Origin of the sequence: Azospirillum lipoferum (assembly GCF_024170005.1) — a bacterium.
Lineage (GTDB): Bacteria > Pseudomonadota > Alphaproteobacteria > Azospirillales > Azospirillaceae > Azospirillum > Azospirillum lipoferum.
In genome coordinates, this window is sequence record NZ_JALJXJ010000022.1 from 55,882 (window position 1) to 103,281 (window position 47,400).

Genomic DNA, 47,400 nt, shown 5'->3' on the forward strand with positions numbered 1-47,400 from the left:
GCGGCGATGGGTGGCCTTTCTCCCGCGCTGCTGTTCCTGATGCAGGCCCTGCTGTTGATCGCCGGGCCGTTTCTGTTGTGGCGGCTCGGCGGCGGGCGTCACATCGCCCCGATGGTGGTCGTCCAGATCCTGTTCGGCGTGGCGCTGGGGCCGTCGCTGCTCGGCCGGCTGGTGCCGGATCTGTGGGGCGTGCTGTTCGCGCCTGCCGCGCTCGCGCCGCTGTCCGGTCTGGCGTTGATGGCGGTGGTATTCTTCGCCTTCCTCACCGGCCTGCACCTCGACCCCGCCGAGTTCCGCGGGCGGGGCGGGGCCTTCGCCGCCGTGGCGCTGTCCAGCATGCTGGTGCCGACCCTGCTGGGCGGGGCCCTGGGCTGGTGGCTGGCCGGCGCCTTCCCCGGCATGACCGGGAGGCATGCGACCCCCGGATTGTTCGCCGCCGGATTCGGCATCTGCGTCGGCGTCACCGCCCTGCCGGTGCTGGGCGCCATCCTGCGCGAGATGGATCTGCTGGGCGACCGGGTCGGGCGGCTGGCGCTGGGCTATGCCGCGGTGAACGACGCGCTGCTCTGGCTGCTGATCACCGCTGTTTTGGCCTGGTCGACGGCGGACGGCGGGGATCCGTGGGCGGTCGCTCGGGTGGGGTTGCTGGGCTTCGCCTATGTCGGGGCGACGGTCTTGATTGTCCGACCGCTGCTCGACCGGCTGCTGGAACGGGTGGCGCCGGAAGGCCGGATGGGCGACACCGCGGTGGTGGTGACCTGTGCCGCGCTGCTGGCGTCGGCCGCGGTGACCGAACTGATCGGGCTGCATTACATCCTGGGCGCCTTCATCGCCGGCAGCGCGATGCCGCGCCGCTACGCGGCGGCGATCCTCGACCGGCTGGAGCATTTCGCCACGCTGATCCTGCTGCCCTTCTTCTTCACGCTGACCGGGCTGAAGGTGAATCTGACGCTGGACGACCCGGCGCAATGGACCGTCTTCGCCCTCGCCAGCCTCGCCACGCTCACCGGCAAGATGGCGGGCACCGCGCTACCGGCCCGCTGGACCGGCGAAAGCTGGCCGGACGCGCTCCGGCTCGGCACGCTGATGCCGTGCAAGGGGCTGATGGAGGTCATCGTGCTGACCGTCCTGCTGGAGGCTGGGGTGCTGTCCAGCCCATGTTTCTCGGCGATGGTACTGATGGCGGTGGCGGTCACGGCGCTGACTCAACCGATGACGCGGCTGGCCGGATTGTGGCGGCCGGCCGGCGGCACCGCCGCGGCGACCGCGGGTGGCCATCGCGGGGGTGTGTGACCGATAAATTGCCCCCTAGGCAACCGACCGGCCTTTCCGTTAAAGAAACCCGACATTCCACCCCGACAAAGGGCATCCTCCCGTGCAGACTCCCACCCGTGACGAGTGGCTCGCCAAGGCCCGTACCCTGTCCGAAGCGCTGCCCTACATGCGCCGCTATGCCGGGAGCACCTTCGTCATCAAGTACGGCGGCCATGCCATGGGCGATGCCAGCCTGGCGGAGCTGTTCGCGCGCGACATCGTCCTCCTGAAGCAGGTCGGCATCAACCCTGTGGTCGTCCATGGCGGCGGGCCGCAGATCGGCCAGATGCTGGAGCGGCTGAAGATCAAGTCCAGCTTCATCGACGGCCTGCGCGTCACCGACAAGGAGACGGTCGAGGTGGTCGAGATGGTGCTGGCCGGCTCCATCAACAAGCAGATCGTCGCCGCCATCAACAGCGCCGGCGGCCGCGCCGTCGGCCTGTCGGGCAAGGACAGCAACCTGATCACCGCCCGCCGTCTGGAGCGCGTCCAGCGCGATCCCGACAGCAATATCGAGCGGGTGCTGGACCTGGGATTCGTCGGTGAACCGTACAAGGTGAACCCGCAGATCCTGCACGCGCTCGCCCAGTCGGACATCATCCCGGTGATCGCCCCGGTCGGCTTCGACGTCAACGGCGACACCTACAACATCAACGCCGACACGGCGGCCGGCGCGGTCGCGGCGGCGGTGAAGGCAGCCCGCTTCTTCCTGCTGACCGACGTTGCCGGCGTGCTGGACAAGGAGAAGAAGCTGATCGAGAAGATGTCGCTGGAGGATGCCCACAAGGCCATCGCCGACGGCACCGCGTCCGGCGGCATGATCCCGAAGATCGAGACCTGCATCAGTGCGGTGGAGCAGGGCGTCGATGCCGCTGTTATCCTGGATGGCCGTGTGCCGCACGCGCTGCTGCTGGAGATCTTCACCGAAGGCGGCGCCGGCACCCTGATCGGCAAGGCCTGACACTGTCCAAGGGACCCTGATGAGCGATCTGCGCAAGGACCTGCTGCGTCAGATGAAGGCCATCCGCGAGAAGATGGACCCGAAACTGGTGGAGCGCGTCAAATTGGCGGCATTGGGCAAGGTCCCCTATGACAGCGACGCGGCGAAGGAGGCGGTCGGCCACTTCCTCGACGCCAAGCGGGACGGCGGCGCCTTCCGCCGCAAGCTGGAACAGGCGCTGAAGGCCGAGGGTGGGACGCTGGATCTCGACGGGGAGAAGGCGGCGCCCGCCAAACCGGCCGGGAAGCCACGTCGCGGCGGTCGCATCATATAGACTTTTGGTGCTCTGCCTGCTCTCTTAGTCGGCGGTGAGCATTCGCCAGGACCCGGATCTTTGACAGGGCCATTCGGGATCCAATCTGCGTAGAACTGCCTGGGAGGCCGGCATGGCGGCGGACGGAGTCCCCTTGAGCGGTTTGCGGACTGTGCCGGCTGACCGGCTTGCCCGTCTTCTCGGTGGCGAGGCGCCCCAGACCATTGCTGCGGTGCTGTCAGCTCTTCCAACCGAAGTGGCGGCCGAGGCGCTGATGGCGTTGGACGACCACCTTCAGCCTCTTGCCGTGCGCTGCCTGGCGCGCACACGTCGGCCATCGCCCGCCGCGCTCGCGGTTCTCGACCAAGTGCTGACGATGGCCGAGTCTGCGGATTCTGCCGTTGGGGCGGAGGCCCTCGCCCGTATTCTCGACCATGTGGCACCGGAACGGCAGGGCGCGCTTCGCGCTGCCGCCGATGCCGCCCCCACGGATACCGCCGTCATGCCGAGCGCACCCGAGCAGGATACGGAGGTCGGATGGACCCCGCCGGTTCTGCCATCAGGCTTGGCGGCCCTGCTCCAGAACAGGCGGGTTTTGGTAGACCGCCTGCCGATGCTCGAGGTGGTGATCGACCGTTTCGTGCGCATGCTTGCCACCTCCCTGCGCGCCTATAGCGGTGCGTCTGTCGATGTGGCTCTGGTGAGTATGCGGTCGGTGCGCTTTGGCGACTGGGTCAATGACGAGACGGGCGAACGGCCGCTGATCCCGTTTCGCGCGGATCCCTGGAACGATTACGGGCTGCTCGCCATCGACCGGGCCTTTGCCGAGGCGTTGGGCGAAGCCCAGCTCGGGGGTGATCCGGCCGATGTCTGCCTGCGCATTCCGTCGCGGACTCTCAGCAAATTGGACCTTGAGTTGGCGATGGGGGCGGCCCGCCGGCTGCTGGGTGAACTCGGAGCGGCTTTCAAGCCGGTCGCCACGGTGCGTTTCGATGCGGACCGCATCGAAACATGCCCACGTTTTGCGATCATCGCCCGACCGTCTTGCGGCTGCATGTGCGTGCGAGTCGCGGTCGAACTGGATGGGCGGGCCGGTGGCCTGGATCTGCTCCTGCCCTATGGGCTCTTGGAACCGGTGCGCCCACAACTGCAGTCGATGTTTGCTGGAGAACGCTTCGGCAACGATCCGTTGTGGCGCCGCCATCTGCTGCGGGAGACGCTGCACAGCCAGACGACCGTGCAGGTCTTGGTTGGTACGATGCAGCTGCCATTATCCGATCTGTTGGCGGCGGCACCTGGGACGGTCTTCGCCGTCGACGGCGACGCCGATGGGGCCGTCCGCGTCGAGGTGGCGGGCCGCTCGCTGGTGACCGGACGGCTCCGTGCCGGCGAGCGGTGCTGGCGGGTTGTCGTCGCCTCCGAACCGGATGACCTGGAGATCCCCCGTCAACTCCCGCGGATGGCTGCATCGGCGGCGAAAGCCAGAGCGACGCCGGCAAGTTCCGCCCTGCTTGAGGTGGGTGTGAAGCTTTCAGTCATCATTGGCACGGTGGAACGACCCCTGGCCGACATTCTGGCGTTGACCCATGGGGGCGTGTTGGATTTGGACCGCCCGGTTCAGGCACCGGTCGATGTCTGTGTCGAAGGACAGGCAATTGCCCATGGCGAACTGGTTGCCGTAAATGGAGGGTTTGGGGTGCGTCTGCTGGAAATGGCGAGAGCGCGGGGGTGATCCCGTCGATCATGTTGCCGTCCTGCTGCTCCACACGGACGAAGGATGGGCTGAGTTCAAAGCCACGCAAGGAGCGCTAGACTTGCTGCATGTCTTCGTCAATGACGGCGGTCTGCTGCGCTGGGACAAGGGGGCCGCCGACGAGGCGGCGCCGCTGCCCGAGACCGCCGTCTGGCTGGACCTGATCAACCCGACGCCCGGTGAATTGGCGCGGGCGGAGGCATTGATCGGCACCGGCCTGCCCACCCGCGAGCAGATGGCTGAAATCGAGGAGTCGAGCCGTCTGCGCGTTGCCGGCGGTGCGCTGACCATGACCGTCACCGCGCTGGTCTGGGCCGACACCGACGAGCCGCGCATTGCCACCGTCAGCTTCGTGCTGGCCGGGCGGCGGCTGGTGACCATCCACGACATCGACCCGCAGGCCCTGCTCGCCTTCCGCCGCCGTGCCACCCACGGGCAGGTGTCGGCCGCCCGCGGCGAGCTGGTGCTGGCGGCGCTGGTGGATGGGATGATCGACCGCACCTCCGTCGTTCTGCGGCGGACGGGGGTGGAACTGGATGCGCTGAACCGCCGCTATTTCCGCGGGCGCAAGCTGCGTTCCCGCGGCGAGACGCTGGATGACGCGCAGACGCTGAAGCGCATCGGCCATGCTGGCCACCTGATCGGTAAGGCGCGGATCAGTCTGGCCAGCCTCTCCCGCATGACCGACTTCCTGGCGCGCGGCGACGGCTGGAACGCCGGCAAGGCGACGCGGCGCTGGGCCAAGACCACGCTGCAGGACCTGCGCGGACTGGACCAATATGCCCGCTTCCTGTCCGGCAAGGTCGCTCTGGCGCTCGACACCGCGCTGGGCCAGATCAACGTCGAGCAGAACGAGATCGTCAAGATCGTCTCGGTGCTGACGGTGCTGCTCTATCCGCCGATCCTGGTCACCAGCATCGGGGGGATGAACTTTACCGACATGCCGGGACACAGCTCACCCTTCGGCTATCCCAGCGCCTTGGGGCTGATGCTGCTGTCGGCATTGCTGCCGGTGATCTATGTGCGGCTGAAGCGCTGGATGTAACGGGTTTCCACAATGGAGAAGGCGGATCGTCCGCAGCGCTTTCCTTTTGACACGACCGTCCGTCGGCGGCAGGATGGGCCGCATTCCAGGGGGGTCCCGACAGGGGGCTGAGATACCAACGGCCGGACGGCGCACTGCGCAAGCCGGCAGCGTGGTGACCCTTCGAACCTGATCCGGGTCATACCGGCGAAGGGAGGGACCTCGTGACGGGCTGATTCTCGCCCCGTCCGGCCGCATCGGCCCCGCCATACCGGGGAAACCATTCCGAGAACGGCCCGCACGAAGATACCGCACCTCCGTCCGCAGTCCCGGGTTTGTCCGCCCAACTCCGACGGAGAAACCCAATGCCTAAGGACTTCAACGAAGACGCCATCCGCATTTCGACCGGCCCGCTCCCGTCGTCGCGGAAGATCCATGTTCCCGGCACGCGCTTTCCCGATCTGCGTGTCGCCATGCGCGAGATCGCGCTGTCGGGCGGCGAGCCGCCGCTGACCGTCTATGACGCCTCCGGTCCCTACACCGACGAGTCGGTCGCCATCGACGTGCGGGCCGGGCTGGTCAAGCACCGCCGCGACTGGATCCTTGCGCGCGGCGATGTCGAGACCACCGACAGCGGCGTGCTGCGTGCCAAGGGCGGCGGGGCGGTGACCCAGATGGCCTACGCCCGCGCCGGCATCGTCACCGCGGAGATGGAATACATCGCCGTCCGCGAAAACCTGGGTCGTACCGCCGCCTTGGAGGCGGCCCGCGACGGTGAGGATTTCGGGGCAGAGATCCCCGATTTCATCACCCCGGAGTTCGTCCGCGACGAGGTGGCGCGCGGGCGGGCGATCATCCCGTCCAATGTCAACCATCCCGAGTCGGAACCGATGATCATCGGCCGCAACTTCCTGACCAAGATCAACGCCAACATCGGCAACTCCGCCGTGACCTCCTCGATCGAGGAGGAGGTGGAGAAGATGGTCTGGTCAATCCGCTGGGGGGCCGACACCGTGATGGATTTGTCCACCGGCGCCGATATCCACCAGACCCGCGAGTGGATCCTGCGCAACTCCCCGGTGCCCATCGGCACGGTGCCGATCTATCAGGCGCTGGAGAAGGTGAAGGGCAAGGCCGAGGACCTGACCTGGGAGCTGTTCCGCGATACGCTGATCGAGCAGGCGGAGCAGGGCGTCGATTACTTCACCATCCATGCCGGGCTGCGGCTGGCCCATATCCCGCTGACTGCCAAGCGGGTGACCGGCATCGTCTCGCGCGGCGGCTCGATCATCGCCAAATGGTGCCTGGCGCATCACCGCGAGAATTTCCTCTACGACCATTTCGCCGACATCGTCGAGATCTGCCGCACCTATGACGTGGCGCTGTCGATGGGCGACGGGTTGCGGCCCGGCAGTCAGGCCGATGCCAACGACGCCGCCCAGTTCGCCGAGCTGGAAACGCTGGGCGAACTGACCAAGATCGCCTGGGCGCGCGACGTGCAGGTGATGATCGAGGGGCCGGGTCATGTGCCGATGCACAAGATCAAGCACAATGTCGAGAAGCAACTGGCGCTGTGCGGCGAGGCGCCCTTCTACACGCTGGGACCGTTGGTGACCGACATCGCGCCGGGTTACGACCATATCACCAGCGCCATCGGCGCTGCGATGATCGGCTGGTTCGGCACGGCGATGCTCTGCTACGTCACGCCGAAGGAGCATCTGGGCCTGCCCGACCGCGACGACGTGAAGGCCGGCGTCATCGCCTACAAGATCGCCGCCCATGCCGCCGACCTCGCCAAGGGCCACCCGGCGGCGCGGCTGCGCGATGACGCCATGTCGCGTGCCCGCTTCTCCTTCCGCTGGCGCGACCAGTTCGCCCTGTCGCTCGATCCCGACACGGCGATGGCCTACCACGATGAGACCCTGCCGGCGGAAGGCGCCAAGACCGCGCATTTCTGTTCGATGTGCGGGCCGAAGTTCTGTTCGATGAAGATCACGCAGGAAATCCGCGACGCCGCGGAGTCCGGTATGGCCGAGATGTCGCAGAAGTTCCGCGAATCCGGCGGGGAGATTTACCAGCCGGCGGCGGAGTGAATTTGGGAAAGGGGGCGGGTTACCGCCCCCTCCGTCATTCCGCGTATCTGATTTCCAGCACTTCCACCTGTTCCATCCCCGCCGGGGTGCGCACATCCACCAGATCGCCCTCCCGCGCTTTCAGCAGGGCGCGGGCGATCGGGGAGATCCAGCTGACATGGCCGCGGTCGGGGTCGACCTCGTCGGCACCGACGATGGTGATGGTGTTCTCGGAGCCATCCTCGCGGGCGTAGGTGACGGTGGCGCCGAAGAAGATCTGCTCACGGTTCTTCTGGTCCTGCGGATTGACCACCACTGCCGATTCCAGCCGCTTGTTCAGAAAGCGGATGCGGCGGTCGATCTCGCGCAGGCGCTTCTTGCCGTAGAGATAGTCGCCATTTTCCGATCGGTCACCGTTGCCGGCGGCCCAGGACACCACCTCCACCACCTTCGGCCGCTCCACCCGCAGCAGGTGGCGCAAGTCCTCCTGCATGCGCTGGAAGCCGGGCGGGGTCATGTAGTTCTTGAAGCCTTGCGGCAACGGTGCCGGATCGTCGTGATCGTCGTCGTCCTGCGTGTCGTTCTCGCGGGTGAAGGCCTTGCTCATGGTCCGACCTGTCCTGTGGCAGGGATGATAACGTCCGGGAAAAGGAAAAGGCGCCTTGCGGCGCCTTTTCCCGTTCCAGAGGTCCCGGTTGGGCCGTTCGGTTTACCGCTTCCACCAGCCGCGGCGCGGCTTGGCATCGGCGTCGGCCTCATTGCTAGCCGTAGTCGCAGCCGGCTCGGGAGCCGGGGCCGGAGCGGCGTCGGGAGCAACCTCGGCCGGGGCCTCGGCGGCAGCCTTGCGCTTGCGCGACGCCTTCTTGGCGGGCGCCGCTTCGGCAACGGTCTCCGCCGGCGCCTCGACTGCGGCGGCGGCCTTGCGCTTGCGGCCCTTGGCCGGGGCTTCGGCGATGGGCGCCGGAGTCGGCTCGGGGGCAACTTCGACCGGAGCCTCGGCAGCGGCCTTGCGCTTGCGCGACGCCTTCTTGGCGGGTGCCGCTTCGGCAACGGCTTCCACCGGCGCTTCGACCGCGGCGGCGGCCTTGCGCTTGCGTCCCTTGGCCGGGGCTTCAGCGACGACCGCCGGAGCTGCAGCCTCGGCCGGAGCTTCGGCAGCGGCCTTGCGCTTGCGCGACGCCTTCCTGGCGGGCGCCTTGGCGGCTTCGGCCGGAGTGGTCACCGGCGGCTCGGCGGCGATCACCGGAACCAGAGCTTCCTCGACCGCCGGAGCGGCTTCGCCGGCCAGGATCCAGTCGAGATCGCTCGCCTCGGCCGGTGCCGGGATCTGCGCCGGAACGTCCTGAACCGGAGCGGCGGCGGACTCTTGGTCAGCGGTCTCATCACCGCCCTCCAGCCCTTCCGCACCTTCGCGGCGCGACCGGCGACGGCCACCGCGCTTGCCGCGGCGACGCTTCTTGCGACCATCGCCGTTGCGCTCGCCGGCATCGGCGCCGGTTTCGTCCTCGCCGTCATCCTCGTCCCCGTCGTCGCCTTCGGCGCCGGCGGAGTCGCTCTCGGGCTCGGAGATGGCGGCGCTGGGGATGGCTTCGGCGGCAACCGGCAGGGCGCTCTCGTCGCCGTCCTGCACGCCGTCCTGATCCGCCTCGTCGGTCTCGGACTCGCCCTCAGCGCTATCGCCCTCGGTCCGGCCTTCCTCGCGGTCACGGCCACGGCCGCGGCGGCGGCGGCGGCGGCGGCGGCGATCCTCGCCATTGCCGTCGCCGTTGGCTTCGGCGCGCTCGCCGGTCTCCTCGACCTGAACGGCCTCGGTCTCGGCTTCCGGCTCTTCCACCGTCTCGACCGGCTCGGCGGCCAGCGCACGGTCGGTCTCGGCCATCACGCGGTCGGCGCTGACCAGCGGTCCGTCCTCGTCGGGCAGGCGGGCCTTGTTGCGTTCCAGACGGTGATCCGGGGCGATCAGCGTATCGTCGGCCTGGACCATCACGCTGAAGGCGTGACGTTCTTCGATCTTGGCCAGCTCACCGCGCTTCTGGTTGAGGATGTAGAGCGCGATGGAGGTCGGGACGAAGATGGTGATCTCGGCCGAGCGCTTGCGGATGCCCTCTTCCTCGATGGCGCGCAGGACGTGCAGCGAGGCGGATTCGACCGAACGGACGACGCCGGTGCCCGAGCAGTGCGGGCAGCGCTCGAAGTTGGTCTCCAAGAGCGACGGACGCAGACGCTGGCGCGACAGCTCCAGCAGGCCGAAGGCGGAAATGCGGCCGAGCTGGATGCGTGCCCGGTCGTTCTTCATCGCCTCCTTCATGCGGCGCTCGACGGCGGCGTTGTTCCGCGGCTCCTCCATGTCGATGAAGTCGATGACGATCAGGCCGGCCAGATCGCGCAGACGCAGCTGGCGCGCCACCTCGTCGGCGGCCTCCAGGTTGGTCTTGTAGGCGGTTTCCTCGATGTTGCGCTCGCGGGTCGACTTCCCGGAGTTGACGTCGATGGAGACCAGCGCCTCGGTCGGGTTGATGACGATGTAGCCGCCGGAGCGCAGCTGCACCACCGGGCTGTGGATGGCGTCGATCTGTGTTTCCACCTGATAGCGGTGGAACAGCGGGATCTGGGTGTCGCGGTACAGCTGGACACGCTGGGAATGGCCCGGCATCAGCATGTCCATGAACTCGCGCGCCGTGCGGAAGCCGGCCTCGCCCTCGACCCAGATCTCGTCGATGTCGTTGGCGTAGAGATCGCGGATCGACCGCTTGATCAGGTTCGCTTCTTCATAGATGAGGCAGGGCGCCGACGACTTCAGCGTCTGTTCGCGGATGTCGTCCCACAGGCGCAGGAGATATTCCAGGTCGCGCTTGATCTCGGGCTTGGAGCGCTCCAGCCCGGCGGTGCGCAGGATCACCGCCATGCCGTCGGGAATGTCGAGATCCGACAGGATTTCCTTCAGGCGCTTGCGGTCGGCCGGGTTGGTAATTTTGCGGGAAATCCCGCCGCCGCGGCCGGTGTTCGGCATCAGGACGCAGTAGCGGCCGGGCAGCGACAGGTAGGTGGTCAGCGCCGCACCCTTGTTGCCGCGCTCTTCCTTCGTCACCTGCACCAGCATGACCTGCCGGCGCTTCACCACTTCCTGGATCTTGTAAGAGCGCAACGGGCGCGAGCGGCGGCGCTGGGTTTCCGCCTCCTCGTCCTCGTCACCGCCGAGCGTGTCGGGAGCGGCGGCGGACGGGGCGGCCTGCTCTTCACCGGCCTCGGCATCGTCGCCGTTCTCGTCGCCGTCTTCCTCATCCGACGCCTCGGGCGCGATGGGGGAGGGCATCGGCGACCATTCCTCGACCACCTGCTCGGGGCGGATTGGCTCGGCCATCACGGCGCCGTCGGCGGCGGCCTCGGCCCGGGCTTCCGCCTGCTCCTCCAGCCGGCGTTCCTCGGCCAGCAGGGCCTCGCGGTCGGCCATCGGAATGCGGTAATAGTCGGGATGGATTTCGGAGAAGGCGAGGAAGCCGTGGCGGTTCCCGCCATATTCCACGAAGGCCGCCTGGAGTGAAGGCTCGACCCGCGTCACCTTCGCCAGGTAGATGTTGCCCTTCAGCTGCTTGCGGCTGGCGATCTCGAAGTCGAGTTCCTCCAGCCGGTTCCCATTGACCACGGCGACCCGGGTTTCTTCCGGGTGCGTGGCATCCACCAGCATGCGCTTGGCCATATACGTTCCTCAACGGCGCGACCCAGGGAACCCGCGCGACCGGTCGGGCCGCCTGGACGCAGCGTCTGTTGTGGGCGAAGCATACGGCACGACGGACCGGAACCGCCGAACGGCGCTGACGAGAGCAGCCAGGACGGCCCGGTCGACACGCGCCGGGCTGCCGCCTTGCGGCCACAGCCAGCTTCGAGGTTTCGTCCTCTCACCGCCAACCCGAACGCGCCACCCGCGACGTCCCTCCGGCGCAAATGGCCGGACAGGCGGTGTCGAGGGCGACGCCGCAGCCTCTTGGTCGGCCCCGTGACCGGCGATCGGCTGACCTTTGGCTCGATGGGATCGATGTCCGGGGATCAGCGAATCGGCGCTCACCTTGGGAGTCCGACCCTGGTCTGGCGAATTGCGGTCTGTCGCAAAGATACCATAGACAAGCGATCCCTCTTGCACAACGCGGAAATGCGGCGATTCGGTGAACAAGTTGATCGCGGGGAAGCGGGGCTGCGCGCTTCCACCCTGACGGCCTGTCCGGGTGCCGCCGCTGCCATGCCGACGCTTGCAGCCACACTCACTGTTGCAGGAACGGCACCCCCGGCCGGAATTGACTCGCAGCCTGACGATCCGCGTTGAGAGCGTTGAATTGGCTAGGCTATAGCTGGTCATCAGCCGCCTCTTTTCACTGCGCCTCTTCTGCCGCCGAGGAGATTTGATGCCACGGCCGCCCAGCCTGCCGACCACCACCGCACCCGACCACCTGCCGCGTTCCGTCCATTCGCCGCATGGGTGGGTCGTCCGTGTCCTTGGGGTGTTTCTGCTGGCGATGGTGCTGCTGGGCTTCGGCGCGGCCGGGATGATGACCGCAACGGCGATGGCGCAGACCACGGCCGCCCTGCCGTCGGCGCCGCCGCGCACGGCGGTGGTCGACGCCCGGCTGGGCATCCACCCGGACAAGACCCGCTTCGTGCTGGAGTTGAGCGACCCCGTGTCCTTCAGCGTGTCGGTGGCGGCCGATCCCTACCGCGTCATCGTCGATCTGCCCGACCTGATCTGGCCCGGCGGCTCGTTGCCGGTGGAGGGCAAGGGGGTGGTCGCGCGCTATCACCATGCCGGGGGGCCGCGCGGCACGCGGCTGACCTTCGAGACGGTCGGCCCGGCCCGGCTGCGCGAGGGCTATATGATCCCGGCGCGCGACGGCCATCAGCCGCGCCTCGTCCTCGACCTGGAAAAGGCGACGCCGGCGGAGTTCCGGCAGCTCGCCGCCGGCGGGAAGGACACCAAAGAGGTCGGCGGCAAGGGCTCGCTGACGATGTCGTCCATCCTCTCGTCGGCGATGGCGGTTCCGGCGCCGGTCCCGGCCCCGCAGCCTTCGCCGCCGGCGGCCACCGAGTCCACCGTCTCGGCCCCGCCGCCCTTTGTGCCGCTGCCGCCGATCCCGCCGGCCCAGTTGATCCCGGCCGCTCTGCCCGCCGCCCCGCCGCCACCGGAGAACAAGCCGCCGACGGTGGCGGAAAAGCCGCTGATCGTGCTCGACCCTGGCCATGGCGGCCAGGATCCCGGCGCCATCGGCGTCGGCGGCATCTATGAGAAGGACATCACGCTCGCCACCGCCAAGGAGGTGAAGCGCCAGTTGGAGGCGACCGGCCGCTACCGGGTGAAGCTGACCCGCGACAGCGACGTGTTCATCCGCCTGCGCGACCGCGTCGCCATCGGGCGCGAGGCGGGCGCCGACCTGTTCATCTCACTGCATGCCGACAGCATCAGCAGCGGCGACATGCGCGGCCTGTCGATCTACACCCTGTCCGACAAGGCCTCCGACCGCGAGGCGGAAATGCTGGCCGCCAAGGAGAATAGGGCCGACGCGCTGGTCGGGCTCGACCTGTCGGGCGAGAACCAGCTGGTCGCCAACATCCTGATCGATCTGGCCCAGCGCGACACGATGAACCATTCCAAGCGCTTTGCGACGCTGGCCTTGCAGGCGCTGGGGCGCGACGTGCCGCTGATCTCCAACCGGCCACACCGGCAGGCCGGCTTCGCCGTGCTGACCGCCCCCGACGTGCCGTCGGCGTTGATCGAGATGGGATACCTGTCGAACCGGCAGGATGTCGGTCTGCTGACCTCCGGCGCGCACCGCGAACGGCTGGGCAAGGGGCTGGCCCGCACCATCGACAATTATTTCCGCTGGCTGCATGGATCGCAGCGCAGCTGAGGCGTGGCATTGAAAGGGAGGGGGCTTACCCCTTCTGCGTCGGCGATTTCTTGCACGTGCCCTCTGCGCGTCACATTTTCCTGACATGACGGGAACGGGGGCGGCACTTCGCGGCGTGGCGGTGTAGGATGCGCCGCCCTGTCAGGCATGGCTCGCGGTCCGGCCCCGGAAATGGGCGGGCCTCGGCCGTGCCCTTCGTCGTTTCTTGCGGGATTGGTCATGCGCCTTCTTTTGTCCTTGCTGATGGCCTTCGTGATGCTGGTTCTCGCCGGCGCCGGGGGGCTGGTCTTCCTGTTCCAGCATTACGACCACGACCTGCCCGACTACACCAAGCTGGCCAATTACGAGCCGCCGGTGACCACGCGCATCTATGCCGGCGACGGGCGTCTGATGGCGGAATTCGCGTCGGAACGGCGCATCTTCGTCCCGATCGACGCCATGCCGCGCATGGTGATGAATGCCTTCATGGCGGCCGAGGACAAGAATTTCTATGCCCACCAGGGCGTCGACCCGATCGGCATCCTGCGCGCGATCCTGACCAACATCGAGAATTTCGGCCGCGAGCGCCGGCCGGTGGGCGCCAGCACGATCACGCAGCAGGTCGCCAAGAACATGCTGCTGACCAACGAGGTGTCCTTCGCCCGCAAGATCAAGGAAGCGATCCTGGCGGTCCGCATCGAGCAGGCCTTCACCAAGGACCGCATCATCGAGCTGTATCTGAACGAGATCTTCCTGGGCAACCGCTCCTACGGCGTGGCGGCGGCGGCGCTGAACTACTTCAACAAGGCGCTGGACGAGCTGAGCATCGAGGAAGTCGCCTTCCTGGCGGCGCTGCCGAAGGCGCCGTCCAACTACAACCCCGACCGCCAGCATGACGCCGCCGTCGCCCGTCGCAACTGGGTGATCGGCCGCATGGCGGAGGACGGCTACATCACGCCGGAGGAAGCGAAGGCCGCGCAGGGCCGGCCGCTGGTCACCCGCAAGCGCGACGAGCAGGAGGTGGTGACCTCCGAATATTTCTCCGAGGAGATCCGGCGCGAGCTGGTGAAGCTCTATGGCGAGCAGGCGCTGTATGAGGGCGGGCTGTCGGTCCGCGCCTCGATGGACCCGGTGCTGCAGGCGACGGCCACCAAGGCGTTGCGCGACGGGCTGATCGCCTATGACCGCCGCCATGGCTGGCGCGGCCCGGTCGCCAAGATGGAGAATTTCGACAACTGGTCGAAGAAGCTGGCCGCCATGCCGCCGCCCGCCGGGGCGGAGGGCTGGAAGCTGGCGGTGGTGCTGAAGGACGATCAGGCCGACGGGCTCGACATCGGGCTGGCCGACGGCAGCCGTGGCCGCATCCCGCTGTCCGAACTGCGCTGGGCCCGCGCCTCCAAGGACGGTGACGTCGCCGGTCCGGCGATCCGCAAGCCGTCTGACGTCGCCAAGCTGGGCGACATCCTGCTGGTCGAGCCGGTGAGCGGCCCGCCGGCCAAGGACGAAGACGAGAAGCCCGCGAAGAAGAACGACAAGTCGGCCGCCAAGGAGCTGCCGCCGGGCAGCTACGGCCTGCGTCAGATCCCGCAGGTGCAGGGCGGTCTCGTGGCACTCGACCCGCACACCGGCCGCGTGCTGGCGATGGTCGGCGGGTTCTCCCCCGCAATGAGCGTGTTCAACCGCGCCACCCAGGCGCTGCGCCAGCCCGGTTCGTCCTTCAAGCCCTTCGTCTATCTGACGGCGCTGAACCAGGGCTTCACCCCGTCGTCGCTGGTGATGGACGCCCCCTTCTCCTATGATCCGGGCGGCGGGCAGCCGGTCTGGCGGCCGGAGAACTACAGTCACGAGTTCTACGGCCCGACCCCGCTGCGCGTCGGCATCGAGAAGTCGCGCAACGTCATGACCGTCCGCCTCGCCCAGCAGATCGGCATGGACAAGGTCAAGGCGTTGGTCGAGAAGTTCGGCATCGTCGACAACCTCCAGCCCTATCTGCCGATGTCGCTGGGTGCCGGCGAGACGACGGTTCTGCGGCTCGCCACCGCTTATGCCATGCTGGACAATGGCGGCAAGCGGGTGGTGCCGACCTTCATCGACCGGGTGCAGGACCGCAACGGCAAGACCATCTTCCGCCATGACAACCGTTCGTGCGAAGGCTGCACCAACGTCAGCTGGAAGGACGGCATGGCGGTTCCCGCCGTGCCCGACACCCGCGAGCAGGTGAACGATCCGCGCACCACCTACCAGATCGTCTCGATCCTGGAAGGCGTGGTGCAGCGCGGCACCGCGGCTGCGCTGAAGTCGCTGGGCAAACCGCTGGCCGGCAAGACCGGCACCACCAACGACAGCCACGACGCCTGGTTCATGGGCTTCTCGCCCGATCTGGTGGTCGGCACCTACATCGGCTTCGACCAGCCGCGGTCGCTGGGCGGCCATGAGACCGGCGGTTCCGCAGCGGTGCCGGTGTTCAAGGAGGTCATGCAGGTGGCGCTGAAGGACAAGCCGGCGACGCCGTTCCGCGTGCCGCCGGGCCTGCGCCTCGTCCGCGTCAACCCGGCCAACGGCCAGCTGGCTCAGTTCGGCGACAACCGCGCCATCTGGGAAGCCTTCCTGCCGGGGACCGAACCCAACCCCGACCAGCCGCAGGTGGTGCTGGACGGTTCCTCGCAGGCTTCCGGCGCCATGATGGGCGACCCGAACGCCACCGCCGGCTTCGGTACGCCGCAGCCGGGCGTCCCGGCCCCGCCGGCGGCGGCGACGCTGGGAACTGGCGGGCTCTACTGAGCCGCAAGAATATTGAGCTGAATGAAAAAGGGGCGCCCATTGCGGGCGCCCCTTTTTCTGTTCGTCTGAGGGATTGTATTGCGGCGCTCAATGCGTCGTATTCCCCGCCCCGGTCAGCGATGCCAGGGCATCGACCGGGCAGTTGCCGAGCGGGCGCAGGTCGGGCTCCAGCGCCGCGAACATCGCGCGCACGCCATCCTCGTTGACGTGCAGGGCGTCCATGAACAGCTCGTCCTTGTCCACGGCGCGGCGGGCGTCGATCACGGTGACGCCGGCGGGCAGGCGGCCCTTCAGATCGGCGAAGAAGGCGTCGAAATTCTTCAGCTTGCCGGCGTAGGTCGGGAAATAGGGGGTGATGACCACCGCCACCCGGGTACCCTGCGCCTGGGCGCTGCGGATGATGTGGTCCAGCGCCTGCCAGTTGGCGTCGTCGGCGGTCATCATCTCTTCGGGTGCGGCGGCGAGCTGCACCTTCATCGGCTCCGGGATGGCGCCCACCAGAGTGCGGTCGGCGGCCGGCTTCACCAGGCCGGCGATCAGCCGCATGGTCTGGTTGTTGTTGAAGGTCATCAGGTTGAAGGCGTGGTTGGCCATCCACAGCTCCTGGTTTTCCTGACGGACGAAGGCGTCGATGCGCGGCGAGTAGTAGGCCAGCAGCGGCAGGTCGGCCAGATCATGCGGGTTGTCGACAACGCCGGTCGGCTCCAGCACCAGCAGGCGGGGCGCGCCGTGCCGCTCGACATAATCGTCCCACAGCAGGGCCGACAGGACGGTCGGCGCCCCGCCCATCCCGAGATTCAGCGCCCGGCCGCAGGTCATGTCCTGGAGCACGGAAACCGGGAAATGATTGTCCGCCCGTGAGTTGCCGAGCACCAGCACGTCGGCGGGACCACTGGCCGGGCTGCTGACCGGGTTATTGGCCGGGCGGGGCTCCGTCGTCAGGGCGGCCTTCACCATCAGGGTGCTCGACCGCTCCTCCTGCTTGGCCGGCGGCTTGGCTGCCGGCTGGGCCTCCGGCTCGAACGGGCGGTAGACCGTCATGAAGCGATCGCTGGAGCGCAGCAGCAGGTCACCCAGCGCCGAGGCCAGGACCCGGTCCATCGCCGTGACGGTGGCGAGGATCAGCGCGATGCAAGCCAGAAGGCGGTACATGGGGAGGTCTCCGTCCGGTCAGAACTGGAAGTAGATGAAGGCGTGGTTGGCGAAGCTGCCGAACAGCAGCATCACGAGGATCAGGGCCGAGCAGGCCATCGAGCGGGCCACCACATTGGTCCCGGCATAGCGGCGGCCAGCGCCGCGCTCGACCAGCGCATCGACCAGCAGAACGATCAGGCCGGTGACGGCGACGCGGATCAGCGAGCTGGCCTGCTGGTTGCCCTGCTGAAGGCCGAAATCGCCGTGGGCGATGATGCCCAGGATGGTCCAGACCGTTTGCAGGTTGTCGGCACGGAAGGGCAGCCAGGTCAGCGTCACCACGATGAAGACGAGGCCGATCATCACCAGCCGCCCGGCGGCCAGCACCGGGCCGCTGAGCCGCACCGGGCTGAGGGATGCCAGCCGGCGCATGCCGTCCTCCACCAGCATCAGGCCGCCATGCATCGCCCCCCACAGGACGAAGGTCCAGTTGGCGCCGTGCCACAGGCCGGAGACCAGCATGGTGATGACGACGTTGCGGATGCGCAGCCAGCGTGTGCGGCTGCCACCCATCGGCACATAGAGATAGTCCCGAAACCAGGTGGACAGCGAGATGTGCCAGCGCCGCCAGAAATCGCGCATGCCGGTGGCGAAGTAGGGGCGGGCGAAATTCTCGCACATGGTATAGCCGAAGATCTGCGCCAGCCCGATGGCGATCAGCGAATAGCCGGCGAAGTCGCCGTAGATCTGCAGAGAGAAGCAGAACAGCCCGATCACATGCTGGAGCGCGTTGAAGAACTCCGGCTGGTGGAAGCGGGCGTCGACCACCACGGCGGCGTTGTCGGCCAGCCCGATCTTCAGGAAATAGCCCCAGATCACCTTTTCCAGCCCGGCGAAGCGCTCCTGGAAGGGGATATCGCGCGGGCGCTGCTGGATTTGCGGCAGCAGGTCGCGCGCCCGCACGATCGGGCCGGCCACCAGCTGCGGGAAGAAGGCGACGAAGGTGGCATAGCGCATCAGGGAGCGCTCCGGCTCCTTCACCTCGCCGGTGTAGAGGTCGATGCCATAGCTGAGATTCTGGAAGGTGTAGAAGGAGATGCCGACCGGCAGCAGGATGTCGAGCGTCCGCCGTCCGATCTCCACCCCCAGCGAGGCCAGCGCGATCTCGGCGCTGTCGGCGAAGAAGTTGTAGTATTTGAAAAAGAACAGCATGCCCAGGTTGGCGCCCAGGCTGATGAACAGATACATCTTCTTGGTGCTGCGGTCGGGCGAATCGGCGATCTTCAACCCGCAATAGAAGTCGATGAAGGTGCTGAGCGCCAGCAGCCCGCAGAACCGGTAATCCCAATAGCCGTAGAAGATGTAGCTGGCCACCAGCAGGAAGGGCGTGAAGGCGCGCGTGCGGGCCAGCGCCATGAAGCCGGCGCTGAACACGGTGATGAACAGCAGGAAATTCAGGCTGGTGAAGCTCATCGTGCCCCCGGCAGAGGTGATCGCGCGTCGGTCCATTCGCGCAAGAAAGGCGAATTGCGCCGCAGAAGATAAGCTCGATTTCGGGGAATCCCGGCCGCCGCGGTAGGGTTGTGGGCCCGGATATGGGACGTACTCTGAAATGAACCGGTCCTATGATTCCAAACGGCTAGGACCCCCAAGCAGGGGCTCGGCCATACTCGAAAGTGGCAAGCCATCCCGGTGCGGAGTCCCGGCCGGCAAGTGGGTGCTCATTAAGGGGGTGCAAGGCCGGGGGCGAGCGGCTACATATGCAGCCGACAAACCTTTCAACTCTGGCTGACGAGGAGGCACCGCCATGCGGGCCGAGATCGAAGCGGCCGCCGGCGAGATCAGAGAATCGCTGGCGCTGCTGAGGAGGCATCTTTGACTGGGACAATGCACTGCGGCGTCTCGACGAACTGAACAACCTCGCCGAGGATCCCAAGCTTTGGGATGACCCGGCGCGGGCCCAGACCATCATGCGCGAGCGCACCCAGCTCGATACCTCCGTCGCCGGTTATCGTTCGCTGGAGCGTGACTTGTCCGACAGCCTGGAGCTGATCGAGATGGGCGAGGCGGAAGGCGACGCCACCGTCGTCGCCGATGCGGAGGCCCAGCTCTATGGCCTGCGCGACCGCGCCAACAAGCTGCAGATCGAAAGCCTGCTGTCGGGCGAGGCGGACGCCAACGACTGTTTCGTCGAGGTGAATGCCGGCGCCGGCGGTACGGAGGCCCAGGACTGGGCGCTGATGCTGATGCGCATGTACACCCGCTGGGCGGAGCAACACGGCTACAAGACCGAATGGCTGGACGAGACGCCGGGCGAAGAGGCCGGCATCAAATCCGCCACCGTGCAGATCAAGGGCCACAACGCCTATGGCTGGCTGAAGACCGAGGCCGGCGTGCACCGTCTGGTGCGCATCAGCCCGTTCGACAGCCAGGCGCGGCGTCAGACCAGCTTCGCCGCCGTCTCGATTTCCCCGGTGATCGACGACAAGATCGACATCGAGATCAACGAGAAGGACTGCCGCATCGACACCTACCGGGCGTCGGGTGCCGGCGGCCAGCACATCAACAAGACCGACTCGGCGGTGCGCATTACGCACATCCCGACGAATATCGTGGTGAGTTGCCAGCAGGAACGGTCGCAGCACAAGAACCGCGCCAAGGCGTGGGACATGCTGCGGGCCCGCCTGTACGAACGCGAGCTGAAGATCCGCGAGGATGCCGCCGCCGCGCTGGAGGCTACCAAGACCGACATCGGCTGGGGCCACCAGATCCGGTCCTATGTCCTCCACCCCTACCAGATGGTGAAGGATCTGCGGACGGAGGTGGAGACCTCGCAGAGCCAGGCGGTGCTGGACGGCGCGCTCGATCCCTTCCTGGAGGCCGCACTCGCCTCCCGCATCAAGGGGCAGAGCGACGACGCGCACGCCGCAGGGGGCTGACCGGCCGGAATGTTGAAAAGGGCGGTCGCTTGCGGCCGCCCTTTTCGATTCGGCGCGTATCTGGAATGCCCCCCTTCGGAATGAAAGTGTGGGCTCGGCTGTTTCAACAGGCTGTCGCCCCAACGATTCGGAGCAACCGATCCATGAACAGACGTCTTCTTCCGGCCCTGAGCGGCGCCATGCTGTGCGGCGCGATGCTGCTGGCGACCCCGGCCTTCGCCGCCTGCGATACGGACAATCTGCCGGACGAGATGCGCCGGGCCTTCATTTCTGGTGCCCAGGAAGCGCTGAACGACCACGGCTTCAATGCCGGGTCCGTGGACGGCAAGATGGGATCGCGCACCCGAACGGCGATCCGCTCCTATCAGCGTGCGGCCAAGCTGCCGGTGGACGGCTGCGCCACCCAGGGGCTTCTCGACCACCTGAATTTCAGCCAGCCGAAGATCTACGGGCCGAACAAGCCCCGCTGATTTAGCCTCGGCTGTTCTCAAGCCAGCATGTCGAGCAGGCGTCGGCTGTTCTCCTGCGTCGCCTGGAGCACCTTGGCGTTCGCGGCGAAATCCACCTGGGCCGAGGTCAGGTCCAGCACCACGGCCGGGTCCAGATTGCCGGACGCGATCTGTTCCGACGCCGCTTCGGTGCGGGCCTGGGCATCCTGCAAGCCGTCGACGGCGCTGGCCTGCGGCCGGTACGGCGTGGCGGAGGTGGCCGATCCGATGTCCATGACGCGCTGCCCGGCTGGTTGAGCGGCCAGGATAGGGGGGCGAGGGTTTAGGGTTGGTGAATGGGGGAGGGGGCGTTCGCAGGCGGCTGCGACCTCACCCCTGCGCCAGCCAGTCCGCCAGCCGGCCGAGGAAGGCCGTTGCCTCCGTCGGGTCGTGCAGGCTCCAGGCTGCCGCCGTCTCCGCCGGTTCCTCCATCACCCGGATGCCGATCCCCCTGCCATCTCCCCGGCTCGCCAGTGCGCGGAAGGCGTCCTCGTCGGTCTCATCGTCGCCGATGTAGATCGGTAGGGTGCCGGGCCCCTCCAAACCCAGCGCCTCCAGCAAGGCCAGGACGGCGCGGCCCTTGTCCCAAGGCAGGTTGGGGCGAAGCTCGAACAGTTCCTTGCCGCCGGTCATGCGCAGACGCGGCTGGGCCTCCACCACGGCACGGACGGCGTCGGCGACCAGGGGTTTTTCGGCCGGAGCGACTTGGCGGGTGTGGATGGCGATGGCGAAGCGCTTGCGCTCGACCAGGGCGCCGGCAATGCCGCCGAGCCGGTCGCGCAGTTGCCCTTCGGCGGTGTCGAGGTCGGGGACGTACTCCACTCCCACCTGCCGGCGCAACTCCGGCCCGCGCAGGTCGAAGCCGTGGCTGCCGGCATAGACCAGCCCGTCCACCGCTACCATCGTGGTCAGATCATCCAGGTCACGGCCGCTGACGAAGGCGACCGGGCAGAGCGCCGAGAGTCGCTGGACCACCGTGCGCGCCTCGACGGGCATCACCGCCAGTTCGGGGCGCGGCGCGATGGCGGCCAGCGTGCCGTCATAGTCGAGGAAAAGGGCGGGGGTGCGGTCGCCCAGCGATGCGGTGAAGGCGTCGAACGCCGCGAGAGCGGATGGGGGAGAGAGGTGCAAGGCCGGATCCTCAAGCGCCGCTGTCGGTCGGAACGCAGCGGACCGGGGCCGGCACGCCGCCGTTGTGTAACGGCCGGGACGCAGCACTGGCTTCCGGTTCGGCAAAAGGAATGGTTCGGCTGTGGCCGATCCGCAACAGATCCCTCCAAAAGCTGCGGCCCCACGCAGGGGCCGGCTTTGGGGGTTGCAGTACCCCCGGGTTCTGGTACTGTTGCAGTGCAGCAAGCGATTGCTGCTTCGCCCTTCTTGGGCGTTTCCTCCCTAAACTCAAGGCCGCTGTTTCCAGCGGCCTTTTTCTTGCCAGAAACCGCCCGGGGAAGGCAACCCCTGACAAAAGTCATAGCTCTGCAGTTTTCCGGTTCCGGATCCGCGCCGCTTGGGGATTGCCGATCCGTCGGACCCGACCGGAAGACAGGGGGCGGCAGTTTGGCGGCTCCAAAAAATCTTTTGATCACATTGGGTTAGAGTCATCGAGCATGGCGGTCCGATCCTGTCCGTCTGCTCCGGCAGGCGTGATGCGACCTGCCGGTCGCCGTATTCCCGATCCCGCAGGCTTTGTCCGTATGCCGGAATTTTTTGTCGCGGACCGCCGCCAGAACAGGCGGGAGAGTGAAAAACCGTCGCAGGAGAACGGAAGCACTGCCGCCCGCGTCCGAACTGTCGTATAGATCGGAGCGAAACACCTATCCGCCGTCCTCCACAGGAGCCGTTCCCATGGACATCGCCATCATGGTCCTCGCCGTCGCCTTCTTCTTCTGGCAGACCATCACCGATTGATTCGGGCGCCTGCTGCTTCCGGCATTGCCGATCAGAAGTGCGAAAGGGGCGGTCCCGTCGGGCCGCCCTTTTTTCATGGCACCGATCAGTTGGAAAGAGTGTCAGTCGGCGGCGATGGGCGGTTCCAGCCGGGCATGGGCGGACGCGATCAGCTGCAGCGTCTCCATGATGGAACCGATGGCCTCGTGCAGGTCGGCCTGCTCGTCGCCGGGCAGGGTGGCCAGAACCGTCTCCAATTCGACAGCCGCATCCTGCAACCGTGCACAGGCATGCTCCAGATGGTGGCTGGTGCCCTGGACGGCAGTCCGATCATTGTCACCGGGATCATTTGCAGAATGCAAACGCATCGCCGGCTTCCCGGCCCGTGTCGCGTTCCGGTTTGCAAAATGCAAATGAACGCTGTTACCGGTGCCTCGCGTCCCCAACTTTTTCCGCATCATGGGCGTACCCCCGTTCGGTCTGACCAGGGAATGCGCAAGTCCCGTGCCATCCCGTGACCGTTGGTTGCGGTTGCCCTCTCGAAAATGGTGCCATAGGGTCGGGACCGTTCAGTCCGGCCACAGGCGGGCGGCGCCGCGCATGCCGCTTTCCGCGCCATGGCGCGCGACCGCCATCCGGGTGCGCGGCTCGGTCGTCAGGGTCCAGGCACCCCAACGCCGTGTTACCGCCTCGCAGAGGCCGGGCAGGGCGGACAGGCCGCCACCGACCACCACCATGTCGGGATCCAGCAGGTTCACCACAGGCGCCAGCGCGCGGGCCAGCGCATCGGCATGATGGGCCAGGGTTCGGGCCGCGGCGGCATCACCTGCCAAGGCGCGGGCGGCGATCTCCGGCGGATCCAGCGTCTCGCCGCCGAGATGGCGGTGCAGGCGCGACAGCCCGGCGCCGCACAGCATGGTTTCCAGGCAGCCCGTCTTGCCACAGCCGCAGGGCACCGGCGGGCCGTCCGCCCCCTCGCGCCAGGGAAGCGGTGCATGGCCCCATTCGCCGGCCAGCCCGTTGGCGCCGGGCAGAATGCGGCCGTCCACCACGATGCCGCCGCCGACCCCGGTACCCAGGATGACGCCGAACACCACCGATCCGCCTCCGGCCGCCGCCCCGTCCGTTGCCTCCGACAGGGTAAAACAGTTGGCGTCGTTGGCGATCCGCACCGGCCGGCCGATCCGCCGCGTCGCGTCGGCGGCGAAGGAATGCCCCTCCAGCCAGGGCAGGTTGACTGCGTGCACCCGTCCGGCCGCGACATCGACCACGCCGGGCAGGCTGATGCCGATCCCCCCGGCTCCTGCCGGGTCCAGGGCGGCCACCGTCTCCGCCAGGGCATCCAGCGTCGCCTCATAGCCGCGGGGGGTTGGGCGACGGTTGCGGGCAAGCTCCGTCCCATCGCGGCCCAGCGCCACGGCCGCGATCTTGGTGCCGCCCAAATCGATTCCGATTCGCATGCCTGTCGCCGTCCGGATAGTAGGAAATGACCGATTTTCGGGGGCAACCCTATACCCCTCCCCCGTCCGGCGGACCAGGGTTGCTTTCGTGCCGGAAGGGTCAGTTCACCCACCCCGGAAGAGAGGGGGTAACCGCCCTTTGCTCCGTCGGGGCTTGGGGGGCGCATCACTAGAGTCTCATCAGCGCATCCTTCACTGATCGGCGTCTTGAGATGTCCATGGACCGTTCTGCCCCGAAACACTCCCCGCGCGCCCGGCGCGCCGCTCCGGGCCACCACGATCCCGTTTCCGAGTCCGCCGGCGTCACGGCGGACGAGATCCGCGATGGACTGGTCCTGGCCTTTCTGGCGCGCAAGAGGCTTCTGGTTCTGGTCGGCGACGCCGGGTCGGGCCGTCCCGCCCTGTTCCGCCAACTGGTCGAGCATGTCGAGGCCGATGGCGCGATGGTGTTGCCGGTCGCCGCGTCGGTCGGTGCGGAGATCGAGGATCTGGTGTCCGCCGCCGGCACCGGCGCGCTGCCCGATCTGATGCCGGGGGAAGACGGCGAGGCCGATTTCGACACTCTGATCGCGGCGCTGGAAGAGCGGCTTGAGCTTGCCGGGGCCGGGCTGCTGGCGGTCGACAACGCCGCCGTGCTGGCGCCGCCGGTGCTGGCCGATCTGGTCGACCTGACCAGGGCGGAAACGCCGGCCGGCCGCTTCATGCAGGTGCTGCTGTGCGGTACGCCCGAGCTGGAAGGAACGCTGGCCCGCGCCGGGCTGACGGACGAGCTGCGCGACATGGGCGTGATCTACCGGATGACGGCGGGTGGCGGCTTCGCCGAAGACGTGCGGGAGGTTCCGCCGGTACCCAGGCCCGTGCCGATGCTGTCGGTTCCGCCCCAGCCTCAGCAGCCTCCGGCACAGCCCGCCGCGATCCCGCCTGCCAACGACTGGTCGGTTGGGCGGCAGCAGGAGAATTGGCAGCAGCAGGAGCGCCGGCAGGACGACCGTTTGCAAGATGGCCGCTTGCAAGATGGCCGGGACTGGACCGACGGTGGTGCCGGGCCAATGGCGGGGCCGGACCAGGGCTGGTCTCCGGACGGCGGTCAGGGCGGCGCCATGCGGGCGCCGCGCCGGACCGCGCTCTACGCCGGGGCGGCGCTGACCACGCTGGTCCTGCTGGGGGCTGCCGGTGCGGCCATCGCCACCGCGGTGCCGGGTGCCTTCCCCGACCGTGCGCTCGCCATGGTCGAAGAGGGCTGGATCAAGGCGCGCGATGCGGTTGAACGGACCGTGCAGGGGCTGACCGGAGCCGCGGCACCGGTTGACCGGCAGCATGCCGCCAATGTGCCGGTCGCGCCCGCTCCCGAACTGCCCGCCTCATCTGCGGTCACCCCGTCCACTGCGGTGGCGGCTCCGACCACGCAGGTGACGGCCCAGGCGACTGTCGTGCCGCCGCCTGCCGCCGGCACCCAGACGGTTTCGAAGCCGGCGGCGACGCCCACTTCGACTGTCGCCCTGAAGGCTGCCGCACCGGCCGAAACCGCGGCCCTGCCGCCGGCCCAACAGCAGCCGGCCCAACAGCAACCGACCGCTGCCGCCAAACCCTCCGCGACCGGTAACACGGAAGCGGCACCGGGCATCGCTTCGCTGCCGCCGCTGGAGGATCCGTCGGCGACCGCCGCGGTTCCGGCTGCGCCGCCGCAGCCCACGGTCCCGGACGTCGATACCGCCCAGCGGGTGCGGGCGATGGTCGATCAGGCCCGCCGCCAGATCGCCGGCAAGCGCCTGACCACTCCGCCGGGCGACAACGCCTATGAAACGGTGCAGCGCATCCGCCAGATCGCGCCGACCTCGCCGGAGGCGGCGGAACTGCTGACCACCATGACCGACACCTATCGCCGCTGGGCGATGCTGGCCGAACGCGACGGTGACTGGTCGGAGACCAAGCGCTTCTACGAGCGGGCACAGATGATCTCGCCCGACAGCCCCGATCTGGCCGAGCGCATCCGCGCGGCGAGCGAACAGCGGACCTATACGGGCCCGTCAACCGGCCCGGCCACCGGGACCGCCTCCGGTACTGCGCCCGGCAGCTCCGCGGCGCCGGTGAACGCGACGCCGGGACTGGGGGACCGCGAGTCGGTTCTGGCCCTGCTGCGCAACCCGGCGGAGCTGTCGCGGACGCTCCAGGCCGGCGCCAGTGCCGACACGCGTCTGGACAATGGCAAGACCCTGCTGATGATGGCGGCCGAACAGGGGCTGGCCGATGCGGTGCGCGTGCTGCTTGACCGCCACGCCCGCACCGACCTGCGGACCTCCGACGGTGCCACGGCGGTGATGTATGCCGCCTGGGGCGGGCATGACGCGGTGGTCCGGGCGCTGGCCGATGGCGGTGCCGACCTCGACACCACCAACAGCGACGGCAAGACCGCGCTGATGGCCGCCGCCGCCCGCGGCCACCAGGATGTGGCGCGCACGCTGATCCAGCGCGGGGTGATGGTCGACCGCACCACCGCCTATGGCTGGTCGGCGCTGATGTATGCGGCCAACAACGGGCACGAGGCGGTGGCGAAGCTGCTGCTGGACAGCGGCGCCAACCCCTACCGCATGGATGCCAACGGCAATTCCGCCCTGACTCTCGGCGCGTTGCAGGGGCATGTGCAGGTGGTGGAGGCGCTGAAGCCGCGCTGATCCTTACTGGCTGATCATCCCTTACTGGTCGAGGCGGACGGAGCCGCGCCACATCCCGGCGCTCTGTCCGCCGTTGGCGTAGTGGAAGATGCCGGGGCCGTCCGGCTGACCGTCGCGGAAACGCCCGGCGAAGCGGCTGCCGTCGGTGAAGGTCATCACGCCGAAGCCAGACATCAGGTCGCCCGACCATTCTCCTTCATAGGTTTGGCCATTGACGAAGCGGTAGACGCCGGTTCCCTGGCGGATCGGTCGGCCCAGTGCCGGGTTAGCTCCCGCATTCGACGAGGATTGCGCCCAAGTCCCCTCATAGCGGTCGCCGCCGGAAAAGCCGTAGCTCCAGTAACGGCTGTCGGGACGGCTGCGTGCCCGCTCCGCCGCGGTGCGGGCGTCGCCCAGCGCGCGCATCGCCTGTTGCTCCGCCTCCACTGCCGGGCCGTCAGGCGTGGAGAAGCCGGTGCCGGGCGCGGCGCCGGCGAAGCCGCGCGGCCGCTCCGTCTGGATCGGGTCGGAGTTGCCGGCGGTGGGCAGTTCCATGCCTTGCTCCATACCGGGATCGCCGAAGGAGGGGCCGGCCTCCACCGGGCCACGGGCGCGGGCGGCCTGCGGCGATGGGTCGGCCCAGCGGGCGGCGAGCGCTCCCGCGGTAAGATAGCCGGTCCGGCCGGCCGAGTCGCGCACGCGCAGCCAGCTTCCTTCCGGCACGGACTCCAGCACCGTCACGGCGCTGCCGGCCGCCAGTTGGGCGACGCCGCGGGCGCCGACGGCCGGCCGGTCGAACAGGACACCGGCCTTCGCCATTTCATACTCGCCGGGCGGGAGGCTGGGGGTGGTCACCGCCGGTGGTTCCTTCGGCGCGGTGGCGGAGGGAGCGGGCGCCGTCGGAGGAGTGGTTGGCGGGGTGGCCGGCGGCTTTGCGGCGGCGACGGCCGGGACCAGCACCAGATTGCTGCCCAGCCGGTCCTGCAGCCAGGGCAACTGGCGACCGTCGCTGCGTTCGGCGACCGCACGCGCCACCTCCGCCAGCGAATCGCGGAATGCAACGCCGGGCTTGACCATCTCGCGTGCCAGCGCAGCGGTGAAGGCATTGGGTCCCTTGGCCGTCTTCGGCGGCACCGGCGGCACGCCCGGACGGTGGGCGTAGACGACGAACAGGCCGTCCGCTTCCATCGGTGTGCCCAGCGCGCCGCCGCCGACCCGTTGGGACAGCGCGTCGGCGACGCCGGGGTCGATCACCACAACGGCCTTGCGCCCGCTGTCGCGCAGATCGCTCAGCAGGCCGTCCAGATCCAGGGCGGCGCGCGGCAGATCCTCCGCCCCGGTTGGGGCGGCGTCGGCCGGCAGCAGGAACTCCCGCTCTCCCAGCCCGACGGCAAGGCCGGTATAGTAGACGAAGCCGAGGTCGGCCCCGGACAGTGCCTCGCGGAAGCGCTCCAATGCCGACTCCATGGCGACCCGCCCGACATTGTCGGCCCGCGTCACTGAAAAGCCGGCGCTGCGCAATGCCGACGCCATGGCCGACGCGTTGCCGGCGGCCTGGTCCGAGCGGCTGTTGAGTGCGGTATAGCGACCGTTGTCGATGACCAGGGCCACACGCTTGCCGGTTTCCGCCTGCGCACCGCCCCCCTGCATGCCGCCGAAGGGGAGGGCGGTCAGCAGCGCCGCGGTCAGGGCGGTCGCCTTGAGGCGGCGCCTCCACCGGCCGGCGGGTCGGCGGTCTGTATGGCTTGCGGTCGAGGGCGCGGTCTTCGTCACGGCGTTCCATCCTTCGTAGTCGCGGCAGCCCCTTGCCATGGGAATGGGCACGAACCCGTGCGCCGCCCGTTGCCGGGGAGCGTACCGCCGCCGGGAGCATAGCCTTTTCCGCCATTCGGGAACGCCGCTCATTCGGAGCGTCGGACTGTGGCGGCGTTACCCCGCGTGGACGAGATGCGGGCTTGCCGCGTGCGCCACACCTGCGGCGGCAGGGAGGGAGCCGGCGATGTATCGCTTTCCCTTCGCGGCGAAGCCGCCTATATGACGCTCCTTCGCAGACAACGAGGTTCGCCATGCCGCCCGCCAAGCCGTCCGCCGTCCGGATGTCCGACACCGAAATCGCCCGCGTGCAGATGTACCTGCGCAAGACGCTGGGCAACCCCAAGATCGTGATCGAGCCGCCGGCGAAGGCCGGCCAGTCGGCCGAAGTGACGGTGGATGGCGAGTTCTTCGGCACGCTGAACCGTGACGAGGACGAGGGCGAGGTCTCCTATGCCCTGAACGTCGTCATCCTGGAAGAGGACCTGCCGGAGCCGCCGGCCATTCCGCGCCGCTGATTTTCCGGTCTTTTCCGGTTTCCGGCCATGGGGCGCCCTAGCGGCTGTGAGCGCGAAGCTCCGCCGCGAGGGCGGCCAGCAGGGTCTGCCCGCCTGACAGGGTCAGGCCGCGGACCAGGACGATCGCCTTGTGCCCGCCGCGCCGGTGCATGACCAACCGCACATTGCGGCTGCCGGCAGCCTTCAGTTCCGCCTTCACCGCGTCGTTGGGCGCCACATTGCCGGCGACCAGCGTCATCTCCGCCTTGTGGCGGTAGTCGTGCGCCGGATCGATCCAGGCGACGAACAGCGGCTTGCCGCCCACCATCGGATAGAGCGCCAGATCCCGGATGGTCTCGTGCGGATGGATGCGCGCGCCGTCCACCGTCAGCCCACGCTCTGTCACGCCAAGCCGGACGGCGCGGCGCTGGACCGTCTCAGACAGCGTCACCACCCACAGCAGCAGGACCGGCACCGCGCAGAGGACGGCCAGCCATTGCAGCATCCTGGCCAACTCGTCGGGCGCCAGCCCGGCTCCGGCGATGAAGCCGGTCGCCAGCAGACCCGCGATCAGAAGATAGCGCGTGCGGATCACCGGCGTCAGCACCGGCGTTGCCACGAACACGGCGCCGGCCGCGCCGTCTTCACGCGTGACTTCCAGACTGGGGGGTGGCTTGGCGGCGGGCATGTCGCGGGCAAATTCGGAAATGGGGCGTGATCCTGTTCCGGAGGGGTACCGCCCGTCCAGTTCTTTCGCCCTGTTTCCGCGAGGCATCCGCACCCATAGCGCGTGTTCGGGCGGGGCCACCTCCCGCCCATGCCTTGAAAATGGCGGGGGGCATGGTAATCTCCGAGGTCAGGAGGTGACGCGAGCCGCTTCCTGAATGGCGGGACCGGTTTCCCGGCCCCACCAAAGTCCGGCTTTACCTTTCCTGGTCCGTGTTGAAGCCCGCTTGGAACTCGAACTTCAGCTTGAACCAGAAGCGGCTGAGCCACTTCAGGAATTTTCTCACTCGCGTCACCTCCTTTTGGTTGCCATCGGCGCATGGTGCGCGTCCGGCGGCGCGAGAATACAGCGCATGCATGTGTGTGCCAATTGCGCTTCAGCGCAAATTTCCCTTGCAGTTGCGTTCCGATGTCCGTGGGCGAGAGGACTGGGCTTTTGCAATCCTGGCGCCTCGATCGGGGTGGTGATAGTTTGCGGGTTGGATGATTTCTGACCGAACCGTCAAGTCCGCTTTCCAAATCCGCCCCCAAGATCCGCGCTGTGAAGGACCGCCGCCCGTGACCTTCCCAAACCCGCTCGATGTCCGGGAGGCGACCGCTTCCCGTCAAGGTTCGGACCGGGCCGCTTCTTCGGCCAAGTCCTCGGTGGTCGTCGAGGCGCGCAAGCTTTCGCTGGTCTATCCCACGGCGGACAAGCCGGTCACGGCGCTGAGCGAGGTCGACCTCACCATTGCCCGGGGTGATTTCGTCTCGCTGATCGGTCCCAGCGGCTGCGGCAAGACCACGTTGCTGCGCGTGATCGCCGACCTGGAGCGGCCGACCTCCGGCCATATTGTCATCGAAGGCATGACGCCGGAGCAGGCGCGGCTGAAGCGGCTTTACGGTTACGTCTTCCAGGCGCCGGCGCTTTATCCCTGGCGGACGGTGGAGCGCAACGTGATGCTGCCGCTGGAGATCATGGGGATCGCCCGCGCCGAACGTCAGGCTCGGGCCCGCGAGCAGCTGGAGCGGGTCGGCCTGTCGGGCTTCGAACGCAAGTTCCCCTGGCAGCTGTCCGGCGGCATGCAGCAGCGTGTCTCCATTGCCAGGGCGCTGGCTCTCCAGCCCGACCTGCTGCTGATGGACGAGCCGTTCGGCGCGCTGGATGAGATCACCCGGGACCATCTGAACCTGCACCTGACCCAGCTGTGGCGGGCGACCGGCAAGACCTGCGTCTTCGTCACCCACTCCATTGCGGAAGCGGTGTTCCTCTCCACCCGCATCGTGGTGATGAGCCCGCGGCCGGGCCGCATCCTCGACGTCATCGACTGCGATAGCCTGCCGCGCGAACGCAAGCTCGAGATCCGCGAGTCGCCGGAATTCGCCGCCATCGCCCACCGCGTCCGCGAAGGTCTGAAGGAAGGGCACAGCTACGATGACTAAGCGTGCGCTTCCCGTTACCGTGATGACGCTGCTCCTGTTGGCGGCGTGGTATGTCGGTGCGGCGTGGCTGAACTGGCCGCAGGCGGCGGAGACGCTGGTGCGCGCCAACAAGCCCGCCGGTTTCGCAGACGTGCTGGCTCAGGCCTATACGATGAAGCGGCCGATCCTGCCCACCCCCGATCAGGTGGTGGTGGAGCTGTGGACCTCCCTGACCGGCTATGCGCCGACCAGCCCGCGTAACCTATTGTTCCATGCCTGGGTGACCGCGGAAGCGGCGTTGACCGGACTGGCTATGGGGCTGCTGCTGGGCATCCTGCTCGCCGCTGGCATCGTCTATACCCGGACGCTGGAGGCCAGCCTGTTGCCCTGGGTGATCGCGTCGCAGACCATCCCGATCCTGGCCATAGCACCCATGATCGTCGTCATCCTCGGCAACATCGGACTGACCGGGTTGCTGCCGAAGGCGGTGATCTGCATGTATCTCTGCTTCTTCCCGATTACGGTTGGCATGGTGAAGGGGCTGCGCTCTGCCGATCCGCTGTGGCTCGACTTGATGCGGACCTATTCGGCCAGCGGAATGCGCGCCTTCTGGTCGCTGCGGCTGCCGGCGTCCATGCCCTTCCTGTTCGCCAGCCTCAAGGTGTCGGTCGCCATCAGCGTCGTCGGCGCCATCGTCGGCGAGCTGCCGACCGGCGGGCAGGCCGGGCTGGGAGCGCGGCTGCTGTCCGGGTCCTATTACGGGCAGACCGTGCAGATCTGGGCGGCGCTGATCATGGCCTCGCTGCTGTCGGTGGCGCTGATCGCCGTGGTGCGTGGGCTGGAACTGGTCCTGCTGGGCCGGGCGGGTGCGCGATGAGCGATCTGGTGACGAACCCCTACCGCACCAGTCTGCGCTCGGCCGCCGATTGGGGGCTGGTTGCCATCGCCCTGCCGGCGCTGGCGGCATTGGCCCTGCCACTGGGCGTGCAGAATGGCGCCGTCCTTGGCTGGTTCGGCGGAAGCATGGCGCCGCTGTTCCTGATCGGGGTGGTGCTGGCGGTCGTTGCCGGCGCGTCGGCGCCGAAGCGGGTCTGGGGCGCCTGGGCGGAGTTGGCCGGCGTGGCGCTGGCTTGGCTCTTGCCGCTGCATCTGCTGAACGAAGGGCTGGACCTGTCTGCCGGCTGGGGCCTGTGGCTGTTCCTGGTGGCGGCGACGCTGCTGCTGTGGCGGGTGATGGGGGTACTGGCCGGGATGCCGGGCTGGACCCGTTCCGTCGTCGTGCCCGGCCTGTTCGGGCTTGGCTTGCTGGTGGGGTGGGAGGTGCTGGTCCGCGGTTTCCAGGTGCCGGCGATCCTGCTGCCGCCGCCCAGCCGCATCGCCGCCGCGCTCGCCGCCAACGCGCCGGTGCTATGGGACGATTTCCGCCAGACCGTGCTGACGTCTGTTCTGCGCGGCTACGTCATGGGCTGCGGTGCCGGCTTCATGGTGGCAATCCTTGCCGACCGGGTGCCCTTTCTTGCCCGCGGATTGCTGCCGCTCGGCAATCTCGCCAGCGCTATTCCGGTGGTCGGCATCGCGCCGATCATGGTGATGTGGTTCGGCTTCGACTGGCAGTCGAAGGCCGCTGTTATCGTCGTCATGACCTTCTTCCCGATGCTGATCAATACGCTGGCAGGGCTCGGCAATTCGGAGCGCATCCAGCTCGACCTGATGCGCAGCTATGCCGCCGGCTATGGCCGCACGCTGGTCAAGCTGCGGCTGCCCAACGCGTTGCCCTTCCTGTTCAACGGGTTGAAGATCAACTCTACCCTGGCGCTGATCGGCGCCATCGTGGCGGAGTTCTTCGGTACGCCGGTGGTCGGCATGGGCTTCCGAATCTCCACCGAGGTGGCGCGGATGAATCTGGACATCGTCTGGGCCACCATCGCGGTGGCGGCGCTGACCGGATCGGGCTTCTACGGTGCGCTGGCGGTGCTGGAGCGGGTGACGACGGCCTGGCATCCGTCGATGCGGCAACGCTGAGGAGTTGCCGGATCCACGCTGGCACGGTCATTGCTTTCATTTCGCCGTTCCAGCCGGCAGGGGAGGTGGGCATGGCCGACATCGTCGTTCTGAAGCATGTCCGCCTGTCGCGGGCCCTGCAAGCCATTGAGATGGCCGCGGCCTCGCTCGACGGTGAGCTTGTCGCGCTGCGCACTGCCGGACGAGCCGGTCTGCTGGGGGATTATGCCGAGGAAGCCACGCTCCTGCGCACCTATGTCCGGACCCTGCGCGTCCTGTTGCAGGCGATGACCCCAGACGAGGTGGACGAGGCGGGTTTGAGCGAGCGCCATGCCCTGGCTGAGGCGGCGGTGGGCCGCTGTGCCGCCGCATTGCAGGTGCTCGACCTGCCGGCGGGCAGCGGGCCGGTCAGCGGAACGGCCTGACGACACCCGCCATCCGAATGGGCCTGTCGCGAAGCCGACAGTGCCTTGACGCCTTCCGGCCACTGCCATACTGCCGTATGGCTGGGATGCGGGACGCCTTTCCCCTCTCCGCCGCCGGGACGCCGCGCTATAGTGGCAGGCCCAACGAACAGTCGGACCCCACCGACCAAGGTGCAGGCACAAAAGGGCGCGATGAGGCTTCTCGTTTCCGATCTGACCCACCGCTATGACGATCTGACCGTGCTGGACGGTATCGACCTGACCCTGGCGGAGGGCGAAATCCTGGCGGTGATCGGTCCCAGCGGCTGCGGCAAGTCGACCCTGCTCGGCATCGCCGGTGGCATCGTCGCCCCGACCGCCGGCAGCATCCGGGTGGAAGGGGAGGTGCCCGACGGCTGCCTGAACCCGATCACCTTCATCTTCCAGGACTTCGCCCTGCTGCCCTGGCGAACCGTGGAGGACAATGTCGCCCTGGTGCTGGAGCATCACCCGCTCTCATCCGCCGAACGACGCGAGCGCATCGACAGCGGCCTGCGTCGCATGGGGCTGTGGGAATTCCGCAAGGCCCTGCCCAAGCAGCTGTCCGGCGGTATGCGCCAGCGGGTTGGCATCGCCCGCGCGCTGGCGGTGCGTCCTGCCATGCTTCTGCTCGACGAGCCGCTGTCGGCGCTCGATGCCCAGACGCGCGAGCTGCTGATGGACGATTTCCTGGAGCTTTGGCGGCGGGAGAAAACCACTGCCCTCTACGTCACCCACAATCTGGACGAGGCGCTGCGGCTGGCGGACCGCGTTTGCGTGCTGAGCCGGCGTCCCGGCCGCATCCGCGAACTGGTCATCATCGAGGAACCGCGGGAGCGCCGGCAGGAGCCGTCGGCCCAGGCCCATCTGGCCGAAGTGCGCGACCGCCTGTGGCACCTGATGAAGGCCGAAGCCCAGATGGCCGACCGGGAGATCGCCCGTGCCTGACAGCCTCAACCCGACCACCATTCCGACCGCGTCTGCCAGGGGCCAGCCCGTCCGCTTCCGTGGCGGCGGCTTTACCGTGAAACGCCACCCCTGGGCGGCGCTGGCCGCCTTCGCCCTGCTGATCGCGGTTTGGGAGGGGGCAAGCCGTCTCGGCCTCGCCAGTCCGCTGTTCCTGCCGCCACCGAGTGCGGTCGTCCGCGCGCTGGCCGGGATGGTGACGGACGGTTCCCTGTGGCTGAACCTGAAGGCATCGCTGGGACGCATCGCCGTCGGCTGGGTGCTGGGCACGGCGGGCGGCATGCTGGTCGGCTTCGCCATGGGCATCTTCTCCACCGCCCGCGCGATCGGCGTGCCGCTGGTGTCGGCCTTCTTCCCGATCCCAAAGATCGCGCTTCTGCCGCTGTTCATCCTGTGGTTCGGCATCGGCGAGCCGTCGAAATTCGCCACCATAGGCTTCGGCGTCTTCTTCCCCACCGTCATCGCCACCTACAGCGCCATCGACCAGGTACCGCGCAACCTGATCCGCATGGCGCAGAGCTTCGGCTTGCCCTGGCGGTCGATCCTGCGTTCCATCGTTCTGCCGGGCGCCCTGCCGGGCATCCTGGCCGGCTTCCGCATCACCGCATCCATCGCGCTGATCCTGGTGGTGGCGGCGGAGATGATCGGCGCGGAATACGGCATCGGCGCCTTCGTACTGATGGCCGGCAACCTGATGCAGACCGACACGCTGCTGGCCGGCGTGCTGGTGCTGTCGCTGCTGGGGCTCGCCATCGGCACTGTGCTGTCTCAGCTTGAACGGCGTCTGCTGAACTGGCGCTGACCGGCATCAACCCAAGAAACCTGAACCATCCATCGGGAGGATTTCCGTCCATGACCGCCGCCATGACCTTGGCCCGCCTCACCCGGCGCGCCGTGATCGCCACCACCGGTGCTGTCTTCGCCGCCGGCACCCTGATGTCCGCGGTGCTGGCTCAGCCGCTGGAGAAGGCGACGGTCGGCGTGCTGGCGCTGTCCTCCTCCGGGCCGATCTTCATCGCCAAGGCCAAGGGCTATTTCGCGAAGGAAGGGCTGGACGTCGAGCTGAAAATGTTCACCTCGGCCCAGCAGGTGCCGGTCGCGGTGACCTCGGGCGATGCCGATTTCGGCGTCACCGGCCTGACCGCCGGCTTCTACAATCTCGCCTCCAAGGGGGCGGTCACCATCATCGCCGCGCAGAGCCGCGACGAGCCGGGCTTCCCCTTGAGCGCCTATGTCGCGACGAATGCCGCCTATGATGCCGGGCTGAAGGCGCCGGCCGACCTGAAGGGTAAGCGGGTCGCCATCACCACGGTCGGTTCGACCTTCCACTACATGATCGGGCTGCTGGCGCAGAAGCACGGCTTCACGGTCAAGGACGTGACGATGGTGCCCTTGCAGGACGTGCCGAAGATGGTCGCCGCCTTCAAGGGCGGGCAGGTCGATGCGGTCATCGCCCCCTCCACCGTGTCGCGGCAGCTGGTGGCCGACGGCGCCGGCAAGATCCTGGGCTGGGTCGGCGACGAGACGCCCTGGCAGCTCGGCGCCCTGTTCACCGCGCCGAAGACGATGAAGGACCGCCGCCTGCTGGTGGAGAAGTTCGTCCGCGCCTACAAGACGGCGCTGGCCGAATACCACGCCGCCTTCAACGGCAAGGATGCGGCGGGCAATCTGGTGAAGGGCCCCGGCTATGACGAGCTGCTGGGCATCATCGCCGATGCCACCAAGCAGAAGCCCGATATCGTTGCCGCCGGCCTGCCCTATGTCGATCCGCAGGCCCGCCTGCTGGTGGACGACGTGATCAATCAGGTGAAGTTCTGGCAGTCCGAGGGTCAGGTCGACAAGGCGCTGGATCCGAAATCGGTGATGGACCTCAGCATCGCGGGTCAGTGAGGAGAGGGGCGGTCACACCGCCAGATAGGCCGCCCTCACCCCGTTATCCGTCATCAGCTCCGTCATCGTGCCGGTCCAGCGCAGGCGGCCGGTTTCGATGACGCAGGCGCGGTCGGCGACCGCCGAGGCGAAGGACAGGCTCTGTTCGGACAGCAGCACCGACAGCCCCTCCGCCTTCAGTCGCCGCACCGCGTCGGCCATCTGCCTCACGATCAGCGGCGCCAGCCCCTCCGACGGTTCGTCCAGCAGCAGCAGAGACGGGTTGCCCATCAGCGTGCGGGCCAGCGTCAGCATCTGCTGCTCGCCGCCACTCATCCGCGTGCCGCGGCGGCCCCGCATCTCCGCAAGGTTCGGGAACAGCGCGAACAGCTTCTCCGGCGTCCAGGACGGCGCGCCGGGGCGGGGCGGCTGGCGGCCGACCTCCAGGTTTTCCTCCACCGTCAGGTCGGCGAAGATGCGGCGGTCCTCCGGCACATAGCCGACGCCGAGCCGGGCGATGCGGTGGGCGGGCAGGGCGGACAGCTCACGCCGGTCGAAGCGCAGGGTCGTGGCGCGCCGCTCCACCAGCCCCATGATCGCCTTCAGCGTCGTGGTCTTGCCCGCACCATTGCGGCCCATCAGCGCCACCACCTCGCCGTGGCCCACCGTCAGGGCGATGCCGTCGAGGATATGGGCGCGACCATACCAGGCCTGGAGGCCGTCGACCGTCAACAGAGCTTCGCTCACGCCTCGCCTCCCAGATAGACGGATTGCACGCGAGGATCGGCACGCACCTGATCCGGCGAGCCCTCCGCGATCAGCCGGCCGCGGTCGAGCACCAGCACGCGGGTGGCGTGGCCGAAGACGGCATCCATGTCGTGTTCGGTGAACAGGACGGCGAGGCCGCGCTCGCGCACCAGCTCCGCCGTCAGCACCATCAGGGCGAGGCGTTCCGCCGGGGCCATGCCGGCGGTCGGCTCGTCCATCAGCAGCACCGTCGGCTCGCTCGCCAGCGCCATTGCCAATTCGACCCGCTTGACGTCGCCATAGGCCAGCACGCCGCAGGGACGGTCGGCCTGTGCCGCCATGCCGACACGGTCCAGCAGCGCCAGCGCCGGCTCGCGGAACTGGGCAGCGGCCGGGCGCCACAGGCCGAACAGCCGGCGGGCGCGCGACAGCAGGACCATCTGCACATTCTCCGCCACCGTCATCGAGGCGAAGGTCGCGGTGATCTGGAAGGTGCGCCCGACGCCCAGCGCCCAAATGTGCCGCGGCGGCAGTCCGACCAGCTCGGTGCCGTCCAGCCTGACCGATCCCGAATCGGGACGCAGCTGCCCGTTCAGCAGGTTGAAGCAGGTGCTCTTGCCGGCGCCGTTCGGGCCGATCAGCGCCAGCAGGTCGCCGGAACACAGGGTGAAGGATACGCCGCCGACCGCCTGCACCCCGCCGAAGGAGCGTTGCAGGTCGCGCACCACCAGTTCGCTCATGTCCGGCTCCTTATGCCGGACAGGAAGCCGACAATCCCCTTGGGGAAGACCAGCACCAGCGCGACGATGATCAGGCCCAGCACCAGCCGCCACCAGTCGGTCAGGCTCATCACCTCGGACTCCAGCAGGTGGAATACGACCGCACCGGCAAGCGGCCCGGTGATGGTCTGGATGCCGCCCATCAGCACCATCACCAGCGCGTCGACCGATTGCGGCACCGCCAGCAGGGTGGGGAAGACGCTGCCCTTGGCGAAGGCGTAGAGCCCGCCGGCCAGCCCCGCCGCGGCGCCGGCCAGGACGAAGGCCATCCATTGGAAGCGGCGCACGTCGATGCCCACCGATTCGGCCCGTAATCCCGAGTCGCGTCCGGCCCGCAACGCATAGCCGAAGGGGGCGAAGGCCGCCCGGTACAGCAGCCACAGCGCGCCGCCGCACAGCGCCAGCGTCAGCCAGTAATAGGTCGCCTTGCCCGCCGCCCAGCCCGGCGGCCAGACGCCGAGGATGCCGTTGTCGCCGCCGGTGACCGCATACCATTGGAAGACGATCGACCAGACGATCTGGGCGAAGGCCAGCGTCAGCATGGCGAAATAGAGGCCCGAGCGCCGCACGCAGAACCAGCCCGCCACCAGTGCCCCCAGCCCGGCCAGGACCGGCGCGCCGGCCAGCGCCAGCGGCATCGGCGCATCCAGATGCCTGACCAGCAGGGCCGAGCCGTAGGCGCCCAGCCCGAACCACGCGGCATGGCCGAAGGACACCAGCCCGCCCAGCCCGATCAGCAGATGCAGGCTGGCGGCGAACAAAGCGAGGATCACCACCTCGGTCAGCAGGATCAGCGCGTAATCGCCGGCGACCAGCGGTGCGGCAGCCAGCACGGGCAGCAGGGCGAGCGCCCAAGTGCCGGCATGGCGTCCGGCCAACAGCGGCACGGTCACCGTGGCCGGTGCGGTCGGCGGGGCCTCGTCGGGTCGGCCGAGCAGGCCGTGCGGGCGCAGCACCAGCACCACCGCCATGAACAGGAAGACCAACACCAGGGTGATCTGCGGGAAGACCAGGATGCCGAAGGCTTGCAACTGCCCGATTAGCAGCGAGGCGAGGAAGGCGCCGGTCAGGCTGCCCATGCCGCCGACCACGACGACGACGAAGGCCTCCACCACGATCGCCATGTCCATTTGCAAGGTCACCGATTCACGCGGGACCTGCAAGGCGCCGCCCAGCCCGGCCAGCGCGCAGCCGAGGAACAGCACGCCGGTGAACAGACGCGCCGGATCGACGCCGAGCGCGCTGGTCATCTCGCGGTCCTGCGTCGCCGCCCGCACCAGCGTGCCCCAGCGGGTGCGGTTGAACAGCAGCCACAGCAGTCCGAGCACCAGCGGCCCGAGCCCGATCAGAACGAGGTCATAGAGCGGGAAGGGCTGGTCGAGGATGTCGATGGAGCCCTTCAGTCCCGGCGCCCGGCGGCCCAGCAGATCCTCCGGCCCCCAGGCCCAGGCGGTCAGGTCCTGCACCACCAGAACGACGCCGAAGGTGCCGAGCAGCTGGAACAGCTCCGGCGAACGGTAGAGCCGGCGCAGCAGCCCGATCTCCATCGCGGCGCCGAGGACGCCCATCGCCAGCGCGGCGGCGGCGACCGATCCCCAGAAGCCGGCCGGCGTGCCGCCGAACCGCTCGATCAGCGACCAGCCGGCATAGGCGCCGACCATGTAGAAGGAGCCGTGCGCGAAATTCACGATCCGCGTCACACCGAAGACGATGGTCAGCCCCGACGACACCAGGAACAGTGTCGCCGCGGTCGCGAGGCCGCTGAGGGCCTGGACGAGGAGGAAGGACATGAGGCGGGGCGCCGGAAACCGGGCGCCTTACTCAGCCGGCCGCATCTTGCGCGCCGCGTCGTCGGGCGGCAGGTAGTTGGCGCCGTCGGCGTAGCGCCAGTCCTTCATAGTGCCGCGCCCGTCCTTCACCGTCGTGATGCCGACGTAAGCGCCCATGGTCGCCTGATGGTCGGACGCGCGGAAGGTCACCGGGCCGACCGGACTGTCGATGGTCAGGCCGGCCAGCGCGTCGACGATCGGCTCCGCATTGGCCGACTTGGCCTTGGTGATCGCGGCGGCGACCGCCTTCATGGTGATGTAGCCGACGATGGAACCCGCCTTGGGCGTTTCCTTGAAGCGCGCGCTGTAGGCGGCGACGAAGGCCTTGTGGGCGGGCGTGTCGATCTGCTCCCAGGGATAGCCGGTGACGATCCAGCCTTCCGGCGCCTCGTCCTTCATCGGCTCAAGGTATTCCGGTTCGCCGGTCAGCAGGCTGACAACCTTGCGGTTGCGGAACAGGCCGCGGCCTTCGCCCTCGCGCACGAACTTGGCGAGGTCGGCGCCGAAGGTGACGTTGAAGATGGCGTCGGGCTTGGCGGCGGCCAGGGCCTGCACCGTCGGACCGGCCTCCAGCTTGCCTTGCACCGGCCACTGCTCGGCGACGAACTCGACGTCCGGGCGTTTTTCCTTCAACAGCTGCTTGAACCACGACACCGCTGACTGGCCGTATTCGTAGTTGGGGGCGACGGTGGCCCAGCGTTTGGCCGGCAGCTTCGCCGCCTCCTCGACCAGCATGGCCGCCTGCATGTAGGTGCTGGGGCGCAGGCGGAAGGTGTAGCGGTTGCCCTTCGACCAGGTGATGGCGTCGGTCAGCGGCTCGGCCGCGACGAAGGGCACCTTGTTGCGCGCGGCGAAATCGGCGACGGCCAGTCCGATGTGGGAGAAATAGGTGCCGGCGAGCACGTCCACCGCCTCGTTCGTCACCAGTTCCTGCGCGACGCGCACCGCGTCGTCGGGCTTGCCGGCATCGTCGCGCGAGACGACCTGAAGCTCGCAGCAGCCGATCACGCCGCCCGCGGCGTTGATCTCCTCCAGCGCCAGTTGCCAGCCCTGGCGGTAGGGGATGGTGAAGGCGGGAAGGCCGGTATAGCTGTTGATCTCACCCACCCGCACCGGCGCGCCGGAGAATTTCCCCGGCTCCTTTGCGGATTGTGCTGCGGCCGGGCCGGCCGTAAGTGCGGCGGCGGATACGGCAACGGACATGGCGGCGAACAGAGCGGCCGGGCGGAGAACCTTCGCCAGCGGCGAGGCGGTCGGGTGACGGTGCTTCATCCTGCGGGGACCCCGGTTCGTAAGAGACCAGCGGCGTGTCCGGGTCGCGGTGCGACGCAACACACCGCGTTCATAGCAAACCCGGCGCAAAAGTCACCGCCTGATCGGGGTTTTCCCAAGCGTGCGACCTACATCAGGCGGGCCAGCAGCGTCATGAACTGCACCCGCTCCTCCTCGCTCAGCGGGGCCAGCGTCTGTTCATGGGCGGCGGCGGCGTTCGCCATCAGGTCGATGACCAGGGCCTGGCCGATCCGGGTCAGCCGGACGCTGGTGCGGCGGCGGTCCTGCGGGTCGGGCTGACGTTCGACCAGAGTGCGCTCCACCAGCCGCAGGATCACTCCCTGGGTGGTCGCCGGATCCATGTAGGTTAGTCGGCCGAGCTGATTCTGCGACAGCGGGCCTTCCGCATGCAGGGTGGCCAGCGCCCCCCATTGGGTGGGCGTCAGCAACTGATCGCCGATCAGGTCGATGAAGATCGCCGACGCGCGTTGATGGGCGCGGCGAAGGCGGTGGTGAACCTGGCCGGCCAACTGGTAATCGTCGGGAGGCAGTCGTCCGAAGTCGTCCATGGCAGCAGGCCCGTGGTTCGCGCCCGCCTTCGGTCCGGGTCGAAGGCTGGGGCGGGCGCGGACCGCCGCTCCCGGCTGCGTGGGCAGGGATGGCGCGGTGTTTCCCGCCTGTCACCATCCGATGCGTCCATTATGCGTTCCTCATGAAAAGGGTAGAAAACGCAATGGCCGCAGTGCAACCTTCGCAGATGCGTCATAGAGCCACAGGAATGCGCATGTCATCGCCTGCGCAACAAAAGAAGCACCTCAAGCCTGAAAATAAGCCGCAGGCGGAATCTGACGCAATTCCGGCCGCAATTCGGGCCGTCTGCACCGTCGCTTCTCACCGGCTGTTCTTCGTCAGGGCTTCCGTTTGGGCGGATAGCTGTTGGGCGGGGCGGTCTTCTCGGCCGGGCTGACGGCGTCGTCCTTCTCGGGAGCCGTCACGCCGCCCGGCGTGTAGGGCGGGGTGGTGGCGTCGGGCGGGCGCTTGGTCGAAGGCGGCGGGGGCGGCGTGTCGAGTCGGCGTGTCATGCGGCACCTTTCGGGGGCAAGAAACGTGATGAACAACCCGGTGCCGGGCAGGCGGTTCCAAAGCAGGAGCCCTGTGGCATCGCCAGTTCCGCCCCGCCGTTCTATGACCTTCATCTTAGGACCACTTGGAAAAGGCGCTGGAATCAAGCGAATCATCACCCCTGACGTCATTGCCGGGCCAGCAGCTTTTTGTTGCGGCCACACCACAGGACCTGGCAAAAGCAGCGGTGCCTGGGCTTCACTGTTGCGTGGGAAGCACGGTTTGTTGTGTCTTTGCCGAGGATGCGTCCGCATCGGTCCCGGCCGGGTTTCAAGCCGGACACCGCTGGCCGGCCGCGTCCCACCAAGGAGCCGGACCCCCGGCCCAGTGAGCCGACCGAACCCAGCCAAGCGCGGTGACTCCATGAAGACCAGCACCCTTTCCCTCCTCGCCCTCGCTCTCGCCTCGACCGGGCTGACGTCGCTTCCCGCCGCCGCCCAGGACGACCTGCAGCGTGGCGAAACCGTGCTGGAGCGTCGCCGGCCGGAACTGGAGCAGCTCGGGCTGCGCGCCGGTTCCTTCCTGTTCCTGCCGCGGGTGGAAGCCGGTGCCACCTATGACACCAACGTCTACGCCACGCGCGACAACCATGAGGACGACGTCATCTGGACGGTCCGGCCGCGGCTGGACATCAAGTCGGATTTCTCGGCCCACGCGTTGAACTTTTCGGCCTCGGCCGATGCCGGCCGCTACAGCGACCATTCCGGTGAGAACTACACCGATTATGCCGTGCAGGCCGATGGCCGCTTCGACGTGAACAAGGGCGGTGCGCTGGATGGCCAGCTGTTCCACCGCCGCAACCATGAAGGCCGTGGCGACATCAACAGCCTGCAAGGCTATGCCGAGCCGGTGAAATATTACACCAGTGGCGGCGAGGCCGGCTATACCCAGCGCTTCAACCGCCTGCGCGCCCGCATTTCCGGATCGGCCCAGTACATCTCCTATGACGATGTCGATCTGATCGGCGGCGGCGTCGCCCGCCAAGGCGATCGCGACCGTTGGGAATATGCGACGGTCGGCCGCGTCGGCTATGAATTCATCGCGGGCTACGAGGCCTTCGTCCAGGGCACCTATTCCTGGACCCGCCACAAGAACGACCGCGATGCCTTCGGTCTTGACCGCGACTCCGACGGTTATGAAGTGGTGGGCGGTCTCGCCACCGACCTGACCGGCCTGATCACCGGCGAGGTCTTCGCCGGCTATCTCGCCCGCAACTACAAGGATTCGCGGCTGGAGGATTTCAACGGCCTGTCCTTCGGCGGGCGCCTGAACTGGGCGGTCACCCAGCTGACCGGCATCAGCGCCACCGCCAGCCGCCAGGTGCGCGAGACCTCGGCCAGCCCCGGCTTCGGCACGGCCTCCAGCTACACCCGCACCCTGTTCGCGCTGGGCGTCGACCACGAGCTGCTGCGTTCGCTGGTGCTGAACGGCCGTCTGCAATACCGCCAGGACGACTTCAACGGCAACGACCGCAACGACAAGGTCTACACGGCCGGCGTCGGCGGGACCTATCAGATGAACCGCAACTTTTATCTGACCGGCGGCTATACCTACGAGAAGCGCAACTCCAACCTCAGCGCCGCAGAGTATAGTGACAATCTGATCTATCTGCGCGTCGGCGCTCAGATGTAATCCTGGACCCAATACGGCGGAATCGGATCGGCCGACCGGGAAAGTCCCAGCCGAAGGTCCTAAAGGTTCCGCTGAACAGGGCAGGGCGTCCGTCCTATGACGGACGCCCTTTTCTTATGCCTGCTTTTATTATCGATGGCGATGTACTGGGGAGATCCGAAGGCGGTAATTCCTCTCCACTTTTTCCCAAGCGCTTGCGAGTTGCTAGTCTCCACCCGAATTCAGGTGCGTGACCAAAGGGCGCCGCTGCAAGGCGGCCGGCGGATGGGGTGGTTCCGGTGGAACGGGGCCCCGTCGAACAGGGCCGGGCCGGCGCTGTGGCAGGCATCCACCAGCCAGGGAAAGGGTTTAGGGATGAATCGACGTCATGTGATCCGTGCGCTGGGCCAGGGGATAGGGTTGGCCGCGCTCGCCGTTGCCATGGTCGGCTGTGCCGGCGGCAATGACGCGCCGATGGAGACCGCCAGCGCCGGTCAGATCGGCGAATACCGTCTCGGCCCGGGTGACGCGTTGCGCGTCATCGTGTTCGGCGAGGAACAGCTGTCCGGCGAATTCCGCGTGGACGGTACCGGCAAGGTCGCCATGCCGCTGATCGGCGAGGTTTCCGCCAAGGATCGCAACACACGGGATCTGGAAAAGGAAATCGCCACCCGTCTGGCCGCTGGTTACGTGAAGGACCCGAAGGTCAGCGTCGAGGTGCTGAACCACCGCCCCTTCTTCATCCTGGGCGAGGTGCGCAATCCCGGCCAGTACCAGTATGTCAACGGCATGACCGCCCTGTCGGCGGTGGCGATGGCCGGCGGTTATACCTACCGCGCCAAGGAGGACTACGTCCTCATCACCCGCGGCAGCGATCCCAAGAAGGAGCTCCGCAAGGCCCCGATCACCACCTCCGTGATGCCGGACGACGTGGTCCGCATTCCGGAGCGCTATTTCTAAGCGGCGCTGTCCGGCGGAAAGCGGCAGGACGCCGAATCGCGAAAGCCCGGTTGGGGATCCCCCGACCGGGCTTTTTGCCGTCTGGAAGGTGGGAATCAGGTGTCGAGCGTGTCGCCGCCCTTCTTCTGGCCCGGCGGCATGCGCTGGTTGCCGGGAACGACTGCATCGCGCGAGATGCCATGCGGCGGGGTGGTACCAGCCGCCTCGTCGTCTGTGCCGAGCGGTGCCGCAGCGGGATCGGTGGCCGGAACCTTGTCGCCGGTCAGGCCGCGGTCGATGTCCGCGCGCATCCGATTGGCCTCCGCGCTGGGCGTGGTGGGCGTGTCGCCGCCCGAGTCGGGATGGGGCTTGGTCATGGTCGGCCTTTCGCGCAAACTGCTGTGAGGAGCATTCCGATGCCTCCTCCAACCACCGCGCCCTGCCGAGGGTTCCCTGGGGAAGCTGTCCGCAGGCCGGCATCTGCCGCCATGGGAGTCACCTGCATGGACGTGGCGACGACGGACCTCGGCGCGACTCTGATCGCGCTTGCCGTGCCGGCTGTGGTCACGGTTCTGTTCGGTGTGGCCGCTATCCTGGCGATGCTTCGCCGCGGCCTGCGTCGGCTTTACTGGGCTGGGTGCGCGATGCTGATTGGGGTCGGCAGTGCCGGCACCGTTGCCGTCGTATGCTGTGCATCCCCAACGATCCTGGCCGACGGATCGATCAGTGGAGAGATGCCGCCCGCCTTCGGAGCCGCCCTGATGCTGGCAGCGATGGGGTGTGGTGGTGCGGTGCTGGGCTTGGTCGGACTTGTGTGCAGCCGCTGGAGCCAAGCGGTCGGCGCGGCGCCGAAATAGTGCCCCGCGCGATGGTGCCGGATACAGGAATCGAACCCGTGACCTTCTGATTACAAATCAGCTGCTCTACCAGCTGAGCTAATCCGGCGCGCCCGTCGCTTGAGGGACGCACACCTTAGCGTCCCTTTTCCGCGTAAACAAGCACTTGGCCGCGCCGGAGCTGCAACCCGGTCACTCACGCAGGCGGGCGACCTCGTACAGCGCCACCGCGGCGGCGTTGGAGACGTTGAGGCTGCCCACCGGACCGCCGGTCGGCAGGCGGGCGATGGCGTCGCAACGCTCCATCGTCAGGCGGCGCAGGCCGCTGCCTTCCGCTCCCATCACCAGCACCGTCTTGCCGGTCAGGTCCAGCTTGGCAAGCGTCGACGGTCCCGATTCGGCAAGCCCGACCGACCAGAAGCCGTTCTCCTGCAAATCGGTCAGCGCCCGGGCCAGATTGGTGACGCGGACCAGCGGCACCGCCTCCAGGGCGCCCGACGCGCTCTTCGCCAGCACGCCGGTCGTCTCCGGCGCGTGGCGTTCGGTCACCACCACGGCGCGGGCGCCGAAGGCGGCGGCGGAGCGCAGGATGGCGCCGACATTGTGCGGATCCGTCACCTGATCGAGGGCGACGATGACCGCCGACGTCTCGGAGGCCAGCTCGTTGCACAGATCCTCGATGCCCAACTCGGACAGGGGAGAGGCGTCGACGACGATGCCCTGATGCACCGCACCCGGCGGCAGCATCCGATCAAGCTCCATGCGGTCGACCGGCGAAGCCTCCGGCCGCTGCAGCCCCTGCGCGCGGGCCTCGGCGATCGCCGGCTCCAGCGCCGCCCGGCCTGAGCCGGTCACCAGCAGACGGTGGATGCGCCGCTCCGGATTGGTCCAGGCGGCGGCCACCGGGTGCAGCCCATAGAGAAGCACGCCGCGCGCCGCCGGGCCCCGGCCGCCCTTCGACGGGCCCCGACGACCGCGCCCGGACTCCTCAGCATGCTCCTGCCGCGGCGTCGCGCCATGCTGCGGCCTGGAGCCCGACCGCTCGGTGTTTCGCTCCGGGTGAGAGGCGGAAGAACGGGTGGAAGAGGGGCCGGAACCCGGATGTCTGGAGCGCGTCATGATACCCACGAAGAAGGGGAGGGGACCGCAGCGGACTGCGGCCGAATTTTTTCTGGTGTGAACCGCTTAACCCGTGTTGACAAGGTCTGAAAAATTCGCATATTGCCGAACTCCGCGGCGGGCACTGCCAGGCCGCGGACTGGAAGGGTGGCCGAGTGGTTAAAGGCAGCAGACTGTAAATCTGCCCGCGTTAGCGTACGCTGGTTCGAATCCAGCCCCTTCCACCACTACTTTCCACGGCTTGTCCGTGATCGCGTTTGCCCCGGACGGTCGCGCCGGCGGGATGCTTGCGGGTGTAGCTCAATGGTAGAGCAGAAGCCTTCCAAGCTTACGACGGGGGTTCGATTCCCCTCACCCGCTCCAATCCCGCGTGCGCCACGGAAAACGGATCTCGGCCGGGCCATTGTGTGCGTCCGGAACGTCGGGAACGAAAGACCAAAGCGATGGCGAAGGCAAAGTTTGAGCGGAACAAGCCGCACTGCAACGTTGGCACGATCGGCCACGTCGACCACGGCAAGACGTCGCTGACGGCGGCGATCACGAAGGTGCTGGCGGAGTCCGGCGGCGCCACCTTCACCGCTTACGACCAGATCGACAAGGCGCCGGAAGAGAAGGCGCGCGGCATCACGATCTCGACGGCGCACGTCGAGTACGAGACGACCAACCGCCACTACGCGCACGTCGACTGCCCCGGCCACGCCGACTATGTGAAGAACATGATCACGGGCGCCGCCCAGATGGACGGCGCGATCCTGGTCGTGTCGGCCGCCGACGGCCCGATGCCGCAGACCCGCGAGCACAT

General features: G+C 67.9%; 41 protein-coding genes, 3 tRNA genes and 1 riboswitch. Of the genes, 25 read left to right on the forward strand and 19 right to left on the reverse strand.

The features are described 5' to 3' along the window. The first annotated feature begins 6 nt into the window (after nt 1-6). The 6 genes from J2848_RS32790 to thiC all read left to right on the forward strand — a co-directional run bounded on the left by J2848_RS32790 (nt 7) and on the right by thiC (nt 7,437). A complete protein-coding gene (locus J2848_RS32790) occupies nt 7-1,293 on the forward strand; it encodes a cation:proton antiporter domain-containing protein (RefSeq protein WP_149234826.1) in 1,287 nt (428 codons plus the stop codon). Nucleotides 1,294-1,375: 82 nt separating this feature from the next. Beyond that, nucleotides 1,376-2,275, forward strand: a complete 900-nt coding sequence (argB, locus tag J2848_RS32795) for an acetylglutamate kinase (protein WP_149234825.1) — start codon at nt 1,376-1,378, stop codon at nt 2,273-2,275. Between the two features lie 19 nt (nt 2,276-2,294). Beyond that, a complete protein-coding gene (locus J2848_RS32800) occupies nt 2,295-2,588 on the forward strand; it encodes a hypothetical protein (RefSeq protein ID WP_149234824.1) in 294 nt (97 codons plus the stop codon). Nucleotides 2,589-2,700: 112 nt separating this feature from the next. Next, a complete protein-coding gene (locus tag J2848_RS32805; RefSeq protein ID WP_149234823.1) occupies nt 2,701-4,299 on the forward strand; it encodes a FliM/FliN family flagellar motor switch protein in 1,599 nt (532 codons plus the stop codon). An 82-nt stretch (nt 4,300-4,381) separates the two neighbouring features. After that, a complete protein-coding gene (locus tag J2848_RS32810; RefSeq protein ID WP_149234822.1) occupies nt 4,382-5,365 on the forward strand; it encodes a CorA family divalent cation transporter in 984 nt (327 codons plus the stop codon). Nucleotides 5,366-5,442: 77 nt separating this feature from the next. Beyond that, a riboswitch (TPP riboswitch) is annotated at nt 5,443-5,577 on the forward strand. Between the two features lie 132 nt (nt 5,578-5,709). Beyond that, on the forward strand, nt 5,710-7,437 hold the full coding sequence (thiC, locus tag J2848_RS32815) for a phosphomethylpyrimidine synthase ThiC (protein WP_149234821.1): 1,728 nt from the start codon (nt 5,710-5,712) through the stop codon (nt 7,435-7,437). Between the two features lie 34 nt (nt 7,438-7,471). Here thiC and greB read toward each other — a convergent pair whose 3' ends face one another. Both greB and J2848_RS32825 read right to left on the reverse strand, forming a co-directional pair. Beyond that, entirely contained in the window at nt 7,472-8,023 is a 552-nt protein-coding gene (gene greB, locus J2848_RS32820; protein ID WP_149234820.1) for a transcription elongation factor GreB, read from the reverse strand. A gap of 102 nt (nt 8,024-8,125) precedes the next feature. Further along, on the reverse strand, nt 8,126-11,113 hold the full coding sequence (locus J2848_RS32825) for an Rne/Rng family ribonuclease (protein WP_149234819.1): 2,988 nt from the start codon (nt 11,111-11,113) through the stop codon (nt 8,126-8,128). Nucleotides 11,114-11,813: 700 nt separating this feature from the next. Between J2848_RS32825 and J2848_RS32830 the strand changes: the two genes are divergently transcribed. Both J2848_RS32830 and J2848_RS32835 read left to right on the forward strand, forming a co-directional pair. After that, nucleotides 11,814-13,310, forward strand: a complete 1,497-nt coding sequence (locus J2848_RS32830; RefSeq protein ID WP_149234818.1) for an N-acetylmuramoyl-L-alanine amidase — start codon at nt 11,814-11,816, stop codon at nt 13,308-13,310. 219 nt (nt 13,311-13,529) lie between these two features. Further along, on the forward strand, nt 13,530-16,070 hold the full coding sequence (locus J2848_RS32835; RefSeq protein WP_149234817.1) for a penicillin-binding protein 1A: 2,541 nt from the start codon (nt 13,530-13,532) through the stop codon (nt 16,068-16,070). An 87-nt stretch (nt 16,071-16,157) separates the two neighbouring features. On the opposite strand, the gene J2848_RS32840 is transcribed toward J2848_RS32835, so the two are convergent. Together J2848_RS32840 and J2848_RS32845 are read right to left on the reverse strand one after the other, a co-directional pair. Beyond that, the gene (locus J2848_RS32840; RefSeq protein ID WP_149234816.1) at nt 16,158-17,222 is read right to left on the reverse strand and encodes an SGNH/GDSL hydrolase family protein; all 1,065 of its coding nucleotides are present in this window, start codon (nt 17,220-17,222) and stop codon (nt 16,158-16,160) included. A gap of 18 nt (nt 17,223-17,240) precedes the next feature. Next, nucleotides 17,241-18,677, reverse strand: coding sequence for an MBOAT family O-acyltransferase (locus J2848_RS32845; RefSeq protein WP_149234815.1), 1,437 nt, complete (start codon nt 18,675-18,677; stop codon nt 17,241-17,243). 334 nt (nt 18,678-19,011) lie between these two features. On the opposite strand from J2848_RS32845, the gene prfB reads away from it, so the two are divergent. Beyond that, nucleotides 19,012-20,143, forward strand: a protein-coding gene (gene prfB, locus J2848_RS32850) for a peptide chain release factor 2 (protein WP_149234814.1) whose coding sequence is annotated in 2 segments (ribosomal slippage) — nt 19,012-19,080 and nt 19,082-20,143 — 1,131 coding nt in all. Because the reading frame shifts where the segments join, the coding sequence is not laid out codon by codon here. Nucleotides 20,144-20,286: 143 nt separating this feature from the next. Continuing rightward, complete coding sequence (locus J2848_RS32855; protein WP_149234813.1) at nt 20,287-20,613, forward strand: peptidoglycan-binding domain-containing protein; 327 nt, start codon at nt 20,287-20,289, stop codon at nt 20,611-20,613. A gap of 17 nt (nt 20,614-20,630) precedes the next feature. Here the strand turns inward: J2848_RS32855 and J2848_RS32860 are convergent, their stop codons facing one another. From J2848_RS32860 to J2848_RS32875, 4 genes are all read right to left on the reverse strand, one after another. Continuing rightward, nucleotides 20,631-20,867, reverse strand: coding sequence for a hypothetical protein (locus J2848_RS32860; RefSeq protein ID WP_149234812.1), 237 nt, complete (start codon nt 20,865-20,867; stop codon nt 20,631-20,633). 94 nt (nt 20,868-20,961) lie between these two features. Beyond that, nucleotides 20,962-21,762: a trehalose-phosphatase gene (gene otsB, locus J2848_RS32865; RefSeq protein WP_149234811.1), complete on the reverse strand. Its 801-nt coding sequence runs from the start codon at nt 21,760-21,762 to the stop codon at nt 20,962-20,964. Nucleotides 21,763-22,640: 878 nt separating this feature from the next. Further along, nucleotides 22,641-22,886 carry a hypothetical protein gene (locus J2848_RS32870; RefSeq protein WP_246194376.1) on the reverse strand — a complete coding sequence of 82 codons (246 nt, stop codon included), beginning with the start codon at nt 22,884-22,886 and terminating at the stop codon, nt 22,641-22,643. 201 nt (nt 22,887-23,087) lie between these two features. Next, nucleotides 23,088-23,978 carry an ROK family protein gene (locus J2848_RS32875; RefSeq protein ID WP_149234809.1) on the reverse strand — a complete coding sequence of 297 codons (891 nt, stop codon included), beginning with the start codon at nt 23,976-23,978 and terminating at the stop codon, nt 23,088-23,090. Nucleotides 23,979-24,196: 218 nt separating this feature from the next. Between J2848_RS32875 and J2848_RS32880 the strand changes: the two genes are divergently transcribed. Next, on the forward strand, nt 24,197-26,650 hold the full coding sequence (locus tag J2848_RS32880; RefSeq protein WP_149234808.1) for an ankyrin repeat domain-containing protein: 2,454 nt from the start codon (nt 24,197-24,199) through the stop codon (nt 26,648-26,650). 21 nt (nt 26,651-26,671) lie between these two features. Here J2848_RS32880 and J2848_RS32885 read toward each other — a convergent pair whose 3' ends face one another. Further along, nucleotides 26,672-28,402, reverse strand: a complete 1,731-nt coding sequence (locus tag J2848_RS32885; RefSeq protein WP_246194374.1) for a caspase family protein — start codon at nt 28,400-28,402, stop codon at nt 26,672-26,674. Nucleotides 28,403-28,695: 293 nt separating this feature from the next. Between J2848_RS32885 and J2848_RS32890 the strand changes: the two genes are divergently transcribed. Beyond that, entirely contained in the window at nt 28,696-28,959 is a 264-nt protein-coding gene (locus J2848_RS32890) for a DUF3126 family protein (RefSeq protein ID WP_149234807.1), read from the forward strand. A gap of 37 nt (nt 28,960-28,996) precedes the next feature. On the opposite strand, the gene J2848_RS32895 is transcribed toward J2848_RS32890, so the two are convergent. Next, nucleotides 28,997-29,626 carry a hypothetical protein gene (locus J2848_RS32895; protein ID WP_149234806.1) on the reverse strand — a complete coding sequence of 210 codons (630 nt, stop codon included), beginning with the start codon at nt 29,624-29,626 and terminating at the stop codon, nt 28,997-28,999. A 596-nt stretch (nt 29,627-30,222) separates the two neighbouring features. Here J2848_RS32895 and J2848_RS32900 point away from each other — a divergent pair. The 7 genes from J2848_RS32900 (at nt 30,223) to J2848_RS32930 (ending at nt 36,365) form a co-directional block, all read left to right on the forward strand. Continuing rightward, a complete protein-coding gene (locus J2848_RS32900) occupies nt 30,223-31,086 on the forward strand; it encodes an ABC transporter ATP-binding protein (protein WP_149234805.1) in 864 nt (287 codons plus the stop codon). Continuing rightward, on the forward strand, nt 31,079-31,942 hold the full coding sequence (locus J2848_RS32905) for an ABC transporter permease (RefSeq protein WP_149234804.1): 864 nt from the start codon (nt 31,079-31,081) through the stop codon (nt 31,940-31,942). Before J2848_RS32900 ends, J2848_RS32905 begins: the two co-directional genes overlap by 8 nt. Continuing rightward, a complete protein-coding gene (locus J2848_RS32910) occupies nt 31,939-33,087 on the forward strand; it encodes an ABC transporter permease (RefSeq protein WP_149234803.1) in 1,149 nt (382 codons plus the stop codon). Before J2848_RS32905 ends, J2848_RS32910 begins: the two co-directional genes overlap by 4 nt. A gap of 71 nt (nt 33,088-33,158) precedes the next feature. Beyond that, complete coding sequence (locus J2848_RS32915) at nt 33,159-33,491, forward strand: hypothetical protein (protein ID WP_149234802.1); 333 nt, start codon at nt 33,159-33,161, stop codon at nt 33,489-33,491. Nucleotides 33,492-33,683: 192 nt separating this feature from the next. Next, nucleotides 33,684-34,457, forward strand: a complete 774-nt coding sequence (locus J2848_RS32920; protein WP_149234801.1) for an ABC transporter ATP-binding protein — start codon at nt 33,684-33,686, stop codon at nt 34,455-34,457. After that, the gene (locus J2848_RS32925; protein ID WP_149234800.1) at nt 34,450-35,277 is read left to right on the forward strand and encodes an ABC transporter permease; all 828 of its coding nucleotides are present in this window, start codon (nt 34,450-34,452) and stop codon (nt 35,275-35,277) included. The genes J2848_RS32920 and J2848_RS32925 overlap by 8 nt, the downstream gene beginning before the upstream one ends. A gap of 50 nt (nt 35,278-35,327) precedes the next feature. Then, nucleotides 35,328-36,365 carry an ABC transporter substrate-binding protein gene (locus J2848_RS32930; protein WP_246194373.1) on the forward strand — a complete coding sequence of 346 codons (1,038 nt, stop codon included), beginning with the start codon at nt 35,328-35,330 and terminating at the stop codon, nt 36,363-36,365. A gap of 12 nt (nt 36,366-36,377) precedes the next feature. Here the strand turns inward: J2848_RS32930 and J2848_RS32935 are convergent, their stop codons facing one another. From J2848_RS32935 to J2848_RS32960, 6 genes are all read right to left on the reverse strand, one after another. Next, on the reverse strand, nt 36,378-37,091 hold the full coding sequence (locus J2848_RS32935; RefSeq protein WP_149234799.1) for an ABC transporter ATP-binding protein: 714 nt from the start codon (nt 37,089-37,091) through the stop codon (nt 36,378-36,380). Next, complete coding sequence (locus J2848_RS32940) at nt 37,088-37,831, reverse strand: ABC transporter ATP-binding protein (protein WP_149234798.1); 744 nt, start codon at nt 37,829-37,831, stop codon at nt 37,088-37,090. The genes J2848_RS32935 and J2848_RS32940 overlap by 4 nt, the downstream gene beginning before the upstream one ends. Next, nucleotides 37,828-39,660: an ABC transporter permease gene (locus tag J2848_RS32945; protein WP_149234797.1), complete on the reverse strand. Its 1,833-nt coding sequence runs from the start codon at nt 39,658-39,660 to the stop codon at nt 37,828-37,830. Before J2848_RS32945 ends, J2848_RS32940 begins: the two co-directional genes overlap by 4 nt. A 27-nt stretch (nt 39,661-39,687) precedes the next feature. After that, on the reverse strand, nt 39,688-40,971 hold the full coding sequence (locus tag J2848_RS32950) for an ABC transporter substrate-binding protein (protein ID WP_149234796.1): 1,284 nt from the start codon (nt 40,969-40,971) through the stop codon (nt 39,688-39,690). A 128-nt stretch (nt 40,972-41,099) separates the two neighbouring features. Then, the gene (locus J2848_RS32955; RefSeq protein WP_149234795.1) at nt 41,100-41,540 is read right to left on the reverse strand and encodes a MarR family winged helix-turn-helix transcriptional regulator; all 441 of its coding nucleotides are present in this window, start codon (nt 41,538-41,540) and stop codon (nt 41,100-41,102) included. Nucleotides 41,541-41,879: 339 nt separating this feature from the next. Beyond that, the gene (locus J2848_RS32960; protein ID WP_170307256.1) at nt 41,880-42,053 is read right to left on the reverse strand and encodes a hypothetical protein; all 174 of its coding nucleotides are present in this window, start codon (nt 42,051-42,053) and stop codon (nt 41,880-41,882) included. Nucleotides 42,054-42,456: 403 nt separating this feature from the next. On the opposite strand from J2848_RS32960, the gene J2848_RS32965 reads away from it, so the two are divergent. Beyond that, nucleotides 42,457-43,725 (forward strand): outer membrane beta-barrel protein, encoded by a 1,269-nt coding sequence (locus J2848_RS32965; protein WP_149234794.1) that lies wholly within the window; start codon nt 42,457-42,459, stop codon nt 43,723-43,725. A 354-nt stretch (nt 43,726-44,079) separates the two neighbouring features. Next, entirely contained in the window at nt 44,080-44,664 is a 585-nt protein-coding gene (locus J2848_RS32970; protein ID WP_149234793.1) for a polysaccharide biosynthesis/export family protein, read from the forward strand. 95 nt (nt 44,665-44,759) lie between these two features. On the opposite strand, the gene J2848_RS32975 is transcribed toward J2848_RS32970, so the two are convergent. Next, nucleotides 44,760-45,020, reverse strand: a complete 261-nt coding sequence (locus J2848_RS32975; protein WP_149234792.1) for a hypothetical protein — start codon at nt 45,018-45,020, stop codon at nt 44,760-44,762. Nucleotides 45,021-45,146: 126 nt separating this feature from the next. Between J2848_RS32975 and J2848_RS32980 the strand changes: the two genes are divergently transcribed. After that, nucleotides 45,147-45,500: a hypothetical protein gene (locus J2848_RS32980; RefSeq protein WP_149234791.1), complete on the forward strand. Its 354-nt coding sequence runs from the start codon at nt 45,147-45,149 to the stop codon at nt 45,498-45,500. A gap of 12 nt (nt 45,501-45,512) precedes the next feature. Here J2848_RS32980 and J2848_RS32985 read toward each other — a convergent pair. Together J2848_RS32985 and rlmB are read right to left on the reverse strand one after the other, a co-directional pair. Beyond that, nucleotides 45,513-45,588, reverse strand: a tRNA-Thr gene (locus J2848_RS32985). 83 nt (nt 45,589-45,671) lie between these two features. Next, nucleotides 45,672-46,607, reverse strand: a complete 936-nt coding sequence (gene rlmB / locus J2848_RS32990; protein WP_376992709.1) for a 23S rRNA (guanosine(2251)-2'-O)-methyltransferase RlmB — start codon at nt 46,605-46,607, stop codon at nt 45,672-45,674. Nucleotides 46,608-46,739: 132 nt separating this feature from the next. Here rlmB and J2848_RS32995 point away from each other — a divergent pair. The 3 genes from J2848_RS32995 to J2848_RS33005 all read left to right on the forward strand — a co-directional run. Continuing rightward, nucleotides 46,740-46,825: transfer RNA gene (locus tag J2848_RS32995), tRNA-Tyr, on the forward strand. 62 nt (nt 46,826-46,887) lie between these two features. Further along, nucleotides 46,888-46,961, forward strand: a tRNA-Gly gene (locus J2848_RS33000). 80 nt (nt 46,962-47,041) lie between these two features. Next, nucleotides 47,042-47,400, forward strand: a 359-nt coding sequence (locus J2848_RS33005; RefSeq protein WP_253568813.1) for a GTP-binding protein, incomplete at its 3' end; no start/stop codon positions are given.

Coding starts and splice junctions, on each gene's coding strand:
- J2848_RS32845 (WP_149234815.1), bottom strand. CDS start 18,677: ATGAGCTTCACCAGCCTGAATTTCCTGCTGTTCATCACCGTGTTCAGC.
- J2848_RS32805 (WP_149234823.1), top strand. CDS start 2,701: ATGGCGGCGGACGGAGTCCCCTTGAGCGGTTTGCGGACTGTGCCGGCT.
- J2848_RS32975 (WP_149234792.1), bottom strand. CDS start 45,020: ATGACCAAGCCCCATCCCGACTCGGGCGGCGACACGCCCACCACGCCC.
- J2848_RS32790 (WP_149234826.1), top strand. CDS start 7: ATGGGTGGCCTTTCTCCCGCGCTGCTGTTCCTGATGCAGGCCCTGCTG.
- J2848_RS32840 (WP_149234816.1), bottom strand. CDS start 17,222: ATGTACCGCCTTCTGGCTTGCATCGCGCTGATCCTCGCCACCGTCACG.
- J2848_RS32980 (WP_149234791.1), top strand. CDS start 45,147: ATGGACGTGGCGACGACGGACCTCGGCGCGACTCTGATCGCGCTTGCC.
- J2848_RS32860 (WP_149234812.1), bottom strand. CDS start 20,867: ATGGACATCGGATCGGCCACCTCCGCCACGCCGTACCGGCCGCAGGCC.
- J2848_RS32800 (WP_149234824.1), top strand. CDS start 2,295: ATGAGCGATCTGCGCAAGGACCTGCTGCGTCAGATGAAGGCCATCCGC.
- J2848_RS32835 (WP_149234817.1), top strand. CDS start 13,530: ATGCGCCTTCTTTTGTCCTTGCTGATGGCCTTCGTGATGCTGGTTCTC.
- J2848_RS32970 (WP_149234793.1), top strand. CDS start 44,080: ATGAATCGACGTCATGTGATCCGTGCGCTGGGCCAGGGGATAGGGTTG.
- J2848_RS32915 (WP_149234802.1), top strand. CDS start 33,159: ATGGCCGACATCGTCGTTCTGAAGCATGTCCGCCTGTCGCGGGCCCTG.
- J2848_RS32965 (WP_149234794.1), top strand. CDS start 42,457: ATGAAGACCAGCACCCTTTCCCTCCTCGCCCTCGCTCTCGCCTCGACC.
- J2848_RS32880 (WP_149234808.1), top strand. CDS start 24,197: ATGGACCGTTCTGCCCCGAAACACTCCCCGCGCGCCCGGCGCGCCGCT.
- J2848_RS32945 (WP_149234797.1), bottom strand. CDS start 39,660: ATGTCCTTCCTCCTCGTCCAGGCCCTCAGCGGCCTCGCGACCGCGGCG.
- J2848_RS32955 (WP_149234795.1), bottom strand. CDS start 41,540: ATGGACGACTTCGGACGACTGCCTCCCGACGATTACCAGTTGGCCGGC.
- J2848_RS32940 (WP_149234798.1), bottom strand. CDS start 37,831: ATGAGCGAACTGGTGGTGCGCGACCTGCAACGCTCCTTCGGCGGGGTG.
- J2848_RS32825 (WP_149234819.1), bottom strand. CDS start 11,113: ATGGCCAAGCGCATGCTGGTGGATGCCACGCACCCGGAAGAAACCCGG.
- greB (WP_149234820.1), bottom strand. CDS start 8,023: ATGAGCAAGGCCTTCACCCGCGAGAACGACACGCAGGACGACGACGAT.
- J2848_RS32960 (WP_170307256.1), bottom strand. CDS start 42,053: ATGACACGCCGACTCGACACGCCGCCCCCGCCGCCTTCGACCAAGCGC.
- J2848_RS32930 (WP_246194373.1), top strand. CDS start 35,328: ATGACCGCCGCCATGACCTTGGCCCGCCTCACCCGGCGCGCCGTGATC.
- J2848_RS32830 (WP_149234818.1), top strand. CDS start 11,814: ATGCCACGGCCGCCCAGCCTGCCGACCACCACCGCACCCGACCACCTG.
- J2848_RS32910 (WP_149234803.1), top strand. CDS start 31,939: ATGAGCGATCTGGTGACGAACCCCTACCGCACCAGTCTGCGCTCGGCC.
- J2848_RS32905 (WP_149234804.1), top strand. CDS start 31,079: ATGACTAAGCGTGCGCTTCCCGTTACCGTGATGACGCTGCTCCTGTTG.
- J2848_RS32855 (WP_149234813.1), top strand. CDS start 20,287: ATGAACAGACGTCTTCTTCCGGCCCTGAGCGGCGCCATGCTGTGCGGC.
- thiC (WP_149234821.1), top strand. CDS start 5,710: ATGCCTAAGGACTTCAACGAAGACGCCATCCGCATTTCGACCGGCCCG.
- J2848_RS32890 (WP_149234807.1), top strand. CDS start 28,696: ATGCCGCCCGCCAAGCCGTCCGCCGTCCGGATGTCCGACACCGAAATC.
- J2848_RS32870 (WP_246194376.1), bottom strand. CDS start 22,886: ATGCGTTTGCATTCTGCAAATGATCCCGGTGACAATGATCGGACTGCC.
- J2848_RS32895 (WP_149234806.1), bottom strand. CDS start 29,626: ATGCCCGCCGCCAAGCCACCCCCCAGTCTGGAAGTCACGCGTGAAGAC.
- J2848_RS32920 (WP_149234801.1), top strand. CDS start 33,684: ATGAGGCTTCTCGTTTCCGATCTGACCCACCGCTATGACGATCTGACC.
- J2848_RS32875 (WP_149234809.1), bottom strand. CDS start 23,978: ATGCGAATCGGAATCGATTTGGGCGGCACCAAGATCGCGGCCGTGGCG.
- J2848_RS32950 (WP_149234796.1), bottom strand. CDS start 40,971: ATGAAGCACCGTCACCCGACCGCCTCGCCGCTGGCGAAGGTTCTCCGC.